The following is a 57,021-nucleotide window of genomic DNA, read 5'->3' on the forward strand; positions in this document are numbered from 1 at the left end:
GGAGCGAAAGGCGAGCCAGCAGACGGTCAGGGCCAGGGCGAACACCGGGAGCCAGGCGAGCCGGGCCGCCACCCAGCCGAGACCGTCGGGACGGGTGTGCAGGCCGGGCAGGCGGCCCACGAGCAGGCCGGTGGCCGTCGTCGCCATCATGGCCGTCTGGTGCCACAGGAAGATCGTCATCGCGGACAGGTTCACGAAGGCCACCGCCGCCCAGGCCAGGGGCCGTCGCATCGCTCCGCGCAGCCGGTCGCGCAGCAGCAGCGCCGGCCCGCACTGGGCCAGACCGAAGGTCACCGCGGCCAGCGTCGGCGGGTTGAGGTTGGAGACGGACGCGCCCGGGACGCCGACCATCGAGGCCGGGTAGTGCGCGAGGACGACCAGGGCCGCCGTCGCCGCCGTACCGCCGGTGAAGAGGATCCAGCCGGCGCGGGGGCGGTCCAGTTCGCCGCGGGTCCAGGCCGCGCCGAGGGTGTACGGCACCAGCCAGCCGGCCGCCAGGTTCACCCAGCCGAGGCTCTGCGGAGCGCCGAGGCCGAAACGGAGTAGGTCCACATGGAGGACGACGGCCAGCGGCCACAGGGGGTTGAGCCGGGTGAGCCAGGGAGTCGCCGCGGTGAGGGCGGCGAACACGACGAGGAACCACAGGGGCGACAGCGCGAGTTTGGCGAGGGTGCGGACCGTGTCGAACGGAGTGCCGGTCAGGAGCAGGGCGGTCGTGACGACCGTCCAGAGGACGAGCACGGCGGCGACGGGCCGGAACAGCCGCACCAGCCGGGCGAGAAGCCAACGGCGGTACGACGTCCCCTTGGCGCGGGCCGAGGTGTAGCCGCGGGTCGCCACATGCCCGCCGACCAGGAAGAACACCGAGAGGGTCTGGAAGGCCCAGGAGATCGGGGCGAGCCAGGGCATCCGCTGCAGCGGGCTGCTGGTGTGCAGGGCGGCGCCGTCCGCCACGAGGGCGGTGACCAGCCAGTGGCCCAGGACGACACCGAGGACGGCGAAGGCGCGCAGGGCGTCCACGGCCCGGTCGCGGTCGGGCGGGGTGGCGGCCTCGACGCGGGCGGCCGAGCGTCGTACCGCGGTCCGGACGCGGTGCCGGCCCGGCACCTGACGGACGCTGTGTTCCGTGCTCCCCGCCTCACGCATGGGTCACCTCCCCCGTCTCGCCGAGGACGATCCGGGCGAGGTTGGCCAGGGAGACCGAGCCCGGGGCGAAGTAGTCGCCGTGGCCGCCGCTGCCCGCCGCGAAGACCCGGGCGCCGAAGGCCGGGGACACGGGGTCGGTGCCGAAACCGACGGTCGTGCCGAAGAGGGTGGTGCTGACGTGCGGTACGTCCGCGATCCAGTCGTCGCTGCCGCGTGCCGCCCAGATCCGGGCCGTCGTCCGCAGGGCCCGCGCCGAGCCGCGTCCGGTGCCCGGGCTGCCCACCAGGGCGATGTCGGTCACGCCGAGCCCGGCCAGCCGGGGGGCGGCCGCGGCGCAGACGACCGAGCCGTAGGAGTGGCAGAGCAGGGAGATCCCCGGCTTCCCGCCCGCCGCGGCGCGGAGTTCACGGAGGACGGCGCGCAGCTCGGGGGCGGCTTGCTCGGCCCGGCCCGTGGTGAGGACGGTCGTGCTGATCGTCGCGGGGGTCCGGTAACCGAGCCAGGCGACCACCGCGGTGCGGGTGCCGGGCGGGGTCTCGTGGGTGATGCGCTGGTGCAGGGCCGACGCCGTGGCGCGGAAGCGGCCGTAGGTGTCGAGGGAGGTGTCGGAACCCGGGACCAGGACGGCGACCCTGGTCGCATGAGCGAGGTCGCCGAGGACCTCGGTGACCTGGCCGGGACCCCGCCCGTCGAAGTGCAGCAGACGGCTGGTCGGGGCGGCCAGAGCGCGGTCGGTGGCGGCGCGGGCGCGGTCACCGTGGGCCTCGGCCATCCCGGCGGCCCGGGCGGCGTCAACACGGTTCGCCGCGTACGCCGAGGCCAGGGTGGCGGGGGTCAGGGGGGCGAGGACGGCGGGCGGCGGCGCGGGGATCGCGGGGCGGGCCGCACCGGAGAGCGGGAGGACCACGGCGGCCGCGACGAGGGCGGCGAGGGCGGCGCGGCGCCATCTGGATCCGCCCGCCCGCGCTCGCCGGGTGCCGCCCCCGGCCACCGCCTCCCGCTCCCCCACCGCTCGCCCCATCGTCGTCTCCCCTCCCAGTTCGCCCGGTCATCGGGCTTGGCTGGTTGGGAAGTTACGGACGCGGGGTTGTCGTCGGCGTCCCGCCCGGGAGCTGTCCTACGGAGTAGCTCTCAGGTACTACGGGTATGTGAGGGGCGGCCGGAAGGCGAGCCGGGCGATCTCCTCCACCCGGAAGGCGAGCCGGGCGATCTCCTGTACTCAGAAGGCCAGTTGGGCGATCTCCTCCGCCACCACCGCGCAGGCGTCCGCCGCCGGGTCGATGAGGGGGAAGTGGCCGACGTCCTCCAGGAGCGTGAGGCCCACCACCTCGCCGGCCTTCGCCGCCGCGTCCGCGTACGACTCGGCGACCGCCTGCGGTACGACGAGGTCGCTCCGCCCCTGGACCAGCGTCGTGGCGATACCGGTGGGCAGCAGCAGCGCCGGGTCGGCGTACGGGCGGCGTTCGGCGAACTTGTCGTCGCCACCCAGGAGTTGGCGCGCGGAACCGGAGCAGACGTCCAGCTTGTCGGCCACCTCCAAGTCGGCGATGGGCGCCAGGGCCACCACACCGCGGAGCGCGGCGGGGGCGGCGGTGCGCCAGGGCGTGTCCGGCGGCAGGACATGGCGGGCCGCCGCCCACAGGGCGAGGTGGCCGCCCGCCGAGTGCCCGGTGAGCACCATGCGGCGCGGGTCGGCCTGCGGCAGCGCCCGCCGGGTGAGGGCCGGCAGCGCGTCCAGGGCCGCCGAGACATCGTCGAAGGTGTCGGGCCAACGCCCGGCCACCGCAGGGGAGTTGGATCGCCCCGAGGTCCCGGTCCCGTCTCCCCGCCGGTACTCCACGCTCGCCACCGCGAACCCCCGCCGGGCCAGGAAGGCCGCGAACGGCGAGATGTGCCGCCGGTCGTACGGCGCCCGCCAAGCGCCCCCGTGCAGGACGACGACCAGCGGAACGGGCGCCCCCGCCCCCGTCCCGCCCCGCGGGGCGTAGAAGTCGATCAGCTGGTCGGGGTGGTCCCCGTACCCGGCGATGGAGTCGGGGTCGACCGCCGGGTGCGAGAACGCCGACTCCTCCTCGGCGGCGGCACGGGCTGCTGCGGCGTCGTCCGGCATGCTCCAACCTCTCAGCGATGTAACGGAGTCAGGGCCCGGTGGGGAACCGGCCGTTGGCCGGGACGGTACCAGGCCGGTGACGTGCGCCGACACGCGGATGTCACGCTGGGTGAGGGGAAAACGGTTCTGTCGGACCATTTCCCCCTCACCCGCTCACCCGCTCACCCGCGCCGGCTAGCTCCCCAGTGTCTGTCCCAGCACCCGGGCCGCCCGCTCCACGTCCGCGAAGGAGACGTACAGCGGTGTGAAGCCGAAGCGCAGGACGTCCGGGTGCCGGAAGTCGCCGACCACACCCCGCTCGATCAGCCGTTTCATGACGTCCCCGGCGTCCGCACAGCGCAGTGCGACCTGGCTGCCGCGCTCCTCGTGCGCGACCGGGGTCAGTGATTCCACGAGCCCCGCCGGCACGTACTCCTCCACGCACTCCAGGAAGAAGTCCGTCAGGGCGAGGGACTTGGCGCGTACCGCCTCGACCGGGACTCCGTCCCAGACGTCCAGCGCCGCCTCCAGGGCCAGCATGGACAGGATGTCCGGGGTGCCGACGCGGCCCCGCAGCGCGCCCGGCGCCGGTTCGTAGTCCGGGCGCATGCCGAAGGGCTCGGCGTGCGAGTTCCAGCCCGGCAGCGGGGAGTCGAAGCGGTTCTGGAGGTCACGGCGGACGTAGAGATACGCCGGTGAACCGGGGCCGCCGTTGAGGTACTTGTACGTGCACCCGACCGCCAGGTCCACCCCATGCCGGTCCAGGCCGACCGGCAGCGCGCCCGCGCTGTGGCACAGGTCCCACACGCTGACCGCGCCCACCGCGTGCACCGCCGCCGTGAGGGAGGGCAGGTCGTGCAGCCGGCCCGTGCGGTAGTCGACGTGGTTGAGCAGCACGGCGGCCGTACGGTCCGAGAGCACGCCCGGCACCTGCCCCGGAGCCACCGGGCGCAGTGTGCAGCCCGTCAGCCGGGCCGCGGACTCGGCTATGTAGCCGTCGGTCGGGAAGGTGGTCGCGTCGACGACGATCTCGTCCCGCCCCTCCCCCGCCGACCGCGCCAGGCGCACCGCGCCCACAAGTGCCTTGAAAACGTTGACACTTGTCGAGTCGCCGACCACGATCTGTCCGGCCGCCGCCCCCACCAGGGGGGCGATCCGGTCGCCGATCCGCTCCGGCGCCGTCCACCAGCCGCTCTCGTCCCAGGACCGGATCCTGAGCGAGCCCCACTGGCGTCGTACGACGTCGTCGACCCGGCCCGGGACGGCCGCGGGCAGCGCGCCGAGCGAGTTGCCGTCCAGGTAGACGACCTCGTCGAGGACGAACTCGCCGCGCACCGCGGCCAGTTCGTCGGCGGCGTCCAGTTTCTCCGCGCGCACTGCGAGCTCAGACATGTGACCGCGCCGTCCACAGCTCGGGGAACACGTTCTTCTGCGCCCGCTTCTCCAGCCAGGCCACCCCGGCCGAGCCGCCCGTGCCCGCCTTGGAACCCATGGCGCGGCGCGTGGCGACCAGGTGGTCGTTGCGCCATCGCCACACCAGTTCGGCGACATCGGTCAACGCCTCGCCGAGACGGGCGAGTTCGGCGCTCTCGTCGCCCGCGTAGAGCGCGGTCCAGACCGCCTCGACCTCCTCCGAGGGCTCGTAGCGCCGCGAGACGTCGCGCCGCAGCACCGCCTCGGGGATCGCGTGCCCGCGCCGGGCGAGCAGCCGCAGCACCTCGTCGTACAGGCTCGGCTCATGCAGCGCCTTCTCCAGTTCCGCGTGGACTCGGGGCGCGCCACGGTGCGGGACCAGCATGGACGCGGACTTATCGCCGAGCAGGAACTCCATGCGGCGGTACATCGCCGACTGGAACCCGGAGCCCTCGCCGAGGGCGGAACGGTAGGAGTTGAACTGGGCGGGGGTGAGCTGGCCGAGCGGCTTCCAGGAGGCGTTCAGCGCCTCCAGTTCCCGCACGGAACGCTTCAGCGCGGCGATCGCGGTCGGCACGTCGTCCGAACGCAGGGCGCGCGCCGCCGTCTCCCATTCATGGACGATGACGGTGAACCACAGCTCCATGACCTGGGTCGTGACCAGGAAGACCATCTCTCCGGGGTCGTCGGAGAGGGTGTGCTGGAGATGGGTGAGCACGTCCGCCTTGACGTAGTCCTCGTACGGCGTCGTGCCGGCGAAGTCGAGATGCGGGGTCTCTGGCTCCTGGGTCTCGTGAGCCTCGTGGGACATCGCGGTCTCCTGTGATGTTCTCCGGGTAGCGGTCCGCCCCTGCCGTTACCGACACGGGGGCCCCGGTCCCCACCCGCATTCTTTTCAATGCCCCCCGGCATCGCAAGGCCCGCCTCGTCACACCGGACGGGCGGGCCTGGGAGGGACGGGTCACCCGAGGGTCTGGGCCGCCGTCGGGGAGGAGTCCTTCAGGAACTGGGTGCAGCGCTCGTACTCCTCCTGCTCGCCGATCGCGCCGGCCGCGCGGGCGAGGGCGTGCAGGGCGCGCAGGAAGCCGCGGTTCGGCTCGTGCTCCCACGGCACCGGGCCGTGCCCCTTCCAGCCGCTGCGCCGCAGGGCGTCCAGGCCGCGGTGGTAGCCGGTACGGGCGTAGGCGTACGACTCCACGACACTGCCCCGCTCGAACGCCTCGTCGGCCAGCTGGGCCCAGGCCAGCGAGGACGTCGGGTACTTCGCCGCCACGTCCGCGGGCGGCGTCCCGTTCGCCAGCAGCTCACGCGGCGCGGGGTCGTCGGGAAGGTGAGTCGGGGGCGGTCCCCCGAGAAGGTTCTCGTGAATGGCCATGGCACCCAGTCTCCTCCATCCCCCTCAGCCAGAGCACGGCCCCGCCCACGTACCGACTCACCAGCCCGGCTCAGGAGATGCGCTTGGCTGCGCGACCCCCCTCCAGTGGTGGAGCCGCCACGCCCCCGTGGGTGCGGCATTCCGGGCGGCGGCAGTCGGGGGGGAGGGGGCGTACGGTCGTGAAGGCCACTGCCGAGGCCACGACCAGTACGCCGGCGCACAGGAGCATCGCGCGGTGGAAGGCGGTGTTGAAGGCGTCCGGGGAGCGGTAGGCCTCGGGGCCCATCCCGGCGAGCAGCGGCAGCGCGGCCACCGCGATCAGACCCGCCGCGCGGGCCGCCGCGTTGTTGATGCCGCTGGCCAGCCCCGCCCGCGCGGTGTCCACCGAGGCCAGGACGGTCGCGGTCAGCGGCGCGACCAGGGCGACCATGCCGGTGCCCTGCACCAGCAGGGCGGGCAGGACGTCGGCCACGTAGGAGGAGCCCGGGCCGACCCGCAGCATCAGCAGCATGCCGGTCGCGCACAGCAGCGGGCCGACGGTGAGCGGGATGCGCGGTCCGATCCGGTCGGCCAGGGCGCCGGAGCGGGCCGAGAACAGCAGCATCATGGCCGTCGTCGGCAGCAGGGCCGTACCCGCGGCGAGCGGCGACCAGCCGAGGGCGACCTGGAGCTGGAGGGCGGTGAGGAAGAAATAGCCGCCGAAGGCCGCGTACACGCACAGCGTGACCAGGTTGACGGCCGTGAACTGGCGGGAGGCGAAGATGTCCAGCGGCATCATCGGGTCCGGGCGCCGCTTCTCGACGTACACGAAGGCGACGCCCGCGAGGACACCGGCGACCGCCGTGACGGCGACGATCAGGGAGCCCTGCCGGGCCTCGATCAGGGCGTAGGTGACGAGGGCGAGCGAGAGCGCTCCGAGGAAGGCGCCCAGGATGTCGAAACGGCCGTGCGCACGGCCGTCCGCGGAGTCGGGCACGTGCCGTACGGCGATGGGCGCGCACAGCAGGGCCAGCGGGACGTTGAGCAGGAACACCCAGCGCCAGCCGGGCCCGGCCACCAGCCAGCCGCCCAGGAACGGCCCGACGGCCGCGCCGATGCCCCCGAACCCGGACCACAGGCCCACGGCCCGCCCCCGGTCGTCGGGGTGGAAGGACGCCTGGATCAGCGCGAGGGAACCGGGCGTGAGCAGCGCCCCGCCGACCCCCTGGAGGGCACGGGCGGCGATGAGCACCCCGGCGTTCGGCGCGAGCCCGCACAGCAGGGACGCGGCGGCGAACCAGACGACACCGAGCACGAAGATCTTGCGGCGGCCGTAGCGGTCGCCGAGGCTGCCGCCGAGCAGGATCAGCCCGGCCAGCGTGAGCATGTACGCGTTGACGGTCCACTGCAGCGCGGCGAGATCGGCGCCGAGATCACGGCCGATGCGCGGGAGGGCGACGTTGACGACGGTCGAGTCCAGCATCGCCATGCTGGAGCCGAGGACGGTGGTGAGCAGGATCCATCTGCCCTGGGGTGAGGCCAGCCGGACGTCGGGCATGCCCCAGGTATACAGCGAGCCCGGCGCCTTCCGACAGGCACCGGGCTCCGTGTGAAGCTGCTGACCGCCGCCGCTTACTTGATCTTGTTGCCCGCCGAGCGCAGGTTCTGCGTGGCCTCCACGACGCGCGCGGCCATGCTCGCCTCGGCCAGCTTGCCCCAGGTGCGCGGGTCGTAGGTCTTCTTGGAGCCGACCTCGCCGTCGACCTTCAGGACGCCGTCGTAGTTCTTGAACATGTGGTCGGCGACCGGACGCGTGAAGGCGTACTGGGTGTCGGTGTCGATGTTCATCTTGACGACGCCGTTTTCCAGGGCGGTGCGGATCTCCTGCTCGGTGGAGCCGGAGCCGCCGTGGAAGACGAAGTCGAACGGGGACTGCTTGCCGAACTTGGCGGCGACGCCGTCGCTCAGCTCCTTCAGCAGCTCCGGACGCAGGACGACGTTGCCCGGCTTGTACACGCCGTGGACGTTGCCGAAGGAGGCGGCGAGCAGGTAGCGGCCCTTCTCGCCCAGGCCCAGGGCCTCGGCCGTGCGGATCGCGTCCTCGACCGTGGTGTACAGGGAGTCGTTGATCTCGTGCGAGACACCGTCCTCCTCGCCACCGGTCGGGGTGATCTCCACCTCGAGGATGATGTTGGCCCGGCGGGCCTGCTCCAGGAGCTCCTGCGCGATGGAGAGGTTGTCCGCGAGCGTCTCGGCGGAGCCGTCCCACATGTGCGACTGGAAGAGCGGGGTGAGACCGGCCTCGACCCGCTTCTCGGAGATCGCCAGCAGCGGGCGTACGTACCCGTCGAGCTTGTCCTTCGGGCAGTGGTCGGTGTGCAGCGCCACGTTGACCGGGTACTTCTCGGCGACGATGTGCGCGAACTCGGCGAGCGCGACCGAACCGGTCACCATCTCCTTGGCGTACTGGCCGCCCAGGAACTCGGCGCCGCCCGTCGAGATCTGGACGATGCCGTCGCTCTCCGCCTCCGCGAAACCGCGCAGGGCCGCGTGCAGGGTCTGGGTCGAGGTCACGTTGATGGCCGGATAGGCGAACTTGCCAGCCTTCGCCCGGTCCAGCATCTCGTTGTAGACCTCGGGAGTTGCGATGGGCATCTGTCCGCTCCTTGGTATGTGCGGGTTGGCGATCTGCGTACTACGGCCCTGACCTAGACCTTGGGGGTGACGTCATCGTCGGCCCACATCTTTCCAGACTCGGCCGGATGCTTTGCCCGCCCTGTCCACCTTGTGGATAACTAGTCCAGACCCAGGTCGTCCTTCGAGTAGGCGAAGAGATACGGCACCCCCGCGCCCTCCTGGATCTTCTCCGCGGCGCCGGTCGCCCGGTCCACGATCGTCGCGACCGCGACGACCTCGGCGCCGGCCTCGCGCACCGCCTCGACGGCGGTCAGCGGGGAGCCGCCGGTGGTGGAGGTGTCCTCGACGACGAGCACCCGCCGGCCCTTGATCTCCGGGCCCTCGACGCGCCGCTGCAGCCCGTGCGCCTTGGCCGCCTTGCGGACGACGAAGGCGTCCAGACGCTTCCCGCGCGCGGCGGCCGCGTGCAGCATCGAGGCCGCGACCGGGTCGGCGCCCATGGTGAGCCCGCCCACCGCGTCGAACTCCAGGTCGGCGGTCAGGTCCAGGAGCACCTGGCCGACCAGCGGAGCGGCCTCCCCGTCGAGCGTGATGCGGCGCAGGTCTACGTAGTAGTCGGCCTCCAGACCCGAGGAGAGGGTCACCTTGCCGTGCACCACGGCCTTGTCCTTGATCTGCTGCAGCAGCGCGCCACGTACGTCCGTCGTCATGCCAGTCAGCTTAAAGGCGGCGTCAGGTGCCGTCAGAGGCGGCGCCAGGTCCAGGTGGTCGCGGCTTCCAGCGGCTCCAGGGGCGTGACCAGCCGGGGCAGCGTGTTCAGTCCGTCGGGCGGCCCGGTCTGCGGCTCCACGCAGACGGCGGCCTCCTGCTCGTCGTACACCACGACCCACTCCTCGCGGCTGGCCACCTTCAGTTCCAGCTGCCCGGGCCAGGTGAGCGTGACGTCGACACCGCCGGGCATGCCGAAGCAGTCGTCCCAGGGGCCGGGCCGCGGCTCGATCCGGTTGCCGGTGGGGAGGTGGTCCGCCCCGCGCTCCTCCTGCCAGGCGGGCGTGAAGTCGACGCGGACGTCCTCGCCGCCCAGGTTCCGGTTGAACCAGGGGTGCCAGCCGATCTGGGCCGGGAAGGAGGAGTCGTACGTCTCCACGGCCATCGTCAGCGTCAGCGAGTCGGGCGTCAGCGCGATCTGCTGGGTGACCCGCCCGGGATAGGGCCAGGGCTCGACCAGGTCGTACGTGATCACCGCCTCGTCGGTCTGTACGCGCGCGGGGCGCCAGGCGCCGTCGCGGACGGTGCCGTGGATGGCGTGCGGCGGGGAGTTGAGCGGCATCTGGTGCACGGTGGCGCCGTCCCGGAACCGTCCGTCCCGGATCCGCCCGCACCAGGGGACCATCGGGAAGCAGCCGAACCGCTCGCCCTGGCGCAGCAGTTCGACCCCGCCGATCCGCAGCCCACCGATCCGTCCGCCGTTGCCCGGCCGCACGGTCACCTCCGCGTCGCCCGCGGTCAGCGTGATGTCTTCGTCGCTCACGGGACGACCCTACTGGGGTGATCAAGGGGGCGGCGGTGGACCAGGGCGCGGTGCGCACGTCACCGGCGCCGGCGCAGCACCCGTCCCACCACGATCGCCGAGGCCAGCACCACGGCCGCCGCGGGGGCCGCCCAGCGCAGCGGGGATCCCGGGGAGACCGTCTGCGGGGCGGGCACGGGGGCGTAGCGGCCGCGCGGCGGGGCGTGGTCGACCTCCTCGGCGCTGCGGCCGATCATCGTGCGCCGGGCGTGGGCCGCCTCGGCGGGAGGTTCGGCGAAGCCCCCCGGTACTCCCGCCGCCTCGTCCTCGGCGTCCTCGGCGTCCTCCGCCTCTTCCGTGTCGGCGTCCTCGGCCACCGGATCGAGTGACGGCGGCGGTACCTCGGTGTCGAAGACGGACGCCGGGCCGGGCGCCGGCTCGTCGTCCGCGTCCGGCGTGGTCTCGTGGTCGTCGGTGACCGCGGCCTGCGGCTTCCGCGTGGCCGGCGGCTCGGGCTGCCCGGACTCCGCGGACTCCTCCGTCGCCGCCAGGTTCTCCGCGAAACGGTTCAGCAGCCGGGTCACCGCGGAGCCCACCGCGTCGGCGGGCAGTTCCGTCACCCGCCCGTCCGCGGACGCCGTCCCCTCGAAGGCCAGCGTGGAACCGCCCTCCGCCTCCGTCACCCGGAGGGTGAGCGCCAGCTTCACCGAGCCGGTGCCGCGCGTCTCGGTGGCGTCGCCCTCGACGGCGTACGACCCGTCGTCCCGGGCCGTGACCCTGAGCGTTCCCCGGTAGGTGACCGAGTGGCTGCCGACGCGCACTTTCAGCCGCCCGGAGACGGGTCCGGCCCCGGCGTCCTGCTGGAGCCCGGGAACCGCCCGGGCCACCCTCGCGGGATCGGCGAGCGCCTCCCTCAGCCGCAGGGACGGAACCGGAACGAACACGTCATGCTCCATAGCCGCCGAGCCTACCCACGGGTTCGCGGGCTGCACCCCCGTTGGCCGAAAGTGACGCGGCCGGTTCAACCCCCCGGCGTCACCAGCCCCGTCTCGTACGCGATCACGACCAACTGCGCCCGGCTGGCCAGGCCCAGTTTGCTCATCGTGCGGTTCAGATGGGTCTTCACCGTGGCCTCACTGATGAACAGGCGGTCCGCCGCCTCCGCGTTGGTCAGGCCGCGCGCGACCAGCTTCAGCACCTCCCGTTCACGGCCGGTCAGGGCCGCGAGACCCGGCGGTGGTTCGGGGAGGTCGGCGGCGCGGGTGAACGCCTCCACCAGGCGCCGGGTCACCACGGGCGCGAACAGCGCGTCGCCGCCGTGGACGGCCGTCACCGCGGCCAGCAGGCGCTCGGGGCCCGCGTCCTTCAGGAGGAACCCGGAGGCACCGGCGCGCAGGGCGCCGTACACGTACTCGTCGAGGTCGAAGGTGGTCAGGACGAGGACGCGGGGCGGGGGGCCGGTCGCGGCAGCGAGGATGCGTTCCGTCGCCTCGATGCCGGTCATGCCCGGCATGCGGATGTCCATCAGGACGACGTCCGGGTGGGTCTTGGCGGCCAGCCGCACGGCCTCCGCGCCGTCCGCCGCCTCGCCGACGACCTCCATGCCGGGGGCGGCGCGCAGCAGCGCGACGAGTCCGCCGCGGACGAGGAACTGGTCGTCGACGACCAGCACCCTGATCGCCGCTGGGGCGTTGCCGGTGTCGGTCATTCCTCGACGGCGTCCTCACGGCGTGCGGCCGGCGCTGTCGGCAGGGTCAGATGCACGCCGAATCCCCCCTCGCTGCGCGGGCCGACGACGATCGTCCCGCCGTAGAGCTTGGCCCGCTCCCGCATCCCGATCAAGCCGTGGCCGCCGCGTTCCTGCTTTCTGTCCGGAATCACCCCCTCCCCCTCGTTCACGACGGACACCGCCATCTCGCCCGCGCGGTAGGCGAGTTCGACGGTGGCATGGGCGCCGGGGGCGTGTTTGACCACGTTGGTCAGGGCTTCCTGGACCACGCGGTAGAGGCAGAGCTGGACGCCGGGCGGCAGGGGGCGCGGTTCGCCGGTGACGCGGAGGTCGACGGGGACGCCGCCGGCGCGTACCCGCTCGACCATTTCGGCCAGTTGAGCGAGTCCGGGGGCCGGGCCGCTGTCGGCGCCGGAGACTCCGTCGGCCCGCAACAGGCCGAGCATGCGGCGGAGTTCGGCGAGTGCCTCGCCGCTGGTGCCGGCGATGGTGTCCAGCGCCTCGCGGGCGGTGCGGGTGTCGGAGGTGAAGACGAAACGGGCGAGGCCCGCCTGGACGTTGATGACCGCCATGTGGTGGGCGACCACGTCGTGCAGCTCGCGGGCGATCCGCACGCGTTCCTCTGCGACCTCGCGGCGCGCCCGGTCGGCCTGCTCGGCCCTCAACTGCCGGGTCAGGTCGGCCGTCCGGCGGGCGGTGTGCCCGAACCACCACAGCACCACCGGGTACGCGACGGACTGCGCGGCCACGGACGCCATCGAACTGCCCTGGGTCACCAGCCCCGCGTAGATCCACACGCCCGCCATCAGCGCGGCGCAGACGGCGGTCGTGCGCAGCGGGCGCAGGGACGCCACCGTGTAGAAGGCGAGCATCGGGCCGAAGGAGTTGACCACCGGCCAGTGGCCGAGCGAGACGTAGGCGATCGCGCAGGCGTCGACGAAGACGCAGACGGCCACCGGGGCGCGGGCGCGCAGCACGGTGGGCAGGTTGCACAGGGCGACCAGGCTCCAGCCGAGCGGGTCGAGTGCGGGCCACCCCTGGGCGGCCGACTCCCGGCCGAGCAGGACGGCCACCGTCGTCTGCGCCGCGGTGATCAGGCCGTCGACCACGAGGGGGTGGATCCGCATCGCCGCAGCGTAACGCCGGTACGCAAGGCGGGGCGTCAACCTTCCGCGGTACCGCGGAAGTTGCAGGAACCGCGCGGTTGCCGCGCGGGTTGGGGCCCCTTTCCAACCAGTGGGGGATTCGGGGCGGGGTGGGGCGCCCGTAGCTTTTCGGTGCAGGCCGCGACGGGGGAAGCGGGGGAGTACGGCGGTCCGTCACCTCGGGGGGAGGTCGGCGGACCGCCGTTCCCGCGCGGCAGGGCGGCGATCGCGTACGTCAGTCGGCGTACCGCGGGTGCACCAGGGTCGAGGGCGGCAGGCCGGTGACGCGGGCGCGGGCGGCGGTGCGGACGTCGGCCGCGAGGGACGCCGGGGTGAGGGTTCGCGGGTGCGGGGCGCGCGGGTCGAGGGCCAGGCGCGGGGTGGCCTCGGCGGCGGCCAGGAAGAAGCCCCAGTCGCCCCGCGCGCGGGAGCCGATCGCCGTACGGTCGGGGCCCGCGGCGAAGCCGGCGTCGCGGCCGCCCACCCGGTAGGCGACGGGGTGCAGACCGGCGGCGCGCAGGGTCGCCCCGACCGTCCAGAACACCCGCGGCCGGCCGGCGAACGGCCCCGCGTGCACCACCAGCCGCCCGCCCGGCGCCAGTGCCCGGCGGGCGAGCCCGTAGAACTCCTCGGAGTACAGCTTGGTGCTCGCCGTGATGCCCGAGTCCGGCAGGTCCGAGATCACCACGTCGTACGCCGCCGTGGGCGCCGTGCGCAGCCAGTGGAAGGCGTCCGCGGTGGCCACGCGCACGCGTGGGTCGTCGTAGGCGTGCCCGTTGAGGCGGGACAGCGCCGGGTCCCGGCGGGCCAGCCGTACGACGCCCGCGTCCAGTTCGACGACGTCCACCCGCCGTACGCCGGGATGGCGCAGCACCTCGCGGACGGCCAGCCCGTCACCGCCGCCGAGGACGAGCACGCGCGCGTGCGGGCCGTTCATCGCCGGGTGGACCAGCGCCTCGTGGTAGCGCTGTTCGTCGCGTCCGCTGACGCGCAGCCGGCCGTCGAGGAACAGGTCCAGGGGCCGGCCGTGGGTGCCGCCGGTGAGGACGACCTCCTGGACTCCGGTCTGCAGTGCCACGCGTACGTCCTGGCCGTACACCGCGTGCCGTGCCGCCCGTTCGAAGTCGTCGACCAGGACGGCGGCCGAGGCGAGCAGGGCCAGGACGGCGAGGTTGGCGGCCAGCAGTGTCCAGCGGGCGCGGCGGGTGAGGTCGCGGCGGAACAGGCCGAGGACGAGGGTGGCGCCCGCGACGGCGTTGACGGCGCCGGTGAGCAGGGTACCGGTCAACTGGCCCAGCAGGGGCAGCAGAAGGAACGGGAAGGCCAGCCCGCCGACCAGCGCGCCCACGTAGTCCGCCGCGAACAGGTCGGCCACCGCACCGCCCGCGTCCTGCCGGCGCACCCGCTGGATCAGCTCCATCAGCAGCGGCACCTCGGCGCCGATCAGCAGACCGATGGCCAGCGAGAAGGCCACCAGCAGCCAGCGCGGCCCGCTCGCCCACAGCCCGCCCCAGTCGCCGGTCCAGGCGAAGACGGCGTACAGCGCCATGGCACTGCAGCCGCCGGTCAGGGCGAGGACCGCCTCGATCGCGCCGAAGCCGGCCGCGGCCAGCCGGCGCAGCCGCTTCGCGACGAGCGAGCCGATGCCCATCGCGAACACCATGACCGACAGCACGACGGACGCCTGGGTGACCGAATCGCCGATCAAGTACGAGGCCAGGGCGACCAGTTCGAGCTCGTACACCAGTCCGCAGGCAGCGCAGACGAACACGCACACGAGGACGAGGAACCGCCCGGTGGCCGGCCGCACCGGCAGCCGCGCCCGGCCCGCCCAGGGGGGTGGCGGGCCGGGTGGTGCGGGCGCCTGCGGTTCGATCACGACAGCGACGTTACGTCACACCGACATCACCCTTCGTCACCCACACGTGTGGAACTGGTGGTCGGTTGGTCCCTTCCTGGTTTGAATCGGGCCCCGGTCCTGGTTTGAATCAGGTCCCGGAGGAGCCGAGCCCGGCGGCCGGCACCGGAACCCGGACGCCGACCCGGGTCCGCGTCGCCACCAGCTGTCTGTCCTGCGGGTACGCGTGCCAGGTGCGCCAGTGGACCTGGCCGTCCTGATGCTGGGCCAGCATCGCTGTGAAGGCGTGCGGGCTGCCCGGGAAGACGCCGGCCAGGCCGTGCGGGTGCTCGGAGACCAGCGCCAGCAGTTCCTGGGCGCGGCCCGCGAAGGAGCCCGGCGAGAGCACCTCGACGCGCGCGGCGAACTCGTACTCCCAGTCGCCGACGCGCTTGGCGATGCCGAGCGGAAGGGGTGTGCTGCTGCCCGGGATGCACGCCACCGTCTCCGAGCAACTGCCGCGCCGCTCCTCGAGGAGCACCTGGTGGGAGGCGCCGAGAAGTCTCAACTGCAGTTTTGCCCCTGTCAGTTCGAGGTCGAGCGTGGCCAGGGCGGGAAGCGGTTCGCGCCCCAGGGCCCAGGCGAGGTCGGCCGCGCGCGTGTCGGTGTAGGAGGTGTTCAGGGTCGTGAGCATGGATCGGCTCCGCTGGCACGCAAAGAAAGGGTGGTGTGGGGGTCCGGCACACCCGGGCGACTGTGGGGGGATCGGCCCGGTCAGCCCAGTCGGGAGGTCAGGGGGTGTCCGCAGGACTTCCGAGGGGCCGCATTGGTGATTTAGAGGGAATCATGAACTGTGGTGCCACCACAGCGTTTTTACCCAAGTTCGTGGGGTTTCCATCCCTCCGAGGGCTCCACAGCTCAACTGTTCAACCACGGCGTGCGCCACGGCGGCCGTGGCGCACGCCGGAGCGCGACGGCATCGACGGGCGCGCGCCTCGCCTCGCGCGCTCGGCCGACCGGAGCAGGCGTGCCGACGTGGCTGATCAGGAAGGTGGCCGGGGCGCCTTTCCGGCGGAGGTTGCCGGTCGTGGGGCAAGCGAGAGAGGGTGGAGTCAGACGTCTGGTCTCAGCTATGGCCGGACGAGCCAGACGACCGCCAGGAGTCTCCAAGTATGACCATCGACCCGTCCTCGATTCCGAACTTCGGGGGCCAGCCCGAGCCGCAGCCCCAAGGACCGGCGGGCCCCGTCATCCCGGATCAGGACCTCGTGAAGCAGCTCCTCGACCAGATGGAGCTCAAGTACGTCGTCGACGACGAAGGCGACCTCGCGGCGCCGTGGGAGCAGTTCCGTACGTACTTCATGTTCCGCGGCGAGGCGGACCAGCAGGTCTTCTCGGTGCGGACGTTCTACGACCGCCCCCACAAGATCGACGAGAAGCCGCAGCTGCTGGAGTCCATCGACGACTGGAACCGGCGGACGCTGTGGCCCAAGGTCTACAGCCACACCCACGACGACGGCACGGTCCGTCTGATCGGTGAGGCGCAGATGCTGATCGGCACCGGCGTCAGCCTGGAGCACTTCGTCTCCTCGACGGTCAGCTGGGTGCGGGCCGCCATCGAGTTCGACAAGTGGCTCGTGGAGCAGCTGGGCATCGAGCAGGAGATCAATGAGGCGGACGAGCCCGGGGACGACGAGGAGTAGCCCCCGTCCGCCTCTACAGCGGCATGTTTGCGAGCACCAGCAGATACGCCCCGTAGCAGTACGAGAGCCCGGCCAGGGCGCCGACCACCACGGTCGCGTGCCAGGGCCGGGCTCTCGCCGTCCGCACCAGGGCCCGGGCCAGCGGGATGAGCAGCGGGAAGGCCGGGATCAGGAAGCGCGGCTTGCACTCGAAGAAGCCCGAGCCGCCGAGCACGACCAGCAGCAGCGCACCGGTGTAGACAAGGAGCGGGAGCGGGGCGCGGTCGGCGAGGAGGAGGGCGTACAGGACCCCGCCCGCCGCGACGATCACCAGGGACATCGGGAAGACCAGCCGGTCCCCCTGCAGCAGCAGATGGCGGACGAACTGCCACGCGCCCTCGCCGAAGTCGAAGCGGGACCCCCAGCGGCGCTGCAGGTCGAAGTAGCCGCGCAGCACGCTTCCCTCGTGGCGGCCGACCCACAGCACGTACGCCACCCAGCCCGTCGGTGCGATCGCGGCCGCCGTCCACAGCCTGTGGGTAACTCTTCGGCGCTCCCGAACGCACCGCCCCGTCTCCCACAGCGCCGCGGCCACCACCGTCGCGGACAGCGCGAAGGCGTTGGGCCGGGACAGCCCCGCCAGCGCGGCCAGCGCCCCCGCCCACAGCCAGCGGCCGGTGAGCAGGGCGTACAGCGTCCAGGCGGCGAAGGCGGTCAGGACCGGCTCGGTGTACGCCATGGACAGCACCACCGAGTGCGGCAGCAGGCCCCACAGCAGGACCAGGGCGGTGCCGACGGCGCGTCCGTGCAGGCGGGCGCCGACCGCGTAGATCCCGCAGGCGGCCACCGCGGCCGCCGTCCACGAGACCACCAGGCCCGCCGCGCCGCCGCTGAGCGGGCTCAGGGCCGTCACCACCCGTACCAGTGCCGGGTAGAGCGGGAAGAACGCCATGTCGCTGACCACCCCGAGGTGGGTGCGCTCGGTGCGGACGTAGCCGTGCGCGGCGATGCCCAGGTACCACAGGGAGTCCCAGGACCGGCCGAGCAGCGCGAGCGGGTTGCGGCCGGTCCGCCAGGAGGCCAGGGCGAGCACGGCGACGCCGAACAGCCGGGCGGTGAGGAAGAGCCCGACGGCGCCGCCCATCGCGACCGTCAGGGACACCCGGGCGCGGTCCTTCGTGCCCGGATTCGGCTTCGTGCGCGAGGAGGGGATGAGGGTGCTGGCGTGGGTCACAACGGCACATTGACGGGTAAAACGGTCAGACGCGAGTGGTGTGCCGCCGGGTGAGTACGTTTTCGTGGCGTTCGGCGTGGCGACGTGACGCGTCAGGCCAGCGCCTTCAGCCGCCGGGCCGCCTCCTCCAGCACCGGGGTCTGCTTGCAGAAGGCGAACCGCACGAAGGGGGCGCCCTCCTCGCGATGGTCGTAGAAGACAGCGTTCGGAACTACGCCACCAACCGTCGAGTCCCAGTCGAGGCGGAATCCGGCGGAGTGGTGGCGGGGATGCCGACGACCTCGACCTGAACACCCCACGCTTCGAGCGTCCTGGCCGTCTGTACCAGGGTGACCTGCGAGAACGGGAACAGAGTGTCGGCGGTGAGATCGGTGCCGTCCTTCAAGAGGATCGCGAAGACGACCTTCGAAGGCCGGAAGTCCTCCGGCAGACCGTGCCCCTGCCGGGCCGCGGCGACCTTCTCCGCGAACCGTTCCCTGCCTTCCGGGGAGTTCCGCAGAGTCTGTACGGCGACGAGTGCCTGACTGAAGAGATGGCTCAGTGCGTCGGAACCCTTGGCACGCTTCACCATGACGAGGACGTTGTCCGGGCTCAGCAGGTCGCAGATCTCCACGCCGTTCCCCCGGTGCAACGTCGTCTGTACGTTGTCGCGGTCGAAGCTGACGTAGCCGGGCCGCTGGTCCGGCACCGACTCGTTGTAGGCGCGCTCCTTGTCTCCGAGGACCCACGGGGGCAGGTCCACGGAGGGGGAATCGGAGATCAGCCGCTCGACGTGGAGGCGGGTCGTCCTCAGATACTCCTGGTCGATCTCGTACCAGTGGTCGTCCATCAGGAAGAACCGGTGGGAGTCGAGGAACACTTCCGCCTCGATCCAGCGGAGTGCGCTGGACGTCCAGATCTCGTCGGTCCGGTCGCCGCGGCTGTGCCGGTAGAGGGTGACGGTTCCGTCGCGGAGTGCGGCTACGCGAGTGCCCGCACGCTGGACGCGGGCACGGCAGAGGACGTACTCGAGGTCGAAGTCATCGGTCGACCGGCCCCAGGCGCTGCTGTTGATTCTGGCCCTGAAGGCCTGGGCTCCGGTGTAGTCGTCCCAGTGGTCGGCGGGGACGGCGGCACGGATCCTCCCGTCCGGCTCCTGGCCGAGGAGATCGTCGAGGACCGACTCCAACCGGGTGAGCTGACCGGGATCGTCAACGGGTACGACGTGTTCGACGAACTCCAGCTCCGGGCTTGGCCGCTCCTCACGCAGCACACGGGCGATGGCACGGATGTCGGCGATGAGGTCGGTACCCTCCACGCCGAGGCGCAGTCGCAGACCCGCACCTCCCTCGGCGCTGGAAAGCTTCGCCGGGTTGTCCCGGGAGATGGTGAGCGGGATGTCGTCCAGGTGGCCGCCGAGGCGGCGCACGATCTGCGCGTGCTCGACGATGCCCAGGCTCCACACCGAGGCCCCGCTCGGGATCAGAGTGATGTCGGTGCGTCCTCCCCCCGGGGTGTGCGACACCAAGTCCCGGATCTTCGCGGGGTCCACCCTGCGGGACGCGAAGCTCAGCCCGAAGCGATGGTCCTTCAGGCGGTCTGGCACCAGACGGAAGCCCTGGTCGTAGCCGATGGCATACACCTCGCCATCGACGGCCAGCATCAGCAGACCCGCCGAGCGGTTCACCGGACGTGACACCTCGATACCAGTCGTCCGGAAGATCTCGTCGCACCAGCTCGCGACGGGCTGCTCGAAACTTCCGGTGACCAGGACCGCCGGTACGCCGAGGTTCTCGGGTACGTCGAAATCCGCGTGAACCCTCTCCAACTGGTCCGCGTCCAGGGCGTCGAACATCGCGCCGGCTGTGGGAGGGACGCCCCTGAGCCGGTACAGGGTTCGCTTGGATGTACGAGCCGTCATCGTGCTGCTCCTCGTTCCGCTCAGTGCGGACGGTGGTGACAACCGTCCTCGGGGCGTCGTTCTCATCAGTGGGCCAACAGGGCGACGAGCGCCGTGACTTCGGTACGCCACGCGAGGATCTGGTCCTGCGTCGGACCGATCTCGTACTGGTGGTAGTGGCACCCCAGGCAGAGCTGGCTCCACACGGCTCTCACCCGCCGGGCCGTTCCTCCGTCGACGCAACCGCGGAGCCAGAGGAACGCGGCCCGCTGGGTGCCCTCTCGGATGGCCCGCGGCGCCCGGTGGGCGGTGAGCTGATCGGCGACCGCGCTCTCCAGCGCGACGCGGAGGGCGAAGGCGGCGCCTCGGCACCGACTCGCCGTGGGTGCGGTGGGTGCGGTGGATCCGGTCGTGGCGGCGGCCCTGGCAGGTTCGCCGGTGTCCGTGAGGAGCAGGTCGGCGGTGTCGAGCAGCTGGCGGATCGTCGGGTTCACGGCCCCTCCTCGGGCTTGCGTACCGTCAGGGCGACGGCCTTGATGTCGTCCACGAACCGGTGGGGATCCGGCATCGAGGTGCCCGACGGGTGGGCGCCCTCCTGGCACTGCCGGACAAGGTCCACCGCCCTGGGGCCGCACCGCCTGCGCAGCTCGCCGTAGACCTCACCGGCCGTCTTCGACGGGTCTCCGAAGAGCCCCAGGGCGGCGATGTCCATCAGCGTGACGGCCCCCGCGACGGTCTTCTCCGCCTCGTGTTCGGCCACCCCCGCCCGGTGCAGCCGCAGCCAGGCGGCCTCGGAGAAGGCCCGTTCCAGGACGGCGCGGCAGAGGCTGGGCAGCACATGGGTCATCGCGACCGGCGGGAGGTTTCGCATGCGGATGAGGGCGCGTGCGTCGGCCAGTGCCTGACGGACCGGATCGGTCACCCGGTTCACGGTCACCACGGACCGGCCCGCCCGCTCCACCTCCAGTACGGTCACCGGGAGTTCCTGGTTGGTGAAGGCCCGCTGGAGCCGCGTGTCGTGGGTGAAGACCACGACCTGCCGGGTCCCGCCGAGGTCGTGCAGCACCTTCGCGAGACCGTGGACCTTGGCGGGATCCATGGACTGCACCGGGTCGTCGATGACGACGAACCCGAAGGGGCTGTCCTGCGCGGCGGCGCGCGGCAGGAAGAGCGAGAGCGCGAGGGAGTGCAGTTCGCCCTGGCTCATCACACCGAGGGCCGACGCCTCGGTGCCGTCGACGGACACGTCCATCACCAGCTTGCGCACGGTCGCCTTCTCGCTGCCGGTCAGGCGCACGGAACGCAGGTCCACGCTGCTCTGCTGGCGCAGTTCCTCCCAGATCCGCTGCGAGTGGTCCTCGAACGGTCGCAGCCGCTCCTCGCGCAGCTCGGCACGCGCCTCCTTGAGCCACCTACGGGCCGCCCTGACCTGGCTCAGCCGGGGCCTGCCGGCGTACGCGGACCGGGCCCGGTCGAGCCAGGCCGCGAGGCGTGTGACACAGGAGCGCCACTCCTCGTCGAGCTTCTCCAGCTCCCGCAGCGCCTCCTCCCGCAGCGCGGCGCAGGCGTCGGCGAGGACGAGCGCGGCGGTCTCGGCGCGGGCGGCGAGCCGCTCGGCGTCGTCGACCGCCCGGCACGCCTGCCACTCCTCCCACGGGTCCACGAGCGGGGCGGGCAGCCACGCGGGGACCGGGGTGACGAGGTAGCGGAGGGCGTCCACCGCGTCCCGCAGCCCGGTGCGGGCCTCCCGCGCGGTCGCGGCCTCCTGCCGCAGGCCGGCCACCTGCCCGGCGGCCCGCTCGGCCCACGCCTCGTCGAGCGCACGGTCGGACCCGCACACCGGGCAGGTGCCCTCGTCCTGGTGCCGACGGCTGTGCTCCAGCGCCTTGGCCAGCAGTTCCGCACGCTGGTGCGCGTCCTCGGCGCCCGAGGCACGTACGTCGTCGAGTACGGCGACGGCCTCGCGCAGCCGGTCCACGGCCGCACCGACCGCGCTGAGGTCCGGTCCGGCCAGCGCGACGGTCGCGCGCAGTTCCCTCAGGCGGCCCTCGTCCGCGTCGGGCAGTGCGGTCACGAGGGCGTCGAGCTCGGCGAAGTCGGGGTCGGCCGCCTTGCCGACGACCGCGAGCGCGCGCACCGCCCTCGGGTCGTCCAGTGCGGACAACGCCTCGACGAGTGCGGGCCGTTCGGCCTCGACCTGCTTCAGCGCGGAGTCGAGCGTCTTCTCGATGCCCTGGAGCCGCTCGTCCGCGTCGGTCAGTTCGCGCAGTCCGAGGATGGCGGCGACCGAGTCGTACTGCTCGCTGGGCCTGCCGTTGAGGATCTTGTCGAGATCCGCGTACGACAGGAAGGGGCTGTAGTCGTTCAGGGCCCGCTCCCACCCGATGCCGGCGAAGGGCCGACGGCCGTGGCCCGGCCGTCTGAACTCGACCTCGGGGGCGGTGACGTCGTCGCCGGGCCAGGTGCACGTCAGCGTGGACAGCCGGGGGTCGCCGGCGAGGGCGAGGCGGACCTCGACCTTCGGGTCGGCCCCGTCGTGCAGGTTGCGCCAGTGCCGGCGCCACACCTCGCCCCGCTGCTTGTCGAGGCGGGCGGTCCGGCCCGTGAGTGCCGTCTCGGCGCCCTCAGCGAAGCTGGACTTCCCCGAGCCGTTGCGTCCCACGACGAGGGTGACGCCGGGCCGCGCGGTCAGCGGCAGACGCGCCTTGCGGCCGATGCCGCGAAAGCCGTTGACGCTGATGGAGTCGAGGAACACCCGCTGGTCCGGGTGCGGAGCAGCGGGGGCCCCGGAGGCCTCCGTCGCGGTGGCGCCCAGTGCCTCGCGCAGGAGCTCGCGGGGTGCCTCGGCGAGCGTCGAGCTTTCGAGGCGGGCGGTCAGGCGGGAGAGCGTCGAGGCGGCGCCTCGACGATGATCGACCTGCTGGTGGGATGCGTTCGGCCCGCTCTGTGTGGGGTGTTCCGTCATGGTGCTCTCCGCCCTCCGTGGTCGGTTCCGGGGCCGGGCAGTGCGCGGGGCGAGGGCCGTGAGCCTCTCGTTTTGCGCGAGCCCGGTGTGACGGAACAGACGTTAGAGGCGGAGAAGTTACTCAATCCATGTTCTCAGCGATAACCCCGGTTATCGCAACTTCGGCCTAACTCCTGGTAGTTGAATGGGCGATGGGCACCTCCGCCCACACCGTCTTGCCCAACGGGTGGCGCGGTGCCGAACCCCAGCGCACGGCCAGGGCTTCCACCAGAAGCAGTCCTCGGCCCGACTCACCTTCTGGAGCCGACGAAGGCGCCGTCGCCGGGGGCCGTTTCGCGGACGCCGCGTCCGCGACCTCGACGCGGGCCAGGCCCGCCGCCGTGTCGAGAGCGACCCGGAGACCGAAGTCGTGTCCCGGTACCCGGCCGTGGAGCACGGCGTTGGCGGCGAGTTCGGCGACCACGAGGGCGACCGCGCACGACGCGTCCGACGCCGGCGGATACCCCTGCTCCTCCAGGTGCCGTACGGCGAGTTGACGAGCCAGTGGGGCCCCGGGGCGAAGAAGTGAACTGTGCGACCAGATGCGGCAGTTCGCTCTGTACGTTCGTCGTTTCTGTCAGCACGGCGTGGTCCGTCCTTGGCTGTCGGGCAGGGGATATGGCGTGGCGTACGCGAGTCGTCACGTTCCGCACTCAAGAGTCGTCCGGTCGCCCTACGCTCAACAGGTGACGCGGCCTTACTTTTCGACCCGTAAGGAACGGAAGTGACGCTTTGGCCAACGAAATTGACCCCGGTACGTCGATGGCCGCGCTGTTCGGCGCGCGAGTCCGCAGACTCCGCCTCGCGGCCGGACTGACCCAGACCGAACTGGGCGACAAGGTTCATGTGGTGGGCACGCGTATCACTCAGATCGAGCGGGCGTCCGGGGCTAAACCGACACTGGAGTTGGCGCGGGCGCTGGATGTGGTCCTCGGTGCCGATGATTTGCTCGTGGAGTTGTGGCCGTACGTGTACCGGGAGGCGTTTCCGGACTGGTCGCGGAGGTTCATGGAGTACTCGGAGCGGGCGGTGGTCATCCGGCAGTACGCGGCGCATGTAGTGCCGGGCTTGCTGCAGACCGAGCCGTACGCGCGGGCGGTGCTGAGCGTCGGCCTGACGCTCGATAGCGAGGAGCAGTTGGAGGAGCGGGTCGCTGCTCGCATGGGGCGACAGAAGCGCCTCGGGGAGCCCGACCGGCCCGAGTTGTGGGTCGTCCTCGACGAGGCGGTTCTCCGGCGTCCGGTCGGCGGTCAGGCAGTGATGTGCGAGCAGTTGGAACGACTGCTGACCACCATGAGGGCCCGTCACATCACTGTGCAGGTCATGTCGTTCGATCAGGGCGAGCACGATGTGATGGGCGGTTCGCTCACTGTTCTCGCCATGCCGGACGGCTCGGAGATCGCCTATACCGAGGGTTCGCACTACGGCCAACTCATCGAGGATCCGGACGAAGTCAGGCGCTACTCGCTGGCCTACGATCGACTGCGGGCGGAAGCTCTGCCCCCGCTCATGTCAATGGACATGATCCGATCCGTGCTGGAGGAGAACCGCCGTGCCTCGAATCTCCCTTCCCGAGCTGACCGACGTCGCGTGGCGCAAGAGCAGCTACAGCAATCAGGAGGGCGGCGACTGCGTGGAAGTGGCCGACGGATTCCAGGAGGCCGTCGTCCCCGTCCGTGACAGCAAGGTCCCGCACGGTCCGGCACTCTGCTTCGAGGCCGCCTCCTGGGACGCTTTCATAGGTGAGTTGAAGGCTGGGGACCACCGTCGCTGAGCCCGCCGGGCTCTGGTCGCCGTCCATGCCATGAGCCCACCGGCCCCCTGTCGGCAAGGGCCCGGCAGGCCGCTGACCTCCCTAAAGAACCGGGGGAAAGAACTACCCGCCCACCCACCCTCCCCGGCCGCACGGCTCGCGTCACTCGTCCGAGTGACCGGCTTGCAGGGGCGGGATACGGACGGTTACGTTCGCCGCGACAACCGCACACAGACTTCGGCCCCCGGCCGGGATTGCCGTCCCGATCGAGGGCCTGACCGATCGAGAAGGAACGACTTCCCGATGGCTGACCCGCAGTCTAACGCGCCCTCGCGCGCCGACGCCGGAACTCCGACCTCCGGCGTGATCCACGTCCGCACCCGGCTGACGGCCGACTTCACGGTGATCTCCAACGCCCTCGCCCAGCGACGCGGCAGCGCGGTCACGGTCGGCGTCGCGGCGTACATCTCCTCGCTGCCAGACGGCACCCCCGTGACCATCCCCGCCCTGTGCAAGCACTTCAGCGAGGGCGAGATCCTGATCTCGCGGGCGCTCAGGGAGCTCGAAGAGGCCGGATACCTGGAGCGCCGCCGCGAGCGGACACCCACTGGGCACGTCCGTACCCGCACGTACTTCTACGACGTCCCCGGCGGCGATCCCGACTCCGGTCCCGATCCCGATCCGGACGGCCCGCCCGAGCCTCCCCGGCCCCGTCGTCCCCGGAAGCAGCCCGTCGTCGTGGCGGTCCCGCCCCCGTCGGCGGCCGTACCGGAAACGGCGCGGGCGTCGTCCTCCCCGGCCGAGGCAGAGACACCGGTCCTGCTCGCCGACGCTGACCCCAAGGCCGTCGCCGTACTCGCCGGCCTGCGCCGGATCGATCCCCGGCTCGTCCTCTCCGAGCGGGAAGCAGCCCGCCTGGCCCCGGCCGTCAAGCGATGGCTCGCGGCGGGCCTGCTACCCACGCACATCGCGGACCACCTCACCGCACGGCTGCCGGACCACTTCCTCACCCGCCCGGTCGGCATCCTCGCCTACCGCCTCAAGGAGACTCCCCTGCCGGTACCAGCCAGAAGCGCGGAACCCGCCGTGCGCCCGATGGTCGCGCCCCTGCGGAACTGCGACGGCTGCGACCGGGCCTTCCGCTCGGCGGAACCAGGCCGTTGCCGAGGCTGCCGGGCCGGGGACCAACTCAGTGCGGTCGGCTGAGCCGATGACTTGGTGTGCGGTCCACCCGCAGGTGGGAGGCTTGATGTGGCACGATGCGAAATCCGGCGCCAGGAGGAGGTGGGGCATGGTCGACAGGTTCAACGACGGGCTTCTGACGCCCACGGAAACGGCCTCCTACCTAGAGATTCCGCAGTCGACTCTCACGTCGTGGCTGAAGAACAAGGCCGCAGGAGCACCGCTGGTCCACCAGGTCGAGCCGGTGCGGAAGGGGCAGCCTTCGGTGCCGTTCATCGCGGTGGCCGAGGCGCACGTCCTGCGTTCTCTGCGCTCCCTGGGGCTCCGCATGAGCGAGATCAGGGAGGCGGCCGCCGCCGTACGAGATGCCTTCGACACCCCCTACGGCCTTGTGTCCAAGCGGATCGCCACGGATGGCGTGGACATCTTCATCGAGCACGGCTGGGGAGATCTCCGCAGAGCCCGCGACGGCCAGGTCCCCATCCACGAAGTGGTCTCCGACTACCTCCGCTACCTCACCTGGGAGCCGGGCGAGGACTTCCCCTCCAGCCTGCGGCTGAGGCAGTACCCGGACTCCGTACCCGTCGTGATCGATCCGAGGTTCGGCCACGGGCTCCCGGTGGTGGCCGCCAACCGCGTCACGGTCCAGGCCATCACCGACCTATGGGAGGCGGGGGAGAGCGTCGAGGACATCGCGTACGACTACGACATGACGCCTGAGCAGGTGGACGCGCTCTGCCGGGCCGTGGTGCACCTTGCCGCCTGAGTTCTTCCTCGACCGGAACCTCGGTCGCCGTGTAGCGGAAGGACTGAGAGCCTGCGGGTGGACGGTTCACCGCATCGGGGACGTCTTTCCTGACGACGGGCAGGACGTTCCGGACGAGGAGTGGATCACTTACGGTCTCGACCGGTCCTGGGTCCCGCTGTCGAAGGACGGGCGGATCAAGACCCGGGATCTGGAGATCCAGCCCGTTCTAGAGCGCGAGGCAGTGCTGTTCTACCTGGATAACCAGCAGCTTCGCAGCGTCGAGATGGTCGAGCGGCTCGTGGCTCGGCGTGATGCGATCCACCGGGCGGTCGAGAAGGGTGGCCCGGCGGCGTATGCGGTGCGGCACGACCGTATTGAGCGCACCTGGCCGCCTTGACGGCCTGAGCTACTTAGCTCCCGGCGCCCACAGTGCGGCCACGATCTCCATCTGTTTGAGGACCAGGTCGATCGCCTCGCGCTCCTCCTCCGGCGGATAGTCGAAAAACGCCAGCACGCGGCGGATGCGAGTGCGCAGTTTCGCGCGGACGGGCTCGCGGGAGAGCCAGTCGACGGAGAGGTTCTTCTGGATGTCCTTGACGAGGGCACGGGCGATCTCGGCGAGGGTGTCGTCGCCGCCCTCCATCACCTGGGCCATGTCGCGGTGGGCGACGGCGTCGTAGAAGGCCAGCTCGGCGTGGCTGAGCGGGGGGTCGAACCGCTCGCCGCGGCGGGCTTCCGCCGACACTTCCCTTGCCAGGGCGGCGAGTTCGGCGATGACCTGGGCGCTGGTGAGCTGCTGGAGCATGTAGCGCCTCATCAGGTCGTTGAGGCGCTCGGTGAAGCTCTCGTTGCGGACGACGTTGTGCTTGGTCACCTCGCGCATCTTCTGCTGGATCATGCGGCGCAGGGCCTCGGTGACCAGGTGCGGGGTCTCGGAGTTCTCCAGCTTGCGCAGCTGCGCCTCGTTGAGGCGGGTGATGTCCAGCCGGCCGATGCCGGCCTCCGCGTACAGGTCGGTGATCTCGTCGGCGTCGACGACCGAGGCGGCGAGGGCTTGCAGGTAGCGCTGGACCTCGGCGCTGAGCGGCTCTCCGTTCGCCTCGCGCTGGGCGGCGTCGAGCTTGATCATCCAGGCTCGGACCTCGCTGAAGAAGGCGATGTCACGGCGCCAGTCGTCCATGTCCGCGCAGCGCTCGGCGATCTCCTTGCTCATCGCGCAGACACGGTAGAAACGGTCCAGCCGGGCGGCGCTGTCCTTGAAGCGGGCGGAGAGCGGCTTGGCGGGGGGCTCGACCTTGTTCCCCGGGTTCTTGGGGTCGCGCAGGAAGTCGGCGGTCAGGCGCAGCGCACGCTTGCGGGTGTCGGGGCGGCCGGTGTCGGCAAGCCATTCCTTCCAACGGCTCCCGGCTAGAAGCCCCTTGATGGTGGCGATCTCGTTCTTGACCTCGGTGACGGCCCGTTCGATGTCCGCGCCGAGGGTCTGGTCCTTGCGGTCCTGGTCCGAGTACTCGCGCAGGGCCTTGGTGAGGTTGTCGGTGAGCGGCGCGTAGCCGACGAGCAGGCCGTCCTGCTTGCCGCGGAAACGGCGGTTGACGCGGGCGAGTGCCTGCATCAGGTTGGCGCCCTGCATCGGGCGGTCCATGTACAGGGTGTGGATAGGCGGCGCGTCGTAGCCGGTGAGCAGCATCGAGTGGACGATGAGCAGTTCCAGCTCGTCGTCGGGGTCCTTGGCGCGCTTCTGGACGACCTTCTGCTGGGACTTGCGCAGCGAGTGCTTGCGCAGGTGCTCGGGGTCGGAGCGGTCGCCGTGGAAGACGATCTTCATGACACCCTTGTCGACCTCGTCACTGACCCAGCCTGGCCGCCGCTCCGCCAGCGCGTCGAAGACCCGTACGCAGATCTCGCGGGTCGCGCACACGACCATCGCCTTGCCGGGGGCGCCGATGTCGGGCTTGACCAGTTCGCGGCGCTGCTCCCAGTGGGCGATCAGGTCGTCGGCGAGCTTGGCTATGCGGTCCTCGGCACCGTAGAGCGTGTTCATCGTCGTGGCGTACTGGATGGCTCGGCGGCGCTCGGCGTCGTCCATGCCCTCGGTGAGGGTGTTGGCCTGCTCATCGAGCGTGTTCGGGTCGACGTCCTTGGGCAGGTCGACCTTGATGACACGCGGCTCGTGGAACACGCGGACCGTGGCTCCGTCGTCGACGGCGCGCTTCAGGTCGTAGATGTCGATGTACTCGCCGAAGACGGCACGGGTGTCGGCCTCGGCCTTCGAGATGGGCGTACCGGTGAAGGCGAGCAGGGTGGCGTACGGGAGGGCGTCCCGCAGGTGGCGGGCGTAACCGTCGAGGCTGTCGTAGTGCGAGCGGTGCGCCTCGTCGACGATGACCAGGATGTTGCGGCGCTCGGAGAGGAGCGGGTGCGACTTGCCGGCGTCCTTCTCCTCCTTGCTCAGGCCGAACTTCTGGAGGGTGGTGAAGACGATGCCTCCGACGGTGCGCCGCGTCAGCTCGGTGCGCAGGTCGTCCCGCGTGTCGATCTGGTGGGCTTTCGTCCCCAGCAGGGACTCGCTGTCGAGGAAGGTGTCGTAGAGCTGATCGTCGAGGTCGTTGCGGTCGGTGATGACGACGATGGTGGGGTTGTTTAGCGCCGGGTGGCGGAGGACGAGCGCGGCCGTCTCGACCATCTCCTCCGACTTTCCTGCGCCCTGCGTGTGCCAGACGACGCCGGCCTGGCCGTTTGTTTGTGCCGCTTCGACGACGGCATCCACGGCCTTGTTCACGGCGAAGTACTGGTGCGGTTTCGCGATGCGCTTGCCGGTCAGGGGCTCGCCCGGCTTAGGCGGGGGGAAGTTGACGAAGTTGCGGGTGAGGGAGAGGAACCGCTCCTGCGTGAACAGGCCGTGCAGGGCGAGGTTCAGCGCGTCGAGGCCGTCGTAGCCGGGCTCGTTGGTGTCGACGGGCTTGCCCTCGTGGTCCACATTCCAGGGCGCGAAGTGCTCGTAGGGCGTGAATGCCGTGCCGTACTTGGCGGTTATGCCGTCCGAGACCAGGCAGAGCACGTTGTAGCGGAACGCGATCGGGAACTCCGAGACGTACGTCTGCAGTTGGGCATGCGCCGACTTCAGGGTGGCGTTCTCGTCGGAGGCGCTCTTGAGCTCGATGACGGCGAGGGGGAGGCCGTTGACGTACAGGAGGATGTCGAAGCGGCGGTGGCTGCCGTCGGTGTCGCGGAGGGTGACCTGGTTGACGGCGAGGTAGCTGTTCGCGCCGGGGTCCGTGAAGTCGACGAGGCGGACGGTGGGGGTCTGCTCGGCGCCGAACTCGTCGGTGTAGGTGAGGCGAATGCCGGTGGTCAGGTACTCGTGGGCCTGCTTGTTCTCCGGGTACGCCTCGCGGGAGGTGGGGTCGGTGGCGATACGGAGGGCTTCGTGGACGGCGGTGGCGGTGAGCTCCGGGTTCAGCTTCTCGATGGCTGCCTGGAGCTCGTCGTGGAGGATAAGGTCGTCCCAGTCGCGGCGGTGGCCGGTGCCGGGGGCGAGGTCTTTGCCAGCCCTTTTCTCCCAGGCGAGTTGCACGAGTTCATCCAGGGCGAGGTGCTCCCAGGTGGCCTCGGTCATTTTGGCGTCTAGATGGGCGGGGGTATGCGTGGGCTCGCTGCCGCTTTCGGTGGTCATACGGCGTCCTCCACGATCTTCTCGGCGTCACGGACACGGAGCTTTCCGGACATAAGTTGGGGGAGGAGGGTGTCGCGGAGAGTGGATAGAGAGCGGGATTCCTCGATTCGATTCTCAATTTGCCGGTGTAGGGGAGCAAGCTCCCCCTCGAGCACCGCCCTCATCTCAATGTCGATCATTGGAACTTGAACGTGATCGAAGGTCTTCATGTTGACGGTGGAGAAGACGGTCCCATGAGCGACGCTGAGCATGTTCTCGGCACCACTTCGAACCAGGTGGAAAAGAACCGCCGGAGGAATTTTCCCAGGACTAAAAGCATAACAGGACTGGTTAATCGCTGTTGGGCGAATAATGCGAGCTACCGCCCCAACAGTTCCGCGGGCCGTCAGAACAACCGACCGCTCTGGCAATGGCTTGACGCGCGTGTTAGTCGCAGCTTCTTTAGTGATTTGCTCTGCAGTGTCCACGACGACTCCTGATGTGGCACTAGCCACATCCTTGGCTGAAGCCCATGGAAATCCTGCCCCCCAGTAAGAGCACACCTTACGGTCTGGAGTGCCACCAAGGATCGGCACCATGTTCTTCGACATGGGTTCCAGTTGGGCCATTTGCGTGTACCGCCTGAAGATGGAGTTGGCGAGATCGTCAACTGTTCCGGCAATGCGCTCGTTGACCGCAATTTTGCCGTCCAACGCTCCGAGTACAGCGACGATTCCTTCCTGGACTCGGCGCGACGGCAGAGGGACGTGCAACTTCCGGATCGACGTCAGCGGCGTTGCAATCCCGGGAACTCCCACGGTCGAGGCATTGGCGAGAATAGATCGCTGCCCCTCACTCGACTGGAACCAATAGTAATAGAACTCCGGTAGTGCAATGGATTCATCGAGTCGCGTCTTGACCTGGCTTGACCCAATCACATATCGGCGGAATCGTGGCTCTCGAGGGATCATTGACACTTGCCCAATAGTTCCGCGATGCGTGAAGATCAAGTCACCTGGCTCGACATTGGCCGACATGATTTCATCGGCCTTCTCTTCGGTGATGAAGACAAAATCATCATCAACAAAGATTCCCCGCGCCAGATTGACACCGCGAACGACTGGCACCCCGGCGTCTACATAGTTCTCCTTGGTGATCTTAGAGCCGAAAGGCCCCATGGAGAAGGACGATCGTTCTTGCGCCGAAAGTTCCTGATACTCCACGTAACGCCACTCAGTCACCGATCCTCCCCAGCTGCTCCCGAACCACCACATCCAACCGCGCTGACTCATCCAATTGATCAAATAGTTCCTTCGTCAGCCGAGCAATCCGCTCGGCTACCGGCTCAGCGTCCGGGTCATCCTCAGTCTCCACCGCTCCCACATACCGCCCGGGCGTCAGCACATAGTCGTGCTTCTCGATCTCCTCCAGCGTCGCGCTGTAGCAGTACCCCGGCACGTCCGCGTATGAAAGGCCCTTGTCCCTCGCCGACTTCGTGCCCCGCCACGCGTGATACGTGTCGGAGATCTTCTCCAAGTCCTGCTCCGTGAGGATCCGCTCCGTGCGGTCGACCATCGTGCCCATCGCGCGCGCGTCGATGAACAGCACCCGGCTCCGCCGGTCCTCCAACGCCTTCGTCCCCTGCGGCCCCTTGTCCTTCGTCAGGAACCACAGGCACGCCGGGATCGCCGTCGTACGGAACAGGTTGCCCGGCAGCGCGATCATGCAGGAGACCAGGTCCGCCTCCACCAGCGCCGCCCGGATCTCGCCCTCGCCCGACTGCTTCGACGACATCGAGCCGTTCGACAGCACCACGCCCGCGCTGCCCCGGTCCCCCAGCTTGGACACGATGTGCTGGAGCCACGCGTAGTTGGCGTTCGACTGGGGTGGGGTGCCGTACCGCCACCGCCTGTCGTCCGACTTCCTCGCCCAGTCGGACATGTTGAAGGGCGGATTGGCCATCACGAAGTCGGCCTTCAAGTCAGGCAACTTGTCGTCCGCGAACGTGTCCGCCCAGCGGTCGCCGACGCCCTTCGGGTCCATGCCGTGGATCGCGAGGTTCATCTTGGCCAGGCGCCACGTGCGCTCATTGGCCTCCTGGCCGTAGACCGCGATGTCGTGCGTGTGGTCCTTGCCTCGCCGCTTCGCGACGAACTTGCCGCTCTGCACGAACATGCCGCCCGAGCCGCACGCCGGGTCGTACACCCGCCCCTCGTACGGCTCCAGCACCTCGACGATCAGGCGGACCACGCTCGCCGGCGTGTAGAACTCACCGGCCCGCTTGCCCTCAGCACGGGCGAACTTCTCCAGGAAGTACTCGTACGTCTCGCCCAGGACGTCCTGCGCGGGGCGGTCACCATGTCCCGTGAAACGCGCGTCGCTAATCAGGTCGACGAGTTCCTTCAGACGCTTCTGGTCGACGTTGTCGCGGTTGAAGATCTTTGGGAGGACGCCGGTGAGGGTCTTGTTGGCCTTCATCACCTCGTCCATGGCCTCGTCGAGCAGCTTGCCGACGCCGCCCTCCGCGCTGGCCGCGTTCTCCGAGATGTAGTCCCAGCGGGCCGTCGGGGGCACCCAGAAGACGTTCTTCTCCGTGTACTCGTCCTTCTCCTCCAAGAAGGCCGCCCGCCGGTGCTCCGGGATCTGGGCCAGCTCGGGGTCGGCGGCCAACTCCTCCCGGCGTTCGGTGAAGGCGTCGGAGACGTACTTCAGGAAGACCAGGCCGAGCACGAACTCCTTGTACTGGGCGGCGTCCATGGAGCCGCGGAGCTTGTCCGCGGCCTTCCACAGGATGTCCTGGATCTCCTTCGTGCTGGACACACTGAGCAGTTCGCCTTGTCCGGCGGCTGCCGCGGCTCGCTTGCGGGGAGGCATCGTTCCTTCTTCCAGACGGTGTCGGTGGATGGGTTACGTGCGGTTGGTCGCTCGGGGTTCGCCGAGGGTCAGGGTGCCGTCCGCCAAGCCCGCGATCGTCAGACTGCGGGCCTCGGCCAGCGCGTCGGCCTGGGCCCGCAGCAGGCGTTCCCGGCGTTCCGTCTCGGCCAGCAGGGTGTCGAAGCGGAGCACCTCGTCCGGGTCGAGATCGGGGAGCTGGTAGTCCTCGATACGGCGGGCCGGGCGTACCGCGCTGGGACTGCGGGCGGTGCCACGGGCCGCGCCGAGCAAAGCCGCGAGGACCCTGGGCGTGAGCGGGCGACGGGCGTCGGCGTTGACCCGGAGCACGCGCGCCGGGAACGCGACGACCGAGAAGCCGTCGTGGTCGACGTACACGCCCAGGCGGGGCGCCAGGGTGTAGACGACGTCACCGGGCTCGGTGAGCGCCGCCCGTTCGTACTCCGCGGCCAGCAGCAGGCGGTCGATGCGGCGCCCACCCACGGGCCGTGCGCCGGTGATCTCCTCGGGACCCAGGACGGTGTGGTGGCCGTCCCGGGTGAGGTGCTTCTCGTCGATGCGGTGGCCGGGGAGTCGGGTCACCCTGCGTGCGGTGATCAGCTTGCCCAGGGTGGTGCGCTCCGGCAGGCGGCCGACCCTGCGCAGCACGGCCCCTCGGTAAGGGCCCCGCTCGTCCTCGTACGTCCGGGTGTCCGCCGTCGCGCGCTCCAGGCGGGCCTCGGCCTCGGCGATCAGGGCGGGACGTTCGGTGATCTTGTCGGACCAGATCGCGGAGGCGGGCGGCGCGGGCGGGGTCAGGGGGCCGCCGAAGGCCCGGTCCAGGTCGGCGACGGGGACCACACGGCCGTAGCGCGGGTCGTGACCGTCGAGTCCTCGGAAGCCTTCCGCGCGCCAGAGCAGGACGTCCTCGGCGAGCCGCATGCGTATGCCCGGTGTGAGCTGTTCCGAGCTGATGTCGGCCAGTAAGACCTTGCCCTCCGCCGCCTGGACCGGGTCGCGTGTGAGCGTCCACAGCGCGGGACGGTAGCCGGGGCGGAAGGGCAGAACCCCGCCGGGAAGCGAGATGACCGACTCGACGATGTTCTCGCGCAGAAGGGCCGAGCGGAGCTGGGCGGCCTCGGTGCTCTTCAGTTCGTCGACGAGCGCGTCGGCCGGTCCAAGGACGACGGCCGTACAGCCGGGGCGGAGGAGGTAGGCGACGCGTTCGAGCTCCGTCAGGGCGGCGAGCACCGAGCGGTCCTCGCCGGGGCGGTACGGGAGCTGGGTGACGACGAGGTCGGGGTCCGCGAAGCGTTCCTCCAGGTCCGTGCCGGTCTGCACGTCGAGGTCGAGTTCGCCGACGCCCGCCAGCAGGAGGCGGCGGCGGGTGATGCGGGTGAGACGGTCGTCGGGGTCGGCGGCGAGGACGGTGACGCGGTCGTGGTCCTCTGTGTCCTCGAGGAGCGCGGCGAGCAGGTCGCCAGCGCGGGCGTGCGGGTCGGCGAGCGTGAGGGACTCGCCCTGCTCAAGGCGAAGGCGGAGGTCGGTGAGCTGGATGAGCAGGCTCCGCAGCTCCGGGGCGACCGCGTCGGCGGCGAGGGAGTCCAGCCCGAGCCGGGAGCGGGCGGCGAGCAGCCACTCGTACGCGCCGCGCTCGTCGTAGGCGGACTCGATCAGGTCCTCGGCGAGGCGGGCGAGCGGGGCCGCCGTAGCGTCGATGGCGCGCAGCTCGCGGAGTACGAAATCGTCCTCTGCGTCGATCCGTTCGGCTCGGCGCAGGAGTGCGGACCAGAGTGCCTCGTCGGCTTGGCTGTCGGACGCGGAAGCCGGGGAGACGTTCGCGTCGGCGGCCAGCGGCCGGCCGTCGAGTCGGCGCAGGCACAGCAGGCTGCCGAGCGTCTCGACGAGCTGCCACGGTGTGAAACGGTCTCGCAGCGCGATGATGCCGAAGAGGGCCAGCTCGGATCGGAGCTCCCGCGGGGCGGCGTTGCCGAGGCCGGAGGCGATCAGCCACTCGGTCACCTGCATGCCGTCGAACAGGGGCCGTCCCGAGTTCTCGGACACGGCGGCGGGGAAGTCCGGGTAACGTCGGCGCCAGGTGGACACGACGGGGCGCTTCACCCGGGCGAACGTCGCGATGTCGGTCATCGCCACCAGGAGGGGGAGCGGTCCGGGGGAACGGAGTGCCGGGGTCGGCAGACCAGTGACCACGGTGCGCATCCCTCCCCCGCTCATCTATCGTCACACCAGCCGCTTCGGCCATCAGGCCAGGCTGTCTCGCGTCTCGGCTCCGCTTGCGGCAGATTCTCGCCCGACGCCACAAGACGATACGCCGAGCCCGGTGACGCAGGTGCAGATTCCTTTGATAATGATGGTTATCAGACTGTGAGCAGGAATTCCGACAGCTGTCGAGGGTGCTTCGTCCGGCCGTGTGATTCACATCCGAAGTGCCATTGGCTTGCGAGAGATGCGCCAGAATGGCGGATCGGTTTCCCGAGCGGAACAGCGCTGAGGGGGTGGCAGCGGGACATGGCCGAGCGCATGGTCACCGTCGGTGGGGAGAGGAAATCCCCGGAGCTCGTGGACGGACCGGGGTGGAGCCGCCCCGGACTGGATGTCGCCGCAGGCCGTTATCCGCTCTCGGTGGAGCGGCATGTGGGGCGCATGGTCGATCACCTGGTGCCAGGAGTGACCACGTTGACTCCCCACGCGCGTTACTACGCTCTGCACGGGCTGATCGCGGCGGAAGCCGAGGCGGAGGATCTGACGGTCCCGGCCGCGCAGACTCTGCTCCGCCGTGCGGAAGTGGCCTTGGCCGCCGTGTCGTTCGCGCATCATCCGCAGGCTCTGGAGTGGCTGCCGCGTGCTCATGGGGTCGATGCCCTCGCCCGGCGGCTGCACTCCGGGACGGTCACCATGTCCGAAGCCGAGGTCCCGGGCAAGAACGGGTACGTGGGCAACCCGTGGGGGTTCTGGGCACCGTACGCCGGATCCGAGGTCGCACTCGGCATCCTCGGTCCGGGAGCCATGCCGGTTCCCGGGTCGCGGCTGGAGACCGCGGCACTACGAGCCGGACTGGGCGGGCTGCTCGAACTGGCCGCCGAGGACACACTGGACGTGGATGATCTCGCCTCCTTCGGCGACCGGCTGTGCGTGTGCGTGGGCGGCGAGCATCCTGACGGGGCGTGGCTGGCGAACCTCATGTGCGAGCCCGGTGGACCGGCCGAGGCAGGCTCCCGCTCGGCAACGCGACGCCAGACGATTCAGCTTCTGGCTCGTGTGGTCGCCACACATCCCGTCCGATACTTCACCCGCGACATCGGCCATGTGTTCGCTTTCGGCGACTTCCTGACCACCGATCCCGTCGCCAGCGGCATCGACGCGGCTGGTGCCTGGCGCGGAGTGGTGCTGCGGAACTACTCCGTCGGAGCGTGGCGCCGCCTGTGGTCCTGGCTCGTGGAGCAGGTCGACGGGCTGGTGCCGATCGAGGAAGTGGCCGACCGCTTCGCCGCGCAGTTGCCCGACATGACGGTGGACGCGTTCCTGTCCTCCCTTCCCGCGACGCAGAGCACAACCGGAGCGCCGTTGCCCGCCGAGCACGACCTGCGGTGGGCGGACGACCCCTTGCCCCTTGCAGAGTTAAGGGTGCTCGCCGCCGGCGCCCGCCGGGTGGACGAACTCACCGGTCGGGTCCGGGACGCGTTCCTCGGCCGGCGCGGTGTCGAGCTCGGCCCGGAATGGTTCCAGCGGCGGCTTGACGAAGCCCGGCCCATGAAACTGCGCGACGTCGCCCGCCGACTCACCCACGACCTGGTGGCGCGGTCGCAGCGGATCGCACTGGCCAAGGCCCGCCGCCGCGCCGACGGCACGTTGTGGTTACCGACCCGGCTGCACGAGCGGGGCGGGCTGCTGTACCGGACGAGCCAGGAGGGGCGTGGTGACGTCGGCCTTCGGCTGGACCAGCTCGGGACCGTCCTGGCTACCTGCGGCGTACTGCAGTACCACGACCAGCACTGGTCAGTGACCAGGAGCGGGAGGGCTCTCGTTGACTGAGACCGCACCGGCACCGGGACCGGTGGAGCCGCCCGCCGCGTTCGCCTCGCCTCTGACCCTCATCCTCGACGAGGAGCGCAGGGGCGGGGGGAGCCTGGAAGAAGCCCTCTTCCTCAGTTTCACCGCCGATCTCGGCTTCTTCGAGGAGGTCGCCCTCGGCGTCACCCAGGCCACCGGCGCACGCGTCACCGTGGCGGGAGACGTCTCCATGACCCGGAACGATCCGCGCTCCGTCCGGCGGGCCGGTCGTAGCTACCTCGCCGGTCTGGCATACGCCCACGGTCCCGCGTTCCACCCCAAGCTGATGGTCCTCGCCGGACCGGAGCACGCCACCATCGCCCTCGGCTCAGGCAACACCACGCTGGCCGGCTGGCAGGCCAACGCCGAGCTGTGGACGGTTCTGCGGGTGGACGGCGAGCAGAGTCCCTCCGCTGTTCCGGAGTTGTCCGCATGGCTGCGCGGCCTCCCGGAGAAGGTGAGGTTCTCCGCCGGTGTGCCACAGGCGCTGGGGCGGGTCGCAGCGCTGCTCGACCGGCTCCACCACGACAGGACACCGACGGCGCCACAGGTCCGCATCGTCAGCAGCCTGCGTTCGCCGATCATCGAACAGCTTCCGCAGGGGCCCGTCGACGAACTGGCCGTGTTCGCGCCCTTCTACGACCGGCGCTCCATGGCACTGCGGCGACTGCTCGAACGCTTCCGGCCAAGCCGGTTCACCCTCGCCTACCAGCCCGGACTCAGTGACCTTGACGGTCCGTCGGTCGCGGCCCTGGTGAAGGAGTACGACGGACGCATCATCAGCGACAACGACCAGCGGTACCGCCACGGGAAACTCGTCGAGTGGGTCTCCGAGGGTCAGCGGTGGGCCCTGACCGGCAGCCCGAACCTCTCCGCCGCGGCCCTGCTGCTTTCCCAGGGCGACGGCGGCAACTGCGAACTCGGCATCATCGCTCCCATCACCGCCACCCTCCTTCCGGACGGCACCGACGAGCCCGCCGCCCGGCTGCACACAGTCCCGCCCCTCCCCCGCCCCATCGCCGGCAGTGGGCCACTGCTGCTCGGTGCCCTACGCGTACCGGACGGCCTGGAGATCAGCGTGGCCCGGCCTCTCTCCGACACCGCGCACCTGGAGTTGTCTCAGGCCGCAGCACCGCCGGAGGCATGGGAGCGCATCGCCGAAATCCCGCCCGGACAGGCAACGCTGACGGTGACGGCTCCGGCCGATGCGGGCAGCCGGGTGCGCCTGGTCGTACTCGACAGCGACGGCGTACCGAGCTTCGGCAACATCGTGTTCGTCGTCGACCCTGACCGCGCCCTGCGCCGAATGACCCCGACCCAGTCCCAGACCCCTACGACACGGCCTCCCGACCTGTTCTTGGATCCCCGGCTCGCCGAACGATTCCTGGGCGACCTGGAAACCCTCCGTACGGGACTGACTCCCACCCCAGCGGGCGTATCCGCGAGCAGCAGCACTGGCGGTGCGGTCGCGACGGCCCCGCTGGACGGCGACGAGGACGGCTGGGAGCGCTATCTGGACGAATGCGCCGGACGCGTCGGGCATCCGCTCACGCGCTTCGCGCTGGGGCTCCCCCTGCCCACCGATATCAGCACGCCCTTTCAGGATTTGCTGCCCGTCTCCTGGGACGAGCGGTTCATCGATGACATCGAAGCCACCCTGGACGATGACGACGCGGAGGCCGTGGCAGCAGAGCACGACCCCGAGGCAGCCGGTGCCGAAGCGAGCAGCACCGCCACCCTGCCCGACCTGCGGCAGGCCGACCAGGAAGTCCGCCGTAGATACCGGCGCTGGGTGGAGCGTCTCGTCGCACTCGCTCCCCAGCTGGGCCCTCCGGAGCGCATGCTCGTCGTCCGGCTGGCCCTGTGGACCGTCGCGGCCGGCGCCTGGCCTCCGGCACACACCGAATGGCTGCCACTGCTCTCCCGGGCCGTCCGTGCACTGAACCGAAACGACCTTCCCGAGCGGATCGAGCCCCAGGTCGCCAGCCTCGCCGCAGTCGCCCTCGCCGTGCTCCGCAGCCACGCCCCACGCTACGAGATCACCTCTGAGACACTCGCCTTCAACGAAGCCTCCCAGGCAGTCGGCCACCTGCTTCCCGCAGTGGATTCCGCGTACGTGACGGAGTACACGACGCTGCTCGACACAGCTTTCGGCCCGGCCGTGGATCCGGCCGCCGTGCTCGATGTCGCGTCGGACGTCGTCCAGGACGACCCCCTCGCCGACGCCGTATGGTCCCTCGTCGAGAAGGGGCGCGACGTACACCGCCACGGACGACTCCTCCTTCATGTCACCGGCCGCTTCAGTAACCCCGCGCTGGTGGCACTCGAAGCAGTGGGCGCCGCCGAGGACGCGCCCCTGGTCGGGGCCTGGGCCGACTCGGGCCCGGACTCCGGTGGGGGAGCCTGGGCGCTTGTCGTCTGGCGGCGGCCTGACCTCATCGTGGTCGATGCCCGTCGGTCGGTTCCGCTCTGGCGGCATTACCGGCTCACTGGGCTGGTAGGCCCCAGAGCCCTCGCCGCACAGCGCGGCTTCGAATCCGCCACCTCCGTACCCCACGGTCCCCGCAACGAGCCCTTCGACCTGGCTCACCAAGTCTTGTCGGACGTCGGTCTGGCCGGGCTCCGGTTACCACAATGCGAGCCATAGCCCGAGGGAGGGATGAGGTGGCGGTCCCAACAGTTCCTGGATGGCCTTGAACTTTTCGTCGGACCATGACGGTGCCTTGGCCAGTTGGCGCTGCACCCAGTCTGCGTAGCTACCGCCTCTTCCTGCCGACGGTGATCCGCACGCGTCGCTGGTACTCCTCAAGCGGCACACCTTGGGCTACGCGTCTGGACTCCACTCCCGCGACGCTACGGGGTTCTGGGTACTGCCCAGGTCGATCGGCCGGTCTGCCCTCGAACGAGTGCAGAACGGCCTGGGAGTGGGGACCCGCTCACGCTGGGGACGGTCTTGCTCCAATCTCACTCCCGGCGAAGGGGCGTGAGTTCAGGACGCCAGACATTGCAGGCGATCGGCGGCCTCCTGGAGAACGTTCTCCTTTTTGCAGAACGTGAAGCGGACCTGGCTGCGGCCGGCGTCCGGGTCGTCGTAGAACACGGAGTTGGGGATGGCGACGACGCCGCAGCGTTCGGGGAGGCCGCGGCAGAAGGCATAGGCGTCCTTCTCGCCGAAGGGCGTGATGTCGGTCGTGATGAAGTACGTGCCCTGGGGCTGGTAGACCTCGAACCCGGCCGCGCGCAGGCCGTCGCCGAGCAGGTCGCGCTTGCGGCGGAGGTCGGCGCGGAAGCTCTCGAAGTACGAGTCCGGCAGGCGCAGAGCCTCGGCGATCGCGTATTGGAACGGGCCCGCGCTGACGTACGTCAGGTACTGCTTTGCCGTCCGGACGGCGGAGACGAGTGGGCCGTTCGCCGTGACCCAGCCAACCTTCCATCCGGTGAAGGAGAAGGTCTTGCCGGCCGAGCCGATCGTCACCGTGCGCTCCCGCATGCCCGGGAAGGTCGCGAGCGGGATGTGCTCGGCCTCGTCGAAGACCAGGTGCTCGTACACCTCGTCGGTGACAACGAGCAGGTTCCGCTCGACGGCCAGCTCGGCGACGGCGGTGAGCTCCTCGCGGGTGAGGACCGTGCCGGTGGGGTTGTGCGGGGTGTTGATCAGCAGCAGCCGGGTGCGGTCGGTGACGGCGGCGCGCAACTCGTCGAGGTCCAGGCGGAAGCTGCCCTCGTGCGGCCGCAGGGTGACCGGCACGCGCGTGCCGCCCGCCATCGCGATGCAGGCCGCGTAGGAGTCGTAGTACGGCTCGAAGGCGACAACCTCGTCACCGGGCTCCAGCAGCGCCAGCAGACTCGCGGCGATGGCCTCCGTGGCACCCGCGGTGACCAGCACCTCGGTGTCGGGGTCGAACGACAGGCCGTACCGCCGCTCCTGGTGCGCGGCGATGGCGGCACGCAGCTCGGGGACGCCGGGGCCCGGCGGGTACTGGTTGCCGCGCCCGTCCCGCAGCGCCCGCACGGCGGCCTCCCGGACCTCCGCGGGACCGTCCGTGTCGGGAAAACCCTGGCCCAGGTTGATCGACCCGGTCTGCACGGCCAGGGCCGACATCTCGGCGAAGATCGTCGTCCCGAACTCGGCGAGCCGACGATTGAGGAAGGGACGCTCACTGGAGGTCATGCGGGCCATCCTGCGCCCAAGCTCTGGAGTTCCTCAACTCTGCTTTGGCCGGGGAGGCGGCGGGGCATCCCCGGTGCACGCAAGGAACGAGGCGCCCACGGGGGGCTGCTTCGGGGGACTCGGAAGGACGGTGACGACTATGTTCACCGGATTCATCGTCGCGGTGATCGTGCTCGCGATCGTCGGTGTGGTCGTGGCGACGGCGCGTGCGGGCAGCCGCGGCAAGGCAGGGTTCGGGGGCGGCTCCTCCTCGTCCGGCGGCAGTTGGTGGGCCGGCGACAGCGGCTCCTCGTCCGGGGGCGGGCACCACTCGGGTGGCGGGCACCACTCCGGCCACTCATGTGGGGGCGGCCACTCGTCGTGCGGGGGCGGATCGTCCTGCGGCGGTGGGTCGTCCTGCGGGGGCGGGGGCGGCTGCGGCGGGGGCGGCAACTGAGACAGGGGAACTCGTACGAAGTAACTCATACGAAGACGCGGCCCCGGGGCACCTGCCCCTGGGCCGCGTTGTTCTCCAGAAACCAGCGGGGCCGGACGGACCAGTCGGACCAGACGGACCAGACGGTTACAGCGTCTTGCCCGTCGTCGGCCCCACGATCAGGCCATCGCCGAACGCGTCCACCCGGACCGTGTCGCCGTCCTTGACCTCGCCCGCCAGGATCTCCTTGGCGAGGCGGTCGCCGATGGCGCTCTGGACGAGGCGGCGCAGCGGACGGGCGCCGTACGCCGGGTCCAGGCCCTCCGTGGCGAGCCAGTCCAGCGCCTCGTCGGTGATCTCCAGGGTGAGGCGCCGCTCCGCCAGCCGCTTGGCCAGACGGTCGATCTGGAGCTTGGCGATGCGCTCCAGCTCGGGCTTGGTCAGCGCCGAGAAGACCACCAGGTCGTCGAGGCGGTTGAGGAACTCCGGCTTGAAGGACGTCCGGACCACCTCCAGGACCTGCTCCTTCTTCTCCGCCTCGCTGGTCAACGGGTCGACCAGGAACTGGCTGCCGAGGTTGGAGGTCAGCACCAGGATCGTGTTGCGGAAGTCGACCGTCCGGCCCTGACCGTCCGTCAGACGGCCGTCGTCCAGCACCTGCAGCAGCACGTCGAAGACCTCGGGGTGCGCCTTCTCGACCTCGTCCAGCAGCACCACGCTGTACGGGCGCCTGCGCACCGCCTCGGTCAGCTGGCCGCCCTCCTCGTAGCCGACGTAGCCGGGAGGCGCGCCGACCAGACGGGCGACGCTGTGCTTCTCGCCGTACTCGGACATGTCGATGCGGACCATGGCCCGCTCGTCGTCGAAGAGGAAGTCGGCAAGCGCCTTGGCGAGTTCGGTCTTGCCGACGCCCGTCGGGCCCAGGAAGAGGAAGGAGCCGGTGGGACGGTCGGGGTCGGAGATCCCGGCGCGGGTGCGGCGGACGGCGTCCGACACCGCCTGCACGGCCTCCTTCTGGCCGATCAGGCGCCTGCCCAGTTCCTCCTCCATGCGCAGCAGCTTCTGCGTCTCGCCCTCCAGCAGGCGCCCGGCGGGGATGCCGGTCCAGGCGGCGACGGTGTCCGCGATGTCGTCGGAGCCGACCTCCTCCTTGACCATGGTGTCCTTGGCGCCCCCGCCGGAGGCGGATGATGTCAACGCCTCCTCTGCCTCGGAGGCGGCCTCCAAGTCCCTTTCCAGGGCCGGGATCTCGCCGTACAGCAGCTTGCTGGCGGTGTCGAAGTCGCCGTCGCGCTGGGCGCGTTCGGCGGTGCCGCGCAATTCGTCGAGCTTCTCCTTGAGTTCACCGACGCGGTTGAGGGACTGCTTCTCCTTCTCCCAGCGGGCGGTCAGGCCGCGCAGCTCCTCCTCCTTGTCGGCGAGGTCGCGGCGCAGCTTCTCCAGCCGCTCGCGGGAGGCCGGGTCGGTCTCCTTCTCCAGCGCCAGCTCCTCCATCTTCAACCGGTCGACGGCGCGCTGGAGTTCGTCGATCTCGACCGGGGAGGAGTCGATCTCCATGCGCAGCCGCGAGGCGGCCTCGTCGACGAGGTCGATCGCCTTGTCGGGCAGGAAGCGGGAGGTGATGTAGCGGTCGGAGAGGGTCGCGGCGGCGACGAGCGCGCTGTCGGCGATCTGGACCTTGTGGTGGGCCTCGTAACGGCCCTTGAGGCCGCGGAGGATCGCGATGGTGTCCTCGACGGTGGGCTCGGCGACCAGGACCTGCTGGAAGCGGCGCTCCAGGGCGGGGTCCTTCTCGATTCGCTCGCGGTACTCGTCGAGGGTGGTGGCGCCGACCATGCGCAGTTCGCCGCGGGCCAGCATGGGCTTGAGCATGTTGCCGGCGTCCATCGCGGAGTCGCCCCCGGCGCCCGCGCCGACGACGGTGTGCAGCTCGTCGATGAAGGTGATGATCTGGCCGTCCGAGTCCTTGATCTCGGCCAGGACGGTCTTCAGCCGCTCCTCGAACTCACCCCGGTACTTCGCCCCGGCGACCATCGCGCCGAGGTCCAGGGCGACCAGCCGCTTGTCCTTCAGCGACTCGGGCACGTCTCCCTTGACGATCCGCTGGGCGAGTCCCTCGACGACGGCGGTCTTGCCGACGCCGGGCTCGCCGATGAGGACGGGGTTGTTCTTGGTACGGCGCGAGAGCACCTGTACGACGCGGCGGATCTCCTGGTCGCGGCCGATGACGGGGTCGAGCTTGCCGTCCCGGGCCGCCGCCGTGAAGTCGGTGCCGAACTTCTCCAGGGCCTTGTACTGGCCCTCCGGGTCGGGTGTGGTCACCCGGCGTCCTCCCCTCGCCTTCTGAAAGGCTTCCTGCAGCTTCTTGGCACTGGCCCCCTGCCCGGACAGTACGTCACCGGCCGGCCCGCCCTTGGCGGCGATGCCGAGGAGCAGGTGCTCGGTGGAGAGGTACTCGTCGCCGAGGTCGCGGGCGCGCTCGGTGGCGTCGGCGATGACGGCGAGCAGCTCGCGGTTGGGCTGCGGGGGCGCGACGGTGGAACCGGTCACGCTGGGCAGTCCGGCGAGGATCTTCTCCGCTCCGGCGCGTACGGCCGCCTGGTCGGCGTCGACGGCGGCCAGTAGGTCGGTGATGTTCTCGTTGTCCTGCCCCTGGAGCAGTGCGAGGAGCAGGTGGGCGGGGGTGAGGTCGGGGTGCCCCTCGGTCACGGCGCGGTTGCTCGCCGCGTTGATGGCGTCCCGGCTCCGGTTGGTCAGCTCGGCGTCCACGTTCGCGCTCTCCTCCTGCCACGTTCTCCAGTTGCTGACTCAGTCAGCGTACACAAAGTTGAGTCTATTCCACTCAAGGGAAGAGCAGGAGGTCCCCAGGGGCTAAGTTCCGGGCATGGCGACCTACACCCAGGACCCCGGCGCCCCGGACCCCGCGTACCTCCGTTTCTGGCGGGAACGCCACCTGTGCACGCTGACGACCCTCCGCCCGGACGGCAGCCCGCACGTGGTGCCCGTCGGTGTCACATACGACCCCGAGGCACGACTGGCTCGGGTGATCACCAACAAGTCCAGTACGAAGGTGGCCCATGTGCTGGCGGCCGGATCCGAGGGGGCACGGGTCGCCGTGTGCCAGGTGGACGGACGGCGCTGGGCGACGCTGGAGGGCCGGGCGGCCGTACGGACGGACCGTGCGCGGGTCGCGGAGGCCGAGCGGCGCTACGCCGAGCGCTACGAGCGCACGCCGGCGCCGAATCCCGACCGGGTGGTGATCGAGATCGAGCTGACGCGGGCGATGGGGCAGGGGTGACGGTCGGGGACGACGGCCGGGGACGGTCGGGGCGGCCCCGGGTGGCCGATTTCCGGCCAGGGGCAGGCGGCCCTCGCCCTGGCCGATACCCCGAAATGTCGCCCAAAACTGCAGCGGCGTCACCGTGTTCAGGTCACGGTGACGCCGCTGCGGGGGGAAGCACCTGAGCGATCTGTTACGACGGGGGAATCGCGTCAGGCACTGCGGGGGGTGGCTGAGATGGTCCGAACTTGGGGGGTTTCCGGTTCCACCAGCCGATGGTCTCGTTGGTCCAGGTTCACAAAGATCATTCCGTACCGGACGGCACACCGCACGGGCTGCGGCGCCCCCCGAGGCCGCCGCAGACACCGGTACGCCCGTACGTCCTCGTCCTCGTCCCGCGTGACGACGACCGGCTCACCGAAGACGGTCACCATCAGCGAGTCACCGGAGTGGGGGATCGCGGTGACGAGGTCGATGAAGTGCCAGCCCGAGCGGTAGGCGGTGGCCATCTCGCGGCGGAAGGAGCGGTCGTCGGGTGGGGTGGTCATGACTGCACGGCCCAGCTGCTGTCCGTCGGGGCGACCCAGGAGCTGTCCCCCGGGACGTCGGACGCCACGATCGCCCAGCTGCTGTCACCGGCGGCCGCGGCCTGCACGCGCCAACTGCTGTCCTGCGCGACGGCGCTCTTCGTCTCCGCGTGACCGGTCAGTGCACCGAAGGCCAGAGCGGCGGAGAAGGCGGCGACAAGCGCCGAGCGAAGCATTCTCTTATGCATAGTCGGCTTCGTCCTCATGTAAAGGTCACCTCTCCCCCGTCCGAATACGACGATGGCCCATTCCGGCACGTCATGGCCACACAAACGATGCATCATGTTCCTGCACGTTCAGGACCCTGGGGGGTGGAGATTTGGCGATAAATGAGACTAAGCGGACACATCCCCACGGGCTGACCGACCTGTGCGAGGACGGGCGCCGCCTTTACGGGAACGCTCTCCGGACGGGACGCCTAGCCCGTGCGGATGTGGAACCCGCGCCCTGTTTGATGGAGTTCGCCCTTCTTCATCCCGATCCCGACGACCCGAACTGGCTACGCCCGGTACCCCCCTCGATCGCCCTGGCCCAGCGGCTCAACCCGATCGAGCACGAGATCACCCAGCGCCGCCGGGAGTCCATCGAACTCGCCGACGCTTTCGAGCCGTTCATGAGCATCAGTGCCCAGCCGACGGCCACCACTCACTCCATCACCGTGCTGGAGGGCCTGGACCGGATCAACGCGGCGCTCGACCTGGCCACCGCCCAGACCCACACGGAGATGCTCACGGTCCAGCCGAGCCGCCGACGCCTGGAGCACACCCTCACCAAGGCACTGGAGCGCGACAGGCCGCTGATCGAGCGGGGTTGCCGCATCCGGACGCTGTACCAGCACCCGGCCCGCTACAGCCCGGAGACGCTGGCTTACGTCGCCCAGTTCACCGACGGCAAGGTCGAATACCGGACGATCGACGAACTGGTCGAGCGGCTGATCATCTGCGACGAGACCGTGGCGTTCATCCCGACCCGTGACGACGGGGAGGTGGCCCTGGAGCTCCGTCATCCCGGGCTCGTCCGCTATCTGATCAAGGTCTTCGAGTTCATGTGGGCGCGTGCGGTCCCGTTGAGCGCCGGCGCCCCGTACGAGACCGCCTCGGACGGCATCACGGAGATCCAGCACTCCATCGCCAAGCTCCTGGTCGAGGGGCATGTGGACGAGGCGATCGCCCGGCGTCTGGGCATGAACGTGCGCACGTGCCGCGCCCACATCGCCAAGCTCGCTACGGCTCTGGGCAGCGGCAGCCGGGCGCAACTCGGGTTCCGCATAGCCCAGTCGGGGCTTCTGGAGCAGGACCTCTGAGTCCGGGAGGGAGAGGCCCGATGGCCTCGGCAACGCATCCGGAGCACGATGCGGACGAGCTGTGCTCCGGGGCAGCGGCGCTGTACGAACGCGCACTGCGCGAAGGCCGTCTGCACCCCGAGGACGTCGACGCGACACCCTGTCTGGTCGGCTTCGGGCTGCTGCGGCCCTCGGTCGATGATCCGAACCGCCTGGAGCCGGTCGCGCCCGTCGTCGCCCTGCACCGGCTGCTGAGCACCTCGGAGGAACGCGTCGCCCGGGAACGGCGCCGCGAGGCACGGCTCGCCGACCTCTTCGAGCCCCTCATGCGGCTCGACGGCCGGCGCACCGCGGCCGGCGACTCCTCGGTCGCGGCCGTGCTCGACGGCTCCGACCGCATCGGCCGGGCCATCACCCAGGCCTTGGCCGAAGGCCGTGAGGAACTGCTCGCCATCCAGCCGCACATCAGCCACACCCAGACACCGCTCGCCATCCGTGCGGACGCCCTCGTGCGCGACCAGGACTTCCTCGACCGCGGCGGCCGGATCCGCACGCTCTACCAGCACACCCTCAGGCACGCGCCCTCGGTCCTCGCCCGTTACGAGCGGCTGAGGGGAGACGCCCAGGCCCGCACCCTCGACGAGATCACCGACCGGCTCCTCGTCGTGGACCGCACGGTGGCCTTCATCCCTGCCAACGCGGACCGCACGCTCGCCCTGGAGATCCGCCACCCGGTCATCGTGGCGTTCCTCGCCACCGCCTTCGACCGCCTGTGGCGCCTGGCCGTCCCCATGCACCCACAGGCGGCGGAGCCCGTCGCCCCCGACGGCATCACCCCCCGCCAACGCGCCATCGCCACCCTCCTCGTCGAGGGCCACACCGACGCCGTGATCGCCGACCGGCTGGGACTGAACATCCGTACCGCCCGGGTGCACATCGCCAAGCTCGCGGCGACGCTCGGCAGTGACAGCCGGGCGCAGCTCGGTTATCTCATCGCACGGTCGGGGATCCTCGACCGGGAAGAGTGACCGAAGGAGTGACCTCCTCGGGGCCGCGGGGCCCGTCCAGGCCCACCTGGGCGATGCGGACGCCGAGTTGGGTGCGGCTGGCGGCGCCCAGGGTCTCGGAGAGCCGGGCGATGTGGGCGCGGCAGGTGCGGACGCTTATGCCGAGGCGCTCGGCGATGACCGCGTCCTGGTGGCCTTCCGCGAGCAGCGCCGCGATGGACTGCTCGCGGTGGGAGATGCCCTCGATGCCGGTGTCCGGGAGGGGCGCGGTGAGGGGGATGGCCAGACGCCACAGGCGGTCGAAGACCGTGCCCAGGTAGCCGACCAGGGCCGGGTGACGCAGTTCCAGGGCGAGGGTGCGGTCCGCGTTGGCGGGGATGAACGCCACCGTGCGGTCGAAGAGGATCAGCCGGTCGATGACCTCGTCGAGGGTGCGTGCCTCGACCGCGTTGCCCATCAGCTCCAGGTAGTTGAGCAGGCCCTGCCCGTGGCGGGCGACGTGCGTGTACAGGTCGCGCATCCGCACGCCCCGCGCCCGCAGCTCCAGCGCCCGGTGCAGCCCCTCCGTCAGCTCGTGCTCGGGGCGGATGCCGCCCGGCTGCACGGTGAGCACCTCCGTGGTGCACGCCTGTGTCGCCTCGTCCATCGCCGCCTGGATGCGGGAGAGCCCGTCCAGCACCCGGATCGCCGTGCCCTCGGCGGCGCCCACCTGCACGGCCGGCCCGAGTCCCGCGTACCACTCGACGGCGGCCACCGCCGAGCCCACCCGCCGCTGGTTGGCGCTGACCTGGTCGTGGACCTCGCGCAGCAGCCGCGTCATGACCTCCAGCGGGGACGTCGGCACCAGCCAGTCCATGTCGTCGGGGTCGGGGTGCAGCAGGGCCAGGTCCAGCAGACAGGGCACCGGCTCGGCGTCGCGGCGCGCCACGCGGCCCCGCCGTACGGCCCGGGAATACACACGATCCCCGGCCTCGCACAGTCGGTCAGCACCGTGTGGATGCTCGTCCGCGTGCCCGGTCATCGCCCATTTCACCCCCGCATCCGGCGTGTTCCGCAGCGCAACTATGCGCGGACACTCCCGGCTCCGCAACACGGCTCCGGGCGGCACAGGCGTCGAAATGCGCCTGTATGCCCGGCTATTACCGGCCCGCCGCCCGCCCGGCTGCAACAAGCTGAGGGGGTGCGGACCGGCCACACCGGAGCACCGGCGGAGCCCGTCCTTCCGCGCAAGCTCCCGGAAATGCCTCAGTGATCGCCGCGTTACGAATCGCATCTAACGTCCCCTCATGGCGGACATATTCGACGCGTACGCGTTGGCCGACGCATGGGACGAGATGTTCGAACGGCCGGGTGAGGTCAGGACCGCCTATGAGCCGGTGCTGGCCGCACTTCAGCCGATCGAACCGAGTGAACTGCGCTTCCGGGCGGACCAGATGGCCCGGGCGTTCACGGACCGGGGCGTCACGTACGCCTTCGCGGGCGAGGAGCGGCCCTGGCCGCTGGACCTCGTGCCCAGGATCCTCGACGCCCTGGAATGGGATCTCATACACCGCGGGGTGAGTCAGAGAGTCAGGGCCCTGGAGGCCTATCTCGCCGACGCCTACGGGCCCTGCCGTGCCTTCGAGGACGGGGTCGTGCCCTGGCGGCTGCTGCTCAACTCCCCGCACTTCCACCGTGCCGCGCAGGGGGTCGAGCCCCCAGGCGGGGTGCGCATCCATGTGGCCGGAATCGATCTGGTGCGGGACGAGGCCGGGGACTTCCGGGTGCTCGAGGACAACGTGCGGGTGCCCAGCGGGGTGTCGTACGTCATCGAGAACCGCAGGGCGATGACCCGGATCTTCCCCTCCCTCTTCGCCGAACAGCACGTGCTGCCGGTCGACGGGTACTGCCACCGGCTGCTCTCGGCCCTGCGCGCCGCCGCGCCCGACGGGGTGCAGGACCCGAGGGTGGTGGTGCTGACCCCGGGGCCCAGCAACGCCGCCTACTTCGAGCACGCCCTGCTGGCCCGGCTGATGGGCGTGCAGCTGGTCGAGGGGCACGACCTGGTGTGCCGCGCGGGCCGGGTGTGGATGCGTACGACGCGCGGCGAGGTGCCGGTCCATGTCGTATACCGGCGCCTGGACGACGACTTCCTCGACCCGCTGCACTTCCGCCCCGACTCGGTGATCGGCTGCCCCGGCATCATGGGCGCCGCGATGGCGGGCAACGTCACACTCGCGAACGCTGTGGGCAACGGGATCGCCGACGACAAGCTGCTCTACACCTACGTCCCGAACCTCATCCGCTACTACCTCTCCGAGGAACCGATTCTGCCGAATGTGGAGTCCTACCGGCCCGACGAGCCGGGGCAGTTGGAGGCGGTGCTCGACCAGATCGAGCAGCTGGTGATCAAGCCGGTCGACGGTGCCGGCGGACAGGGCATCGTCATCGGGCCGAAGGCCGACCGGGAGACCCTGGAACGCACTCGCAAAGCCGTCGCCGCCGACCCGCGCGGCTTCATCGCCCAGCGGCCCGTCGCCCTGTCCACCTCCCCCACCCTGGCCGGAGAGCGTATGGCGCCGCGCCACATCGACCTGCGTCCGTTCGCCGTGAACGACGGCAGCGAGGTGTGGGTGCTGCCCGGCGGACTCACCCGTGTCGCCCTCCAGGAGGGCAACCTGATCGTCAACTCCAGTCAGGGCGGAGGCTCCAAGGACACCTGGGTGCTGGCGGAGGGCCCCGCCGAGCAGCCCGCGCCCGAGCCGGACTCCACGATCCCCGCCGTCGCCCCGCGCCGGCTCGGCCCCGACGGCACCCGAGCGGTCGTACAGGAAGGGGCACAGCAGTGAACGACGTGATCCTCTCCCGGATAGCCGAGTCCCTGACCTGGACCGGCCGTTACGTCGAGCGGGCCGACGCCACCGGCCGCATCCTCGACGCCTATCTGCACCGCATGCTGGAGGACCCCTGGCGCGACGAGGACGCGGCCTGCCGGTCGCTGTACGCGATCCTCGGCATGGACGCGGGCGACACCCGCGTGGACATGCAGCAGGTCCTCGACCAGCTGGCCTTCGACGCCCGTTCCACGGGCTCCATCGAGGGCGCGCTGGGCGCCGCCCGGCTCAACGCGCGCAGCGCCCGTGAGGCCGTCTCCTCGGAGATGTGGGAGTGCCTGAACTCCACCTGGCACGCCCTGGCCGACCAGCGGATGGCGGCCCGCCGCACCGGCCCCTACGCCTATCTGGAACTCGTGCGCCGCCGGGCCGCCCTCTTCTTCGGGCTGGCCGACTCCACCATGAGCCGGGACGACAGCTGGCGGTTCGTCGTCCTGGGCCGGAGCCTGGAGCGGGTGGACATGACCGTACGGCTGCTGTCCGTACGGGTGCTGGACGCGGCGCACGCGCCCGACTGGCCGACCCTGCTGAGCGCCTCCGGCGCGGACGAGGCGTACGCGCGCGTGTACGGCGGTTTCGGCGACACCCCGCGCGTGGCGGAGTTCCTGCTCCTGGACCGCGACTTCCCGCGCTCGGCGCTGCACGCGCTGACCACGGCCGAGGAGTGCCTCACCGCCCTGGGCCGCCCCCGTCAGGACCCCGCGCGCCGCCCCATCGGCCGGCTGCGCACCCGCCTCGAATACCTGGACACCCACGCCCTCGAGGACCAGCTGCCGGACCTTCTGGGGGACCTGCAGCAGGCCTGCATGGCGTCCGCGGACGCGGTGGCCGAGCGGTTCTTCCCCTACCCGGGGCCCGTCGAGTGGGCCCAGGAAGGAGCGTGAGCATGACCCGCCGGCTCCGCATCAAGCACACCACCCGCGTCTCGTACGCCCAGCCCGCGGCCTCCTCGCACAACGAGGTCCGCATGACCCCGCTGACGCTGCCCGGCCAGACCACCCTGGACGCCCGGGTCACCGTCAACCCGACGACGCCCACCTGGTCGTACTGGGACTACTGGGGCACCCAGGTCACCGGCTTCGACCTGATGGACCCGCACGGCCACCTCACCATCACGGCCTCCAGCCTGGTCGAGACCTCCCCACCGGGCCCGCTGCCCCGGCCGCCCGAGTGGTCCGAGGTGGCCGAACGGATCGCCGGCTCCCGCCTTCTGGAGTACGCGAGCCCGACGGGCCGTACGACGGTCCCCGCCAAGCTGGTGAAGAAGGCGCGGAAGGCCGCGGCCGGCCTCGACCCGCACGAGACGGCGCTCGCGGTCTCCGCCCTGGTCGCCGACCGGGTCTCCTACCTCCCCGGCGCCACCAGCGTGAACACCTCCCCGGCCCAGGCCTGGGAACAGGGCGCGGGCGTCTGCCAGGACATCACCCACCTCACCATCGCCCTGCTGCGGGGCGTCGGCCTGCCCGCGCGCTATGTCTCCGGCTATCTCCACCCCGAACGGGAGGCCGAACTGCACCGGCCCGTCGCCGGGCAGAGCCACGCCTGGATCGAGTACTGGGCGGGCGAGTGGTGCGGGCACGACCCCACGAACCGGGTCCGCGCCGACGAGTCCCATGTGGTGGTGGCCCGCGGCCGGGACTACGACGACGTCACCCCGCACAAGGGCGTCTACCGGGGTGTGGCGGGCGGCCCGCCGGAGGTGACGGTCGAGTTCACGCGGGTGGCCTGAGGACGGGCGGGAGGGCCGAGCGTGCGGGGAGGGCCGGTCCGTCACCCGGCCCCGGCCCTCCTCGTCACATCACGTCACATCACTTCAGGCCGATGGCCGCGCACTTCGACTTGTACTCGCCGGTGCAGATGTCGGAGATCTTGTAGAAGCCGTCCGCGACGACCGTCGACTTGATGTTCTTCTTCGTCACGGCGGTCACGGTGAGCAGCTGCGCCGGGATGTCCTTGTTGGTGGGGCTGTCCACACTGTCCTGGGTGAGGGCGTCGAACTGGATGTCGTGGCCCTGGACCTTGGCGACGGCCATCTGCGCGGCGGCCGCGGCCTCGTCCGGGTAGGACTTGTAGACGGTCATGTACTGCTCGCCCGAGACGATCCGCTGCACGGCCGGGAGTTCCGCGTCCTGTCCGGTGACCGGCGGCAGCTTGGTGGTGACGCCCGCGTTCTCCAGGGCCTTGACGATGCCGCCGGCCATGCCGTCGTTGGCGGAGTAGACGGCCGCGATGTTGTCCTTGCCGATCTTCTCGATCGCCTTGGTCATGTTGGCCTGGGCGTTCTCCGGCTTCCAGTCGACGGTGTCGAAGGAGTCGGCGATCGTCACCTTGCCGCCCAGCTCGGACAGCGCGCCCGCCTTGAACTGCTTGGCGTTGGGGTCGGTCGACGAGCCGTTCATCATGACGACCTTGTCGGAGGTGTCGGCCTCGCTGCCCAGGGCGTCCAGCAGGGAACGCGCCTGGACCTCGCCGACCAGCTCGTTGTCGAAGGAGATGTACGCGTCGATCGGGCCCTCGGCGAGGCGGTCGTAGGCGATGACCGGGATGCCCGCGTCCTTGGCCTTCTTCACCTCGGTGGCGATGGCGTGCGAGTCGACGGCGTCCAGCAGGATGATGTCGACCTTGTCGTCGATCATCTTCTGCATCTGGGACGCCTGCTTCTTCGCGTCCTGCCCGGCGTTGGCGTAGTCGACCTTGCCTTCGTTCCTCGTGAGGGAGGCGACCTGCTTCTTGACGATGGGGTAGTCGAAGTTCTCGTAGCGCGTGTTCGCCGTCTCCGGCAGCAGCAGACCGACTGTGACGTCGTTGCCCTTCGTGGGCCTCGCCGAGGCACCGCTGTCCGACACGCCCAGCACGCCGCAGCCCGCCAGCGAGAGGGACAGCGTGGACGCGGCCACGGATATGGCAATACGACGCATGGAACTGCTCACTGGCCTGCTCACTTCTGATGCTTTCGGGACACGGGCGCCTCAATGCGACCGGATGACTGAAAAGCCAACGCGGCACCCACCCCGGGCGTCAAGCGGAACTACTTAACGAGTGCGCAACGCCACGCTCCGCTTGTGTTGTGAAGGCCTGGCACAACCTTCACCAATGGACCTTTACGGACCCTCCATCCAGCACCTGGATGATCACCGCGCCCTCACGTACCCAGACACGAAGAGACCCCGGAATCAGCCATTCCGGGGTCTCTTCGAAAGACGGAGCGTCGCTGGTCCGTGGCGTGCTTCAGTCCGTGGCCTACTTCAGTCCTTGGCCTTCTTCAGTCCTTGGCCTTCTTCGGGCGCCAGACCACCAGCGCGCTGGTCTGCTGCACCTCCTGATACGGCACCAGGTCACGCCGGTACGACGCGTGCACGGCCGCCTCGCGCTGCTGCATCGCCGCCGCCGCGCCGTCGACGGCGGCCTGGAGCTCGGCGACGCGCTGCTGGAGCGCGGCGACCTGGTTCTCCAGCTCGATGATGCGCTTGATGCCGGCCAGGTTGACGCCCTCGTCCTGCGACAACTGCTGCACCTGGCGCAGCAGTTCGATGTCGCGGGCCGAGTAGCGCCGGCCCCGGCCCGCAGTGCGGTCCGGGGAGACCAGCCCCAGGCGGTCGTACTGACGCAGGGTCTGCGGGTGCAGACCGGACAGCTGGGCCGCGACCGAGATGACGTAGACCGGGGTCTCCTCGGTCAGTTCATACGGCCCACGAAAATTGTCACCGCGCCGACGGCCGTCCATCTTCGTCATGCTCCCTTCGCGGCCTGGAACAACTCCGCCCGCGGGTCCTCGCCCGCGGTCGCCTCGCGATATGCCTCGAGTGCGTCACGAGCCTTCCCCGTCACGTCCTTGGGGACACTCACCTCGACGGTGACCAGCAGGTCCCCGCGGGTGCCGTCCTTGCGGACCGCGCCCTTGCCCCGGGCGCGCATGGTGCGGCCGTTGGGCGTGCCCGGCGGCAGCTTCAGGGTGACCGGCGGCCCGCCCAGGGTCGGCACGCGGACCTCGCCGCCCAGGGCGGCCTCCGCGAACGTCACCGGGACGGTCACCGTCAGGTTGTCGCCCTTGCGGCCGAACACGGGGTGCCCGGACACATGGACCGTGACGTACAGGTCGCCCGCGGGGCCGCCCCGCTCGCCGGGCGCACCCTTGCCGCGCAGCCGGATGCGCTGCCCGTCGGAGACGCCGGCCGGGATGCGGACCTGCATGGTGCGCGAGGACTTGGCGCGTCCCGAGCCCTTGCAGACCTCGCAGGGGTTCTCCGCGATCAGGCCGCGGCCCTTGCAGTCGGGGCAGGGGTCGGTGAGGGAGAACCCTCCGCCGGAGCCCCGGGCGACCTGTCCGGTGCCGACGCACGTCGGGCACACCCGCGGGTTGCCGTTCGCGTCGCCGGTGCCCGAACAGGCCTTGCACGGTGCCTGCGAGGACATCCGCAGCGGGACCGTCGCCCCCTCGATCGCCTCGGTGAAGCTGAGGCTGACCTCGGTGTCGATGTCCTGGCCGCGCCGCGGCTGGGTACGGGTCGTGCCCGTACCGCCGCGGTTGAACAGGCCCCCGAAGACGTCACCGAGCCCACCGCCGAAACCGCCGGAGCCCCCGCTCTGGGCGCCGCCTCCGAAGAGGTCGCCCAGGTCGAAGTTGAAGGACCCGCCGCCCGCGCCCGGCCCCGGACGGAATCCGCCGTTGCCGAAGAGGGTGCGTGCCTCGTCGTACTCCTTGCGCTTCTTGGGGTCGCCGAGGACGTCGTTCGCCTCGGAGATCTCCTTGAAGCGCTCCTCGGCCTTGGCGTTGCCCTTGTTGGCGTCCGGGTGGAACTCGCGGGCGAGCTTCCGGTACGCCTTCTTGATCTCGGCCTCGGTGGCGTCCTTGGGGACGCCGAGGACCTTGTAGTAGTCCTTCTCGATGAAGTCCTTGGTGCTCATCCCCGACGCGCCCCCTTTCCGGTGTTCCGATCGGTACCTACGTCAGCCCTCCTCAGGGCCGTTGTCCTTCTTCTCCTCGGCCGCCGGGGCCTCCTCGGCCCCCTCGGCCTTCACCGTCTGCGCGCCCGGCTGCGGTTCGGCGACCGCCACCCGCGCGGGGCGGATGGTGCGCTCGCCGATGCGATACCCGGGCTGCAGGATCGCCACGCAGGTCGTCTCGGTGACATCCGGAGCGTAGGAGTGCATCAGGGCCTCGTGGATGGTCGGGTCGAAGGGCTCGCCCTCCTTGCCGAACTGCTGCAGACCCATCTTCGCCGCGACGGTCTCCAGCGACTCCGCGACGGACTTGAATCCGCCGACGAGTTCGCCGTGCTCCCGCGCGCGGCCGATGTCGTCGAGCACGGGCAGAAGCTCGGTCAGGAGGTTCGCGATGGCGATCTCCTTGACCGTGATCCGGTCCCGCTCCACGCGGCGGCGGTAGTTCTGGAACTCGGCCTGCAGCCGCTGGAGGTCCGCGGTGCGCTCCTCGAGCGCCTTGCGCACCTGGTCCAGCTGGGCCGTCAGACCGGCGATCTGCGCTGCGTCCCCGGCCGGGGCCGCCCCCTCGGAGGCGGCCTTCGGCTCGGCGTCGTCAGAGGTGGCGCCGGAGGGGACGTCGGGCTTCTCCTCGAAGCCCGGGGTCTCCTCCGTCACGCGGCACCGTCCTTGCGCTCGTCGTCCACGATCTCGGCGTCGACCACGTCGTCGTCGGCCTTCGGGGCCTCGGCACCGGCGGACGCGCCACCGGCGGCCTGGGCGGCCTGGGCGTCGGCGTACATGGCCTGGCCGAGCTTCTGCGAGACGGCCGCGACCTTCTCGGTGGCGGTGCGGATCTCGGCGGTGTCCTCGCCCTTGAGCGCGGCCTTCAGCTCCTCGACGGACGCCTCGACCTCGGTCTTGATCTCGCCGGGGACCTTGTCCTCGTTGTCCTTGAGGAACTTCTCCGTCTGGTAGACGAGCTGCTCGCCCTGGTTGCGGGTCTCGGCGGCCTCGCGGCGGCGGTGGTCCTCCTCCGCGTACTGCTCGGCCTCCTGGCGCATCCGGTCGACCTCGTCCTTCGGCAGCGAGGAGCCGCCGGTGACGGTCATCTTCTGCTCCTTGCCCGTGCCCAGGTCCTTGGCGGTCACGTGCATGATGCCGTTGGCGTCGATGTCGAAGGACACCTCGATCTGCGGGACACCGCGCGGCGCCGGCGGCAGACCGGTCAGCTCGAACATCCCGAGCTTCTTGTTGTACGCCGCGATCTCGCGCTCGCCCTGGTAGACCTGGATCTGCACGGACGGCTGGTTGTCCTCGGCCGTGGTGAAGATCTCGGAGCGCTTGGTCGGGATCGTGGTGTTGCGCTCGATGAGCTTGGTCATGATGCCGCCCTTGGTCTCGATGCCGAGGGACAGCGGGGTGACGTCGAGCAGCAGGACGTCCTTGACCTCACCCTTGAGGACACCGGCCTGGAGCGAGGCGCCGATGGCGACGACCTCGTCCGGGTTCACGCCCTTGTTGGCCTCCTTGCCGCCGGTCAGCTCCTT

General features: G+C 70.5%; 49 protein-coding genes (2 of these 49 only partly in view). 15 read left to right on the plus strand and 34 right to left on the minus strand.

Annotated elements, in window-relative coordinates; all coding sequences use genetic code 11:
- From ACWCQ1_RS15020 to ACWCQ1_RS15090, 15 genes are all read right to left on the minus strand, one after another.
- Positions 1-1,146 carry the 5' portion of an acyltransferase family protein gene (locus tag ACWCQ1_RS15020; protein WP_358598243.1) on the minus strand. It extends 114 nt beyond the left edge of the window, so 1,146 of the gene's 1,260 nt are visible here — the first part of the coding sequence; it begins with the start codon at positions 1,144-1,146; the stop codon falls past the left edge of the window.
- Positions 1,139-2,167, minus strand: a complete 1,029-nt coding sequence (locus ACWCQ1_RS15025) for an alpha/beta hydrolase (protein WP_451026636.1) — start codon at positions 2,165-2,167, stop codon at positions 1,139-1,141. The genes ACWCQ1_RS15020 and ACWCQ1_RS15025 overlap by 8 nt, the downstream gene beginning before the upstream one ends.
- A gap of 198 nt (positions 2,168-2,365) precedes the next feature.
- On the minus strand, positions 2,366-3,256 hold the full coding sequence (locus ACWCQ1_RS15030; protein ID WP_451026637.1) for an alpha/beta hydrolase family protein: 891 nt from the start codon (positions 3,254-3,256) through the stop codon (positions 2,366-2,368).
- A gap of 174 nt (positions 3,257-3,430) precedes the next feature.
- The gene (gene kynU / locus ACWCQ1_RS15035) at positions 3,431-4,627 is read right to left on the minus strand and encodes a kynureninase (protein WP_358598252.1); all 1,197 of its coding nucleotides are present in this window, start codon (positions 4,625-4,627) and stop codon (positions 3,431-3,433) included.
- Positions 4,620-5,459, minus strand: a complete 840-nt coding sequence (locus ACWCQ1_RS15040; protein ID WP_358598255.1) for a tryptophan 2,3-dioxygenase family protein — start codon at positions 5,457-5,459, stop codon at positions 4,620-4,622. The genes kynU and ACWCQ1_RS15040 overlap by 8 nt, the downstream gene beginning before the upstream one ends.
- 150 nt (positions 5,460-5,609) lie before the next feature.
- Positions 5,610-6,023: a DUF3151 domain-containing protein gene (locus ACWCQ1_RS15045; protein WP_133044168.1), complete on the minus strand. Its 414-nt coding sequence runs from the start codon at positions 6,021-6,023 to the stop codon at positions 5,610-5,612.
- A gap of 70 nt (positions 6,024-6,093) precedes the next feature.
- The gene (locus ACWCQ1_RS15050) at positions 6,094-7,560 is read right to left on the minus strand and encodes an MFS transporter (RefSeq protein ID WP_358598258.1); all 1,467 of its coding nucleotides are present in this window, start codon (positions 7,558-7,560) and stop codon (positions 6,094-6,096) included.
- Between the two features lie 74 nt (positions 7,561-7,634).
- Positions 7,635-8,657, minus strand: coding sequence for a class II fructose-bisphosphate aldolase (fbaA, locus tag ACWCQ1_RS15055; RefSeq protein ID WP_133044166.1), 1,023 nt, complete (start codon positions 8,655-8,657; stop codon positions 7,635-7,637).
- Positions 8,658-8,797: 140 nt separating this feature from the next.
- Positions 8,798-9,349: an orotate phosphoribosyltransferase gene (gene pyrE, locus ACWCQ1_RS15060; protein WP_133044165.1), complete on the minus strand. Its 552-nt coding sequence runs from the start codon at positions 9,347-9,349 to the stop codon at positions 8,798-8,800.
- Positions 9,350-9,381: 32 nt separating this feature from the next.
- Positions 9,382-10,170: an aldose epimerase family protein gene (locus ACWCQ1_RS15065; RefSeq protein ID WP_133044164.1), complete on the minus strand. Its 789-nt coding sequence runs from the start codon at positions 10,168-10,170 to the stop codon at positions 9,382-9,384.
- A gap of 59 nt (positions 10,171-10,229) precedes the next feature.
- Positions 10,230-11,105 carry an SRPBCC domain-containing protein gene (locus tag ACWCQ1_RS15070; protein ID WP_451026638.1) on the minus strand — a complete coding sequence of 292 codons (876 nt, stop codon included), beginning with the start codon at positions 11,103-11,105 and terminating at the stop codon, positions 10,230-10,232.
- A 65-nt stretch (positions 11,106-11,170) separates the two neighbouring features.
- Complete coding sequence (locus tag ACWCQ1_RS15075; RefSeq protein ID WP_451026639.1) at positions 11,171-11,857, minus strand: response regulator; 687 nt, start codon at positions 11,855-11,857, stop codon at positions 11,171-11,173.
- Positions 11,854-13,005, minus strand: coding sequence for a sensor histidine kinase (locus ACWCQ1_RS15080; RefSeq protein ID WP_133044161.1), 1,152 nt, complete (start codon positions 13,003-13,005; stop codon positions 11,854-11,856). Before ACWCQ1_RS15080 ends, ACWCQ1_RS15075 begins: the two co-directional genes overlap by 4 nt.
- Before the next feature lie 253 nt (positions 13,006-13,258).
- Entirely contained in the window at positions 13,259-14,902 is a 1,644-nt protein-coding gene (locus ACWCQ1_RS15085) for a polyamine aminopropyltransferase (protein WP_451026640.1), read from the minus strand.
- 109 nt (positions 14,903-15,011) lie between these two features.
- Complete coding sequence (locus ACWCQ1_RS15090; protein ID WP_133044159.1) at positions 15,012-15,554, minus strand: DUF2617 family protein; 543 nt, start codon at positions 15,552-15,554, stop codon at positions 15,012-15,014.
- Positions 15,555-16,032: 478 nt separating this feature from the next.
- Between ACWCQ1_RS15090 and ACWCQ1_RS15095 the strand changes: the two genes are divergently transcribed.
- A complete protein-coding gene (locus tag ACWCQ1_RS15095) occupies positions 16,033-16,563 on the plus strand; it encodes a YbjN domain-containing protein (RefSeq protein WP_358598273.1) in 531 nt (176 codons plus the stop codon).
- Positions 16,564-16,576: 13 nt separating this feature from the next.
- Here the strand turns inward: ACWCQ1_RS15095 and ACWCQ1_RS15100 are convergent, their stop codons facing one another.
- The 5 genes from ACWCQ1_RS15100 to ACWCQ1_RS15120 form a co-directional block, all read right to left on the minus strand.
- Positions 16,577-17,776, minus strand: a complete 1,200-nt coding sequence (locus ACWCQ1_RS15100) for a hypothetical protein (protein ID WP_451026641.1) — start codon at positions 17,774-17,776, stop codon at positions 16,577-16,579.
- Positions 17,777-17,987: 211 nt separating this feature from the next.
- A complete protein-coding gene (locus ACWCQ1_RS15105) occupies positions 17,988-19,676 on the minus strand; it encodes a TIGR04141 family sporadically distributed protein (RefSeq protein WP_451026642.1) in 1,689 nt (562 codons plus the stop codon).
- A 65-nt stretch (positions 19,677-19,741) separates the two neighbouring features.
- Positions 19,742-20,149 (minus strand): hypothetical protein, encoded by a 408-nt coding sequence (locus ACWCQ1_RS15110; RefSeq protein ID WP_451026643.1) that lies wholly within the window; start codon positions 20,147-20,149, stop codon positions 19,742-19,744.
- Positions 20,146-22,620 (minus strand): AAA family ATPase, encoded by a 2,475-nt coding sequence (locus ACWCQ1_RS15115; RefSeq protein WP_451026644.1) that lies wholly within the window; start codon positions 22,618-22,620, stop codon positions 20,146-20,148. Before ACWCQ1_RS15115 ends, ACWCQ1_RS15110 begins: the two co-directional genes overlap by 4 nt.
- Positions 22,621-22,786: 166 nt before the next feature.
- Positions 22,787-23,203, minus strand: coding sequence for an ATP-binding protein (locus tag ACWCQ1_RS15120; RefSeq protein ID WP_451026677.1), 417 nt, complete (start codon positions 23,201-23,203; stop codon positions 22,787-22,789).
- A 218-nt stretch (positions 23,204-23,421) separates the two neighbouring features.
- Here ACWCQ1_RS15120 and ACWCQ1_RS15125 point away from each other — a divergent pair, with 218 nt between their 5' ends.
- From ACWCQ1_RS15125 to ACWCQ1_RS15145, 5 genes are all read left to right on the plus strand, one after another.
- Positions 23,422-24,339: a helix-turn-helix domain-containing protein gene (locus ACWCQ1_RS15125; RefSeq protein ID WP_451026645.1), complete on the plus strand. Its 918-nt coding sequence runs from the start codon at positions 23,422-23,424 to the stop codon at positions 24,337-24,339.
- On the plus strand, positions 24,299-24,433 hold the full coding sequence (locus ACWCQ1_RS15130; protein ID WP_451026646.1) for a DUF397 domain-containing protein: 135 nt from the start codon (positions 24,299-24,301) through the stop codon (positions 24,431-24,433). The genes ACWCQ1_RS15125 and ACWCQ1_RS15130 overlap by 41 nt, the downstream gene beginning before the upstream one ends.
- 282 nt (positions 24,434-24,715) lie before the next feature.
- The gene (locus ACWCQ1_RS15135) at positions 24,716-25,618 is read left to right on the plus strand and encodes a hypothetical protein (protein WP_451026647.1); all 903 of its coding nucleotides are present in this window, start codon (positions 24,716-24,718) and stop codon (positions 25,616-25,618) included.
- Between the two features lie 85 nt (positions 25,619-25,703).
- Positions 25,704-26,360, plus strand: coding sequence for a DUF433 domain-containing protein (locus tag ACWCQ1_RS15140; protein WP_451026648.1), 657 nt, complete (start codon positions 25,704-25,706; stop codon positions 26,358-26,360).
- Positions 26,350-26,739: a PIN-like domain-containing protein gene (locus tag ACWCQ1_RS15145; protein ID WP_451026649.1), complete on the plus strand. Its 390-nt coding sequence runs from the start codon at positions 26,350-26,352 to the stop codon at positions 26,737-26,739. Before ACWCQ1_RS15140 ends, ACWCQ1_RS15145 begins: the two co-directional genes overlap by 11 nt.
- A gap of 9 nt (positions 26,740-26,748) precedes the next feature.
- On the opposite strand, the gene ACWCQ1_RS15150 is transcribed toward ACWCQ1_RS15145, so the two are convergent.
- From ACWCQ1_RS15150 to ACWCQ1_RS15165, 4 genes are read right to left on the minus strand one after another with little or no spacing between them, the layout of a single operon-like run.
- The gene (locus ACWCQ1_RS15150) at positions 26,749-30,015 is read right to left on the minus strand and encodes a type I restriction endonuclease subunit R (RefSeq protein ID WP_451026650.1); all 3,267 of its coding nucleotides are present in this window, start codon (positions 30,013-30,015) and stop codon (positions 26,749-26,751) included.
- Complete coding sequence (locus ACWCQ1_RS15155; RefSeq protein WP_451026651.1) at positions 30,012-31,235, minus strand: restriction endonuclease subunit S; 1,224 nt, start codon at positions 31,233-31,235, stop codon at positions 30,012-30,014. The genes ACWCQ1_RS15150 and ACWCQ1_RS15155 overlap by 4 nt, the downstream gene beginning before the upstream one ends.
- Complete coding sequence (locus tag ACWCQ1_RS15160) at positions 31,228-32,868, minus strand: class I SAM-dependent DNA methyltransferase (RefSeq protein WP_451026652.1); 1,641 nt, start codon at positions 32,866-32,868, stop codon at positions 31,228-31,230. Before ACWCQ1_RS15160 ends, ACWCQ1_RS15155 begins: the two co-directional genes overlap by 8 nt.
- Before the next feature lie 33 nt (positions 32,869-32,901).
- Entirely contained in the window at positions 32,902-35,085 is a 2,184-nt protein-coding gene (locus ACWCQ1_RS15165; protein WP_451026653.1) for a hypothetical protein, read from the minus strand.
- 309 nt (positions 35,086-35,394) lie between these two features.
- Here ACWCQ1_RS15165 and ACWCQ1_RS15170 point away from each other — a divergent pair, with 309 nt between their 5' ends.
- Positions 35,395-36,918: a hypothetical protein gene (locus tag ACWCQ1_RS15170; RefSeq protein WP_451026654.1), complete on the plus strand. Its 1,524-nt coding sequence runs from the start codon at positions 35,395-35,397 to the stop codon at positions 36,916-36,918.
- Positions 36,911-39,583: a hypothetical protein gene (locus ACWCQ1_RS15175; RefSeq protein ID WP_451026655.1), complete on the plus strand. Its 2,673-nt coding sequence runs from the start codon at positions 36,911-36,913 to the stop codon at positions 39,581-39,583. Before ACWCQ1_RS15170 ends, ACWCQ1_RS15175 begins: the two co-directional genes overlap by 8 nt.
- 342 nt (positions 39,584-39,925) lie before the next feature.
- On the opposite strand, the gene ACWCQ1_RS15180 is transcribed toward ACWCQ1_RS15175, so the two are convergent.
- Positions 39,926-41,116: a pyridoxal phosphate-dependent aminotransferase gene (locus tag ACWCQ1_RS15180; RefSeq protein WP_451026656.1), complete on the minus strand. Its 1,191-nt coding sequence runs from the start codon at positions 41,114-41,116 to the stop codon at positions 39,926-39,928.
- A 130-nt stretch (positions 41,117-41,246) separates the two neighbouring features.
- Here ACWCQ1_RS15180 and ACWCQ1_RS15185 point away from each other — a divergent pair, with 130 nt between their 5' ends.
- Complete coding sequence (locus ACWCQ1_RS15185; protein WP_358598395.1) at positions 41,247-41,543, plus strand: hypothetical protein; 297 nt, start codon at positions 41,247-41,249, stop codon at positions 41,541-41,543.
- Between the two features lie 126 nt (positions 41,544-41,669).
- On the opposite strand, the gene clpB is transcribed toward ACWCQ1_RS15185, so the two are convergent.
- The gene (gene clpB / locus ACWCQ1_RS15190; RefSeq protein ID WP_133044155.1) at positions 41,670-44,291 is read right to left on the minus strand and encodes an ATP-dependent chaperone ClpB; all 2,622 of its coding nucleotides are present in this window, start codon (positions 44,289-44,291) and stop codon (positions 41,670-41,672) included.
- Between the two features lie 115 nt (positions 44,292-44,406).
- Between clpB and ACWCQ1_RS15195 the strand changes: the two genes are divergently transcribed.
- Positions 44,407-44,820 carry a pyridoxamine 5'-phosphate oxidase family protein gene (locus ACWCQ1_RS15195; RefSeq protein WP_208785703.1) on the plus strand — a complete coding sequence of 138 codons (414 nt, stop codon included), beginning with the start codon at positions 44,407-44,409 and terminating at the stop codon, positions 44,818-44,820.
- Positions 44,821-45,014: 194 nt separating this feature from the next.
- Here ACWCQ1_RS15195 and ACWCQ1_RS15200 read toward each other — a convergent pair whose 3' ends face one another.
- On the minus strand, positions 45,015-45,350 hold the full coding sequence (locus tag ACWCQ1_RS15200; RefSeq protein WP_133044153.1) for a hypothetical protein: 336 nt from the start codon (positions 45,348-45,350) through the stop codon (positions 45,015-45,017).
- Positions 45,347-45,565, minus strand: coding sequence for a hypothetical protein (locus ACWCQ1_RS15205; protein WP_207929795.1), 219 nt, complete (start codon positions 45,563-45,565; stop codon positions 45,347-45,349). Before ACWCQ1_RS15205 ends, ACWCQ1_RS15200 begins: the two co-directional genes overlap by 4 nt.
- 182 nt (positions 45,566-45,747) lie before the next feature.
- On the opposite strand from ACWCQ1_RS15205, the gene ACWCQ1_RS15210 reads away from it, so the two are divergent.
- Together ACWCQ1_RS15210 and ACWCQ1_RS15215 are read left to right on the plus strand one after the other, a co-directional pair.
- Complete coding sequence (locus tag ACWCQ1_RS15210; RefSeq protein WP_358598446.1) at positions 45,748-46,692, plus strand: helix-turn-helix transcriptional regulator; 945 nt, start codon at positions 45,748-45,750, stop codon at positions 46,690-46,692.
- Between the two features lie 20 nt (positions 46,693-46,712).
- Complete coding sequence (locus ACWCQ1_RS15215) at positions 46,713-47,699, plus strand: LuxR C-terminal-related transcriptional regulator (RefSeq protein ID WP_451026657.1); 987 nt, start codon at positions 46,713-46,715, stop codon at positions 47,697-47,699.
- On the opposite strand, the gene ACWCQ1_RS15220 is transcribed toward ACWCQ1_RS15215, so the two are convergent.
- Positions 47,662-48,699, minus strand: coding sequence for a helix-turn-helix transcriptional regulator (locus ACWCQ1_RS15220; RefSeq protein ID WP_133044150.1), 1,038 nt, complete (start codon positions 48,697-48,699; stop codon positions 47,662-47,664). The genes ACWCQ1_RS15215 and ACWCQ1_RS15220 overlap by 38 nt on opposite strands.
- A 265-nt stretch (positions 48,700-48,964) precedes the next feature.
- Between ACWCQ1_RS15220 and ACWCQ1_RS15225 the strand changes: the two genes are divergently transcribed.
- From ACWCQ1_RS15225 to ACWCQ1_RS15235, 3 genes are read left to right on the plus strand one after another with little or no spacing between them, the layout of a single operon-like run.
- Entirely contained in the window at positions 48,965-50,506 is a 1,542-nt protein-coding gene (locus ACWCQ1_RS15225) for a circularly permuted type 2 ATP-grasp protein (RefSeq protein WP_358598405.1), read from the plus strand.
- Positions 50,503-51,435: an alpha-E domain-containing protein gene (locus ACWCQ1_RS15230; RefSeq protein WP_133044148.1), complete on the plus strand. Its 933-nt coding sequence runs from the start codon at positions 50,503-50,505 to the stop codon at positions 51,433-51,435. The genes ACWCQ1_RS15225 and ACWCQ1_RS15230 overlap by 4 nt, the downstream gene beginning before the upstream one ends.
- A 2-nt stretch (positions 51,436-51,437) precedes the next feature.
- Positions 51,438-52,280 (plus strand): transglutaminase-like domain-containing protein, encoded by an 843-nt coding sequence (locus tag ACWCQ1_RS15235; protein WP_133044147.1) that lies wholly within the window; start codon positions 51,438-51,440, stop codon positions 52,278-52,280.
- Between the two features lie 79 nt (positions 52,281-52,359).
- Here the strand turns inward: ACWCQ1_RS15235 and ACWCQ1_RS15240 are convergent, their stop codons facing one another.
- The 5 genes from ACWCQ1_RS15240 to dnaK form a co-directional block, all read right to left on the minus strand.
- Positions 52,360-53,469, minus strand: coding sequence for a sugar ABC transporter substrate-binding protein (locus tag ACWCQ1_RS15240; protein WP_358598411.1), 1,110 nt, complete (start codon positions 53,467-53,469; stop codon positions 52,360-52,362).
- Positions 53,470-53,813: 344 nt separating this feature from the next.
- A complete protein-coding gene (locus ACWCQ1_RS15245) occupies positions 53,814-54,275 on the minus strand; it encodes a heat shock protein transcriptional repressor HspR (protein WP_133044360.1) in 462 nt (153 codons plus the stop codon).
- A gap of 5 nt (positions 54,276-54,280) precedes the next feature.
- The gene (gene dnaJ, locus ACWCQ1_RS15250) at positions 54,281-55,456 is read right to left on the minus strand and encodes a molecular chaperone DnaJ (RefSeq protein ID WP_133044145.1); all 1,176 of its coding nucleotides are present in this window, start codon (positions 55,454-55,456) and stop codon (positions 54,281-54,283) included.
- Positions 55,457-55,498: 42 nt separating this feature from the next.
- Complete coding sequence (gene grpE, locus ACWCQ1_RS15255; protein WP_133044144.1) at positions 55,499-56,149, minus strand: nucleotide exchange factor GrpE; 651 nt, start codon at positions 56,147-56,149, stop codon at positions 55,499-55,501.
- Positions 56,146-57,021, minus strand: the 3' portion of a protein-coding gene (gene dnaK / locus ACWCQ1_RS15260; protein ID WP_133044143.1) for a molecular chaperone DnaK. The gene runs 969 nt beyond the window's last position; the window shows 876 of its 1,845 coding nt (coding positions 970-1,845); the start codon falls outside the window, past its right edge; its stop codon occupies positions 56,146-56,148. The genes grpE and dnaK overlap by 4 nt, the downstream gene beginning before the upstream one ends.

The sequence above is a fragment of the Streptomyces sp. NPDC002144 genome (assembly GCF_053593695.1).

Excerpts from the sequence above, each read along its gene's own strand:
- ACWCQ1_RS15225 (WP_358598405.1), top strand. The coding sequence starts at position 48,965 with ATGGCGGACATATTCGACGCGTACGCGTTGGCCGACGCATGGGACGAG.
- ACWCQ1_RS15115 (WP_451026644.1), bottom strand. The coding sequence starts at position 22,620 with ATGACGGAACACCCCACACAGAGCGGGCCGAACGCATCCCACCAGCAG.
- fbaA (WP_133044166.1), bottom strand. The coding sequence starts at position 8,657 with ATGCCCATCGCAACTCCCGAGGTCTACAACGAGATGCTGGACCGGGCG.
- ACWCQ1_RS15080 (WP_133044161.1), bottom strand. The coding sequence starts at position 13,005 with ATGCGGATCCACCCCCTCGTGGTCGACGGCCTGATCACCGCGGCGCAG.
- pyrE (WP_133044165.1), bottom strand. The coding sequence starts at position 9,349 with ATGACGACGGACGTACGTGGCGCGCTGCTGCAGCAGATCAAGGACAAG.
- ACWCQ1_RS15030 (WP_451026637.1), bottom strand. The coding sequence starts at position 3,256 with ATGCCGGACGACGCCGCAGCAGCCCGTGCCGCCGCCGAGGAGGAGTCG.
- ACWCQ1_RS15245 (WP_133044360.1), bottom strand. The coding sequence starts at position 54,275 with ATGGACGGCCGTCGGCGCGGTGACAATTTTCGTGGGCCGTATGAACTG.
- ACWCQ1_RS15095 (WP_358598273.1), top strand. The coding sequence starts at position 16,033 with ATGACCATCGACCCGTCCTCGATTCCGAACTTCGGGGGCCAGCCCGAG.
- ACWCQ1_RS15220 (WP_133044150.1), bottom strand. The coding sequence starts at position 48,699 with ATGACCGGGCACGCGGACGAGCATCCACACGGTGCTGACCGACTGTGC.
- kynU (WP_358598252.1), bottom strand. The coding sequence starts at position 4,627 with ATGTCTGAGCTCGCAGTGCGCGCGGAGAAACTGGACGCCGCCGACGAA.
- ACWCQ1_RS15025 (WP_451026636.1), bottom strand. The coding sequence starts at position 2,167 with ATGGGGCGAGCGGTGGGGGAGCGGGAGGCGGTGGCCGGGGGCGGCACC.
- ACWCQ1_RS15125 (WP_451026645.1), top strand. The coding sequence starts at position 23,422 with ATGGCCGCGCTGTTCGGCGCGCGAGTCCGCAGACTCCGCCTCGCGGCC.
- ACWCQ1_RS15150 (WP_451026650.1), bottom strand. The coding sequence starts at position 30,015 with ATGACCACCGAAAGCGGCAGCGAGCCCACGCATACCCCCGCCCATCTA.
- ACWCQ1_RS15140 (WP_451026648.1), top strand. The coding sequence starts at position 25,704 with ATGGTCGACAGGTTCAACGACGGGCTTCTGACGCCCACGGAAACGGCC.
- ACWCQ1_RS15180 (WP_451026656.1), bottom strand. The coding sequence starts at position 41,116 with ATGGCCCGCATGACCTCCAGTGAGCGTCCCTTCCTCAATCGTCGGCTC.
- ACWCQ1_RS15215 (WP_451026657.1), top strand. The coding sequence starts at position 46,713 with ATGGCCTCGGCAACGCATCCGGAGCACGATGCGGACGAGCTGTGCTCC.
- ACWCQ1_RS15050 (WP_358598258.1), bottom strand. The coding sequence starts at position 7,560 with ATGCCCGACGTCCGGCTGGCCTCACCCCAGGGCAGATGGATCCTGCTC.
- ACWCQ1_RS15040 (WP_358598255.1), bottom strand. The coding sequence starts at position 5,459 with ATGTCCCACGAGGCTCACGAGACCCAGGAGCCAGAGACCCCGCATCTC.
- ACWCQ1_RS15135 (WP_451026647.1), top strand. The coding sequence starts at position 24,716 with ATGGCTGACCCGCAGTCTAACGCGCCCTCGCGCGCCGACGCCGGAACT.
- ACWCQ1_RS15200 (WP_133044153.1), bottom strand. The coding sequence starts at position 45,350 with ATGACCACCCCACCCGACGACCGCTCCTTCCGCCGCGAGATGGCCACC.
- ACWCQ1_RS15205 (WP_207929795.1), bottom strand. The coding sequence starts at position 45,565 with ATGCTTCGCTCGGCGCTTGTCGCCGCCTTCTCCGCCGCTCTGGCCTTC.
- ACWCQ1_RS15235 (WP_133044147.1), top strand. The coding sequence starts at position 51,438 with ATGACCCGCCGGCTCCGCATCAAGCACACCACCCGCGTCTCGTACGCC.
- ACWCQ1_RS15105 (WP_451026642.1), bottom strand. The coding sequence starts at position 19,676 with ATGACGGCTCGTACATCCAAGCGAACCCTGTACCGGCTCAGGGGCGTC.
- dnaJ (WP_133044145.1), bottom strand. The coding sequence starts at position 55,456 with ATGAGCACCAAGGACTTCATCGAGAAGGACTACTACAAGGTCCTCGGC.
- ACWCQ1_RS15070 (WP_451026638.1), bottom strand. The coding sequence starts at position 11,105 with ATGGAGCATGACGTGTTCGTTCCGGTTCCGTCCCTGCGGCTGAGGGAG.
- ACWCQ1_RS15075 (WP_451026639.1), bottom strand. The coding sequence starts at position 11,857 with ATGACCGACACCGGCAACGCCCCAGCGGCGATCAGGGTGCTGGTCGTC.
- ACWCQ1_RS15165 (WP_451026653.1), bottom strand. The coding sequence starts at position 35,085 with ATGCGCACCGTGGTCACTGGTCTGCCGACCCCGGCACTCCGTTCCCCC.
- ACWCQ1_RS15090 (WP_133044159.1), bottom strand. The coding sequence starts at position 15,554 with ATGCTCACGACCCTGAACACCTCCTACACCGACACGCGCGCGGCCGAC.
- ACWCQ1_RS15195 (WP_208785703.1), top strand. The coding sequence starts at position 44,407 with ATGGCGACCTACACCCAGGACCCCGGCGCCCCGGACCCCGCGTACCTC.
- ACWCQ1_RS15160 (WP_451026652.1), bottom strand. The coding sequence starts at position 32,868 with ATGCCTCCCCGCAAGCGAGCCGCGGCAGCCGCCGGACAAGGCGAACTG.
- ACWCQ1_RS15170 (WP_451026654.1), top strand. The coding sequence starts at position 35,395 with ATGGCCGAGCGCATGGTCACCGTCGGTGGGGAGAGGAAATCCCCGGAG.
- ACWCQ1_RS15240 (WP_358598411.1), bottom strand. The coding sequence starts at position 53,469 with ATGCGTCGTATTGCCATATCCGTGGCCGCGTCCACGCTGTCCCTCTCG.
- ACWCQ1_RS15045 (WP_133044168.1), bottom strand. The coding sequence starts at position 6,023 with ATGGCCATTCACGAGAACCTTCTCGGGGGACCGCCCCCGACTCACCTT.
- ACWCQ1_RS15185 (WP_358598395.1), top strand. The coding sequence starts at position 41,247 with ATGTTCACCGGATTCATCGTCGCGGTGATCGTGCTCGCGATCGTCGGT.